We start from the raw sequence: 57671 nt of genomic DNA, 5'->3' as shown, positions 1-57671 counted from the left end.
GCATCGTGGATGTCGGAATCCAAAACCAAAACATCAATTTCATTTATCTGATTTTGTTTGCCCAGTTGTTCCTGTTTGCGGGAAGAACGGGTTTGGAATTGATTCGGAGTTGGATAACGCTGCATCTTTCCACAAGAATTAATATTTCGCTGATCTCCGATTTTTTCATCAAGCTGATGAATCTCCCGATTTCCTTTTTTGATGTGAGAATGACCGGAGACATTATGCAACGAATTAATGATCATCGCCGTATCGAACGAATCCTTACCACCTCTTCGTTAAACGTGTTGTTTTCCGTAATCAATATGGTAATCATGGGCGGCGTTCTAGCGTATTATAACCTGCAGATTTTCTTGGTATTTTTTGCCGGGAGCATCTTGTATTTCGGATGGATAACCCTATTCTTAAAGCGAAGAGAGGCTTTGGATTACAAGCGTTTTTCAGAAGTGAGTCAGGAACAAAGCAAAGTGATGGAACTCATCAACGGCATGCAGGAAATCAAACTTCACAACGCCGAAAAGCAAAAACGCTGGGGTTGGGAATACGTTCAGGCACGATTGTTTCGGGTTTCCATAAAAGGACTGGTGTTGGAACAGACACAAACCATCGGTTCTTCGGTAATCAACGAACTGAAAAATATTTTCATACTGTTTTTATCGGCCAAACTGGTCATCGACGGCGAAATCACACTCGGTATGATGATGGCGATAAGTTCCATAGTAGGCAGTTTAAACGGACCTGTTACGCAGCTCATCGGCTTTGTCAGGGAAGTGCAGGACGCCAAAATCTCCTTGGCCCGATTGTCTGAAATTCATGAAAAAGAAGATGAAATCCAACAGGAAGAGCATCAGATGCATGACGTACCGCAAAACGAAGCTATTCATATAAAAGATCTTTCCTATCGTTATCTAGGGTCGGATATTCCGGTTTTGGAAAATCTGAATATGACGATTCCGGCCAATAAAGTGACTGCGATTGTAGGTGTCAGCGGAAGCGGAAAGACAACCTTGATGAAACTGCTGCTTAAATTCTACGAGCCTAATAACGGAGAAATCAATATAGGGAACACGCAATTAAAAAACATTTCCCAAAAAGCATGGCGAAACAATGTAGGCGCCGTAATGCAGGAAGGATTTATTTTTAACGATACGATTGCCAACAATATTGCCGTTGGTGTAGATATAATCGACAAGCAACGGTTAGTTTACGCCGCCGATGTGGCCAATATTAAAGAATATATTTCGGGATTGCCTTTGGGCTACAATACCAAAATCGGTTCGGAAGGCGTGGGGATGAGTACCGGTCAGAAACAGCGCTTGTTAATTGCAAGAGCGGTTTACAAAAATCCGGAAATGTTGCTTTTTGATGAAGCGACTTCGGCCCTCGATGCCAACAACGAAAAGGAAATCATGCAAAAACTGGATTTGTTCTTCAAAGACAAAACCGTTGTAGTAATCGCACACCGTTTGAGTACCGTGATGAACGCAGATCAGATTGTAGTATTGGACAAAGGACGAATAGTAGAAATGGGGAACCACTCAGCTTTGGTGGAACAAAAAGGGAATTATTTCGAATTGGTTAGGAATCAGTTGCAATTAGGGAATTAGGAAGGACGTTAGAAGAAGGGAAAAGGTTAAAACATTAATATGATAACAAAAATAGCGCATAGAGTATTTTTTATTTTGTTATTGGTTTTTCATAGTATGTCTTCTCAAGAAGCTCAAAATGATAATGGTAAAACATCATTTTTCGGATATATTTATTCAAAAAATTATAAAATTCCAGCCGAAAAGGCAACGGTTAAAATATATTTAGCGAACGGTCACAAGACTTTTATAGCAGATGAAAACGGGAAGTTTGAAATGCCCAATGAATATGTGAATAATATTGATTATGTTGAGGTTTCTTCAATCGGGTTTGAAAAAAAAGTAAGTAAGATAGTTTCAGATACTATTTTTTTGGATGACTACTCAAATCAGTTATCTGAAGTGATAGTTAATTCAAAATCTAAAATTAAGGACGAGCTTTCCTTTTTTGAAAAACTAAAAAGTTTTGAAACTAATTTCAGCTGGAATGCCAAAGCAGCCGTTTATATTCCAAAAAGTAACGATAACAAATATGTGAAAAATCTTTTATTTGCTGTCTCTGATTTTGGAGGAGTTAAAAATTTAAAATATTTACCGTTTAAAGTGAATCTGTATACTGTTGATAGTTTAGGGTTTCCATATAAACCTATTCTGGAAAAAGATATTTTGGTAACGAAAACGGATACTGAAAAATGGACAACAGTTGATGTTTCAAAATTTAAAGTAGCGATTCCGGACGAGGGTTTTTTTGTTGTTTTTATAATTTTAGATGGAAAAGATTATAAAACAGATTTTGTTTGGTCAAAACATGGTTCAATAGCAGCGGTTCCCGCATTGAAAGCTTATAAGTACAATAAAAATTATATAAGAAAATCATATTTATGCCGACCATATAATTATGCATTATTAAATAAAAGTGATGCTTGGACTCTTGAAAAGTTACATTACATGATCGATATAGAATAGTAAATTTATTAAGGTTGTGTTGGCGGGATATTACAATCAGGGAATTAAAAGAACGAGTGATTAGACAATAGTTAAAAGTGAAGAGTAAAATGTGTCAGTCTGCATTATCTGCCAGTCAATAAAAAAAACAAAAAAATGCCCGAACAGTCAATGAAAAAACAAACGGATGACTTCCAGCTTAGAAGCGAAGAGGTACAGGATATATTAACGAAAGTCCCACATTGGATGATCCGCTGGGGAACGGTGTTGATTTTCGGTATCATCATTATGCTGTTTTTTATGTCCTGGTTTTTAAAATATCCGGATGTGGTAACGACCGAAATCGTAATTACAACCAACATTCCGCCGGAAAAACTGGTGGCAAAAGTTTCCGGGCGCATTGAAGCCATTCTGGTAAAGGATAAATCGGTAGTTCAGGAAAATACGCCTTTGGCAGTCATTGAAAACTCAGCGAATTACAGAGATGTTTTTCTGCTGAACAAGCTGATTAATAATTCAAATGCAGGAGATGAATTCCCATTTGAAAAACTAAACAATGCGCAATTAGGCGAAATAGAAAATGCTTTTGCGGTGTTTCAGAAAGATTATGTTGCCGAAGGTTTAAATACCGATTTGCAGCCGTTTCAGGTGGAAAACAGTGCGAAAAAATCGGAAAGTGCCCAAATTGAGGAGCGATTACGATTGTTGTTGCAGCAGAAAAACATCAACGAACAGGAGTTGAAATTGCAGAAAAACGAAATCAGCCGTTATACCGCATTGCACAATAAAGGCGTGATATCCGATCAGGAATTCGAAACCAAAAAACTGAATTACCTCCAGTCGGAAAAAAATTATAAGAACCTGTTGGCTTCCATTTCGCAATTGAAATCGTCCTTGATCGAAAATAAAAGAGCGGTGAAAGGAACCGAAATCAGCGGTACAAAAGAAGAGGTGACATTGAGTCGCAATGTTACACAGTCCTTTTATCAGCTGAAGAAAGCCATTAAAGACTGGGAGCTTAATTATGTTTTAAAATCGTCCATAGAAGGGGAAGTGGCTTTTGCTCAGATTTGGGTGGAAAATCAAACGATAAATGCGGGCGATAACGTGTTTTCAATAGTTCCGAAGACCGAAAAAGGCTACATCGGAAAAGCAAAAGCACCGGCGCACAATTCGGGAAAAATAAAAGTGGGTCAGCAGGTAAATATCCGTCTGGCTAATTATCCGGACCGAGAATTCGGCGTACTGAAAGGCGAAGTGAAAAACATATCTTTGGTTCCGGACAAAGAAGGAAATATCATGATGGATGTTGCCTTACCGCAAAACCTGAAAACAAATTACAAAAAAGAAATCCCGTTTCAGCAGGAGATGAAAGGTTCGGCAGAAATTATCACCGAAGATTTACGTCTGATAGAACGAATTCTGTATCAGTTCCGGGATGTTTTTAAGCCGAATTAAAGTTTCAGATAAAAATCCTTCGTAAGTGCAATGTATTCCGGAGTATATTGATGACGCGCGGTTTCTATAACCAATTCGTCAATAAGGGGCTGCTGTTCAATGCGGCTGAACGCCAGTAAACTGCGTTTGATTTCGGCAGTTGGTGTGCCTTTAACACGGGTAATTTTTAAAGGAAACAAACCTCTTTCGGCGCAAAGATTTTTTAACTGCTCTTCCTCTTTGTAGGGAATGATTAAGGAAAAAATACCGTTTTCCGACAGAAAAAAATCAGCGGCCTCTACTAATTCTTCAAAAGGTAATGAGTCTTCAAATCGGGCAGCATCGCGTTGCTCGTTATTGGATTTGTATTCATCCGTATAAAAAGGAGGATTGGAAACAATCAAATCAAATTCTTCTTCAACTTCATCCACAAATTCATCCAATCCGGCATGGTAACAATACAATCGATCGTTCCAAGGAGAGTTTTCGAAGTTTTCGGTGGCTTGCTCGTAAGCGTCGTCGTCAATTTCAATCGCGTCTATTTGTTCGGCATGGCTGCGTTGTGCCAGCATCAGTGCAATTAGTCCGGTTCCGGTACCAATATCCAAAATGTTGTATGGATTGTTGATAAGCGGAGTCCAGGCACCAAGTAAAACCCCATCGGTGCCCACTTTCATGGCGCAGCGGTCTTGTGCAATGGAGAATTGTTTGAATTGAAACACGATTTTATGAATTTCTGTTTACGGTGACTGTGACTGTAAACTAACCTAAGTAAAGATCCACCAAGCCTTCCGGTGTATCCAGAACCACTTTTTTGTTAGCTCTGTCAATCTGAACGATGAACGCGTCGATCATCGGAATCAGGATTTCCGTATCGTCTTTCATGATTTCGAAAAGCGGTTGTGCACTGGAATCGTTAATGGAAACAATTTTCCCGATATTGCCCAAACGTACGTCTTCGACATCAAAACCAATCACTTCGTGGAAATAGAATTTGTTGCCTTCAAGTTTTGGCAACGTGCTTAACGGAAGATAGACTTCGCAGTTAATTAAACGGTCGGCATCTTCTTCGCTGTCCACTTCTTCAAATTTAACCCTGAGGAAGTCGCCTTTGTGAAGCCCGCCTTTTTCAATAAAAAATGGAATCAGATTTTTGTTGAATTCAACAAAAACTGATTCCAAATCTTCATACATTTCAGGTTCGTCCGTATCCAGATAGATAAGAACTTCCCCTTTGAAACTAAACTTTTTAGCGATTTTACCTAAATAGAAACATTCGTCTTTACGCATGGAATCGCTATAAAATTATGCTTGAGTTTCTTCGTTGTTTTCTTCAGTAGCCGGAGCTTCTTCAGTTGCTACTTCTTCAGTAACTTCTTCTGTAGCTTCTTCAACTTTAGCAGCTTCTGCCTGTGCAGCAACACGTTTTTCGTTCGCTTCTTTTTCTGCTTTTAAAGCTTTCGCTTTAGCATCTGCTTCTGCTTTTGATAAACCTGCTTTTTTAGCATCAACTTTACCAGCTTTAGATTCTAACCAAGCCGCTAATTTAGCTTCAGCTTGCTCAGCAGTCAAAGCACCTTTACGTACTCCGCCTTCCAAGTGGTGTTTTAATAAAGCACCTTTGTAAGAAAGGATAGCTCTTGCAGTGTCAGTTGGCTGAGCACCGTTGAATAACCATTGTACAGCGCTATCAAGGTTTAAGTCGATAGTTGCAGGGTTAGTGTTTGGATTGTAAGTTCCGATTTTCTCTAAGAATTTACCATCTCTTTTCGCGCGAGCATCTGCCGCTACGATCCAGTAAAAAGGTTTCCCTTTTTTACCATGTCTTTGTAATCTGATTTTTACTGACATAATCTTGTGATTAATTTGAGGTTCTCGACCTCGGTTATTTAAGGGTGCAAATATAAGGAGTTTTGCAATACAAAATAAAATTAATGTCTTTTTTCTGTATCTTATCCTTTTGATTGTTTGGTGTTTGAAGATTCAAATGAAAAAACTTGCCAATATTCAATTAAAAACTATTTTTGTGGTAATATACCTAATCTTAAAATATTAAATTTATAAAATGAAAAAAATAGCTTCCTTATTTGTTTTGATAGTGACCTTTGCTTCTTGTAGTGAGGATATTAAGTTTAACAGCCCTGCTTTTCAGGCATACAAAAACGGTGTTACCTGGAAGGCTAATGAGATGCATGCTTTTTCGGATGCTGGCGGATTGACGATAATGGCTGCTGTCGGAACCGACATGGTGATACTGCATACCAGTTCGGCTGCCCCGGGAACATATACGCTGGGAACGGGTTTGATTAATACTGCAACCTATGAGTCTGTTGATGGAGAAGGGTCTTCGTATGCTACCGGAGACGAAGTAGGATCAGGAAAAATAGTGATTTCTCCGGGACAAACTGCCGGAACAATAACCGGGACATTCCAGTTTATTGCAGAAGACGAAGAGGGTAACGAAGTAAATTTCACGGACGGTAATTTTTACAAAGTGCCTCAATAAAGTGCTTAAAACATTGAATATTAGTTTCTTCTAAAGCAGTGTTTTTTTGCGGTAGTAAAATTTATTTCAAAAGAAAACCTTAATAGTGAGTGATTTACGGAATTAAAACTATATCTTTACCAAAATTATTTAAATAATATATATGAACATTTTTGTAGGAAGTCTTCCGTTTTCAATTGACGAAGCAGATTTAAGAGATTCTTTCGCGGTATACGGTGAGGTGAATTCAGTTAAAATTATCACCGATAAATTTACCGGAAGAAGTAAAGGGTTTGGTTTTGTTGAAATGGAAAACGATGCGGAAGCTCAGAAAGCCATTGAAGAGTTAAACGGTGCCACAGTTGGCGGTCGTACTATCGTGGTTAACAAATCAGAGCCGAAACCGGAAGGTGAAAGAAGAAGTTTCAATAGCAACCGTCCTGCGGGAGGTGGTTATGGTGGAAACAATAACCGCGGTGGTGGAAACTACGGTGGTGGTGGAAACAGTCGTGGAGGAAGATACTAAATCTCTTTTATTGATAGATACATATAAGCCGTCTCATTTGAGACGGCTTTTTTATTTCCCTACATTTGGTAGTGTCCATAAGACGGGATGGCTTAAATGGTTTTTTCAGAAGTGTTGACAGGGAGTTAAAATTGACTTTTGTTGATAACTAAAATTGATTTCTATCTGCTGAAAATGTACTTTTGAACAATTCCTTTTTTATAAAAAGGAGAGTAGTAAAACCTTCATTATAAGATATGTATCTAATTTTCGATACCGAAACCACAGGCTTACCACGCAGTTGGTCGGCGCCCATCACCGATACCGATAACTGGCCGAGATGTATTCAGATTGCCTGGCAGTTGCACGACGAAATGGGAAATCTTATCGAACATCAGGACTATCTGGTTAAACCGGAAGGTTTCAACATTCCCTATGATGCAGAACGTATCCACGGAATCTCCACCGAATTGGCGATGGAGCAGGGTGTTCCGTTATTGGAGGTGCTTGAAAAATTCAATATTGCCTTATCGAAAGCGAAATACATCGTCGGTCAGAATGTAGGCTTCGACGTAAACATCATGGGTTGTGAATTCCACCGAATGAACGTAGGTTCCGATATGGTGAAAATGCCGGTCTTGGATACCTGTACCGAAGTGACTGCCAGTTTGCTGAAACTTCCCGGAGGTCGTGGCGGTAAATTCAAATTGCCAACGCTAACCGAATTACACCAATACCTTTTCGGAGAACCTTTCGGAGAAGCACACAACGCAACTGCCGACGTGGAAGCGACCACAAGATGTTTCCTCGAATTAATCAAACGCGAGGTTTTCACCAAAGAAGAGCTCGACGTAACCGAAGATTATTTCCGCAATTTCCGCGAAAACAATCCGCAGGAAATTCAACTCATCGGATTAAGACATATCAATCTTAAATCGGCTTCCGAAGAAATCAGAAAGCGTCTGCAGCAAATTCATCAGGAAGAGGTTGTCACGTCGGTTTCAGAAGAAGTAATAAAGGATTTAGAGCACGCCGCTTTTGCGCATTTGCACAATCACTCACAGTTTTCGGTATTGCAGTCTACCATTTCAATCAATGCTTTGGTTAGTGCGGCAGTAAAAAACAAAATGCCTGCCGTGGCGATGACTGATGTGGGGAACATGATGGGTGCATTTCACTTCGTTAGCGCGGTATTCAATCATAATAAAGGCGCCGAAGCCAAAAATAAAGCCGCCGAAGAAAACGGTGAAACCCCAACGGAAACCATAGTAAAACCTATAGTTGGTTGTACGTTTAATGTCTGTGACGATCATAAGGATAAAACCAAAAAAGACAACGGTTATCAGATTGTGTTGCTTGCCAAAAATAAAAAAGGCTATCACAATCTGGCAAAAATGGCGTCGATCGCCTATACCGACGGATTTTATTACGTTCCGAGAATTGACCGTAATGTAATAGAAAAATACAAAGAAGACATTATTGTTTTGTCGGGGAATCTCTATGGAGAAATCCCATCAAAAATTTTAAATATTGGTGAAAACCAGGCTGAGGATGCTTTGCTTTGGTGGAAATCACAATTTGGCGATGATTTTTATATCGAAGTCATGCGCCACAATCAGGAGGATGAAAACCGGGTGAACAAAACACTCATCGCTTTCGCCCGAAAACACGATGTAAAACTGATTGCGACGAACAATACCTATTATGTTGCCAAAGAAGACGCCAATGCGCACGATATTTTATTGTGTGTAAAAGACGGTGAAAAACAGGCAACACCAATTGGCCGTGGCCGAGGGTATCGTTACGGTTTGCCCAATCAGGAATACTATTTCAAATCGGAGGCCGAGATGAAAAAGCTGTTCTCCGATTTACCGGAAGCCATCATCAATATTCAGGAAATCGTTGACAAAGTAGAGGCGTATTCGCTGTACCGTGACGTATTACTTCCGAAATTTGACATTCCCGAAGAATTTGTGGTGCCTGAAGATAAAGCCGATGGCGGAGTTAGAGGTGAAAATGCCTATTTAAGGCATCTGACGATGAATGGTGCTGAAAGACGCTATGAGGAAATCACTCCGGCGATTCAGGAACGATTGGATTTTGAATTGCTGACCATTTCGAATTCAGGTTACCCTGGTTACTTTTTGATCGTACAGGATTTCATTGCGGAAGCCCGAAAAATGGGTGTTTCGGTGGGACCGGGTCGTGGTTCGGCGGCGGGTTCAGCTGTTGCGTATTGTTTGGGAATCACCAACATCGACCCGATTAAATACGATTTGCTTTTTGAGCGTTTCCTGAATCCGGATCGTGTGTCCATGCCCGATATCGATATCGATTTTGATGACGAAGGCCGTGGACTGGTTATGGATTACGTAATCAATAAATACGGAGCCAATCAGGTGGCGCAGATTATCACCTATGGTAAGATGGCGACGAAATCAGCTATTCGTGATACGGCGCGTGTATTGGATTTACCGTTGTTTGAAGCTGACAGAATTGCCAAACTAATTCCTGCCATGATGCCATCAAAATGGAATCTGGCACGTTTCTTAGCGGAAGATGAAAGCGAAGTGAAAAAAGCGCTGAAATCTTCGGAAGAATTTGACAAGGTAAAAGAACTGATAGGAATTGCCAGAGAAGAAGACCTTGCCGGTGAAACCATTCAGCAGGCAAAAGTTCTGGAAGGCTCGCTCCGAAATACTGGAATCCACGCCTGCGGGGTGATTATTACACCAAGTGATATTACGAATTTCGTCCCGGTGACCACGGCAAAAGATTCGGATTTGTATGTAACACAGTTCGATAACTCGGTAGCAGAAAGTGCCGGTTTGCTGAAAATGGACTTCCTGGGTCTGAAGACCCTAACATTGATTAAAGACACGGTTAAATTGGTGAAATACCGTTTGGGAATCGAACTCGATCCTGATACTTTCCCAATCGATGACCAAAAAACATATGAGTTGTTCCAAAGAGGTGAAACGGTTGGGGTTTTCCAATACGAGTCGGCCGGGATGCAAAAGTACATGAAGGACCTTAAGCCTACGGTTTTTGGTGATCTTATCGCGATGAATGCGTTGTACCGTCCGGGACCTTTGGAATATATTCCTTCTTTCGTTCGCCGAAAAAACGGATTGGAAGAGATTACCTATGATTTGGATGCCTGCGAAGAATATTTAGGAGAAACATACGGGATTACGGTGTATCAGGAGCAGGTAATGCTTTTGTCGCAGAAGCTTGCGAATTTCTCCAAGGGTGATGCTGACGTACTTCGTAAGGCGATGGGTAAAAAGCAGAAAGATGTTTTGGATAAAATGAAATCCAAATTTATCGATCAGGCAATGGCCAACGGGCACGATGCAAAAAAACTGGATAAGATATGGACCGACTGGGAGGCGTTTGCGAGTTATGCCTTCAATAAATCCCACTCGACCTGTTATGCCTGGATTGCTTATCAGACCGCTTATTTAAAAGCGCATTATCCGGCAGAGTACATGGCGGCGGTACTTTCCAATAACATGAACGATATCAAACAGGTTTCCTTCTTCATGGAGGAATGTAAACGCATGGGCTTGGACGTATTAGGCCCTGATGTGAATGAGTCCTTCTATAAGTTTACGGTAAATGAAAACTACGCCGTTCGCTTCGGAATGGGAGCGATTAAAGGAGTGGGAGAGGGTGCCGTAAAAACGATAGTCGAAACCCGAAAAGACGGGAAATACAAATCCATATTCGATTTGGCTAAACGAGTGGATTTGCGTGCCGCCAATAAAAAAGCCTTCGAAAACTTAGCTTTGGCTGGTGGTTTCGATTGTTTTGATAATACGCACCGTGCACAATATTTCCATCACGATGGCGATAATATTACGTTTTTGGAAAAAGCGATGCGCTACGGTTCAAAAACGCAGGAAAATGAAAACTCATCTCAGGTCAGTTTATTTGGGGATGCTTCCGAAGTACAGATTCCGGAACCAACCGTGCCGCCGTGTGAGGAATGGCATACCATGGAAAAACTTGCCAAAGAGAAGGAAGTGGTTGGAATTTATATCTCAGGACATCCGCTTGATGATTATAAGTTTGAAATGAAATATTTCTGCCCAACACGTCTGGATGCTTTAAAGGATTTGACACCGCATGTTGGGAAAAACATTGCCGTGGGTGGAATTGTAACCAATGTGCAACACCGCGTCGCTAAAAACGGTAAAGGTTGGGCGACTTTTAATTTAGAAGGGTACGACGAAAGTTATGAGTTTAGGATATTTGATGAGGAGTATTTGAAATTCCGCCATTATCTTGGACAAAATCACTTTGTGTATATTCGACTGAATGTAAAAGAAGGTTGGACGAACAAGGAAACCGGCAAGAAATCCGACCCGCGTTTGCAGTTTGTCGATGTGTTACAGTTGCAGGATGTGTTGCCGAAATTCGGAAAAAAACTCATATTGCATTTTTCGATTACCGATTTGCGTGAACAATTAATCATGGAGCTCAACGAACTGTTCAAAGACAATCCGGGTGAGGCTTCCGTAACTTTTGAAGTGATGGAACTGGAACGTGTGAAGAAAATAGTGGAAGTGCCGGTTATCAGTGAAATGAATGATACCGATGAAGTTTCGGATACCGATGAAATTGCGGAGGAAGTGGAAATTGTAATTCCGGAAGAGAAAGAAGAAATAAAAGTGGTAACCAAACTCAGCATGCCGAGCCGAAAGCTTAAAATTGGGGTTTCGAATGCGATGTTGGCCGAGTTGGAACGTCTTCAGATTAACTTCCGGTTGAATTAACAGCCTGACGCCTAGCCCCGATAGCAGTGGAAATCCTTTTGCAGCGAATTTGCATCGCAAATTTGCTGTAAAAGATTGCAACGGATAGCGGGAAAAAGCTCCTGATAAAAAATATCAATTTAATCATAATCAAAACTGATTTTCAACAGGTAAACAATTCAAAATAATATCCTACTTTTGTCAGACAATTTAAAAAATGAAATTATGGCTTTAGCAATAACAGATGCAACTTTTGATGAAGTAGTATTAAAATCAGAGAAACCGGTATTGGTAGATTTTTGGGCAGCTTGGTGCGGACCTTGTCGTATGGTGGCTCCAATCATTGATCAGATCAGTGAAGAGTACGCCGGAAAAGCGGTAATCGGGAAAGTAGATGTAGATGCGAATCAGGAGTTTGCAGCGAAATATGGTGTTCGTAATATTCCAACCGTATTGGTTTTCCAAAACGGAGAAGTGGTAGGACGTCAGGTAGGAGTTGCTCCTAAAAATACATACACAGAAGCAATCGACGCATTATTATAATCGACGGCATCAAAGTATAAAAAAAGGCTAACGAAATGTTAGCCTTTTTTATTTATGAATTCTTCAGATTGATGATTTCCTGTTCCGTAAGGAATCTCCAGTTTCCTCTTGGTAGATTCTTTTTGGTTAAGCCGGCGAAAACTACGCGGTCCACTCTTAAAACGTCGTATTTGAAATGTTCGAAAATGGAACGCACCACTTTTACGTTGGAGGTTTTCATTTTTATGCCGATTTCGCTTTTCGGCTGGTCTTCGATATAGGATATTTCCTCTACGAAAACGCGGTGTCCGTCGATGGTTAATCCGCCTGCGATTTTCTCCAAATCTTCGTATTTCAGATTTTTATCTATAGAAACCTGATACACTTTAGACGAACGTTGGTTTGGAATGGTAAACTTACGAACCATATCGGTATCGTTGGTGAACAATAATAAACCGGTAGTGGTTTTGTCCATTCTTCCCACGGCCTGTAATTTGGCTTTTGTAGCGCCACGAACCAAGTCCAAAACATTATTGGCGTTCATGTCTTCGTCTTTGGAAGTCGTGAATCCTTTCGGTTTGTTTAATAAAACGTATTCTTTTTTCTCCGGAGTGATTAAGCTACCGTCAAAGTTTACCACATCGTTCAGTTGCACTTTGTAGCCCATTTCGGTAACCACTTCGCCGTTTACTTTCACGTTTCCGGATTGGATGTAAATATCCGCATCACGACGTGAGCAAACGCCAGAATTGGCGATGTATTTGTTCAGACGCATTTCGTCTGGATTGGCAGGTTTTTTAGGTGCTTTAGGTTTTTTATCGAAAGCAGGTTTTGCTTTTGGGAAACCAGTTTTCGTGTCGTTTTTCTTAAACGTTGCTTTAGCCGGGCCGCTTGGTTTTTTCGAACCGGTGCTTGGTTTTTTCGACGTAGAACCTTTTTTATTATTTCCTTTTCCGTTATTCATTTCATTGTAATTTCTGCAAAGATAGTGTTTCTTTAATTGATATTGGATGAGGGAGTTGTTAGTTATTTTTTTCGCCTTACCTGATAAGGGTACATTTCATAAACCACATTGTCTTCGTTGATTTTGTAACCCAGCTCGTAATCGGCTTTGGATTCCTTCATAATTGCGTCGGATTCTTCTGTTTTTCCTAATCTGTAAAGGCAAATTCCTTTATAATATTTAACGTCGGAGTAGTTCTTGTACTTGGCTAAAGAGCGGTCAAATACGGTTATGGCATCCGACCATCGTTGTTGCTCGTACATCGAAATCCCTAAATAAAACAATGCGGTGTGGTGTACCCAATCTTCGCCATTTTTTTTCAAGGTGGTATCTACGTAGTTTTGAAGCAGTATTTCTGCTTTTTTAAATTCGTTCAGTTGCAGATAACACAATGCGATGTAAAAATCGTAGGTGTGATCCATAACATAATTGTTACCGAATTTTTTCTTGCAGTCTTCAAAATCAGCAATGGCGTCTTTGTAGGTTTTGGCGAAAATACACTTGATGAAAGCCCTGTAGGGTTGCCATCGTTCTGCATCATAGGTAACTGCTTTGTCTATAAAGACCATTCCCACTTCATATTTTCTGGCTTTGAAATACGGCATCGCTTTTTGCTGCCATAAGTAGGCAATCGTACTGTCTTTTTTTAAACCGGCGTCCAGGCAGGCTTGCCATTCGGCCATCTGAAAGGTGTAATTGTATTTTACTGCACAATCGGTTAAATGCTCTTTGATGATTGCTTCCTGTGCCTTTTTTTTATCCATAGCGGATTTGTCCTGTTGTGCGTAATTGACGGAAACAGACAGCAGTAAAATTAAGCAGTAAAAGTGTTTCATGGTTATATTTTTAAAAGGGCTCTCCCGTTCACCAAAACCGATGGGTCGATTAAAACAATGGAAAAGACACCGGCCACAATGAGTAATTTCAATGAGTTATGCAACTGAATGTATTCGCTGTGTGTTTTTGATTTCCAGAGTTTTAGCAGGAAAAAGATCAGGACAATCAGGCTGATGTAAAAGTAAATGTCCATGTAGCCCACGTCGTATCTGTCAATCAGAATATAGACCGGAAGTACTGTTGAAACGGTCAGAAAAGTGATAATCTGTTTGGAGGTTTTTTCGCCGAAACGCACCGGAATGGTTTGGTAATCGTTGGCTACGTCCCCTTTTATGTTTTCCAGATCTTTGATCATTTCGCGTATTAAAATCAGCAGGAACAAAAATGTGGCGTGAGCGAAAATCACATGATAAAAATTCTTGAAATACAGCAAAATACCGAAGAAAGGAAGTACAGCAAGCAATGAAGCCGTCAGATTTCCGATGATGGGGTATTTTTTGAGTTTGTGGGAATAGAACCAAATCAGGAAAATATAGGCCGAAAAAAACAAGGCAGCGCGCCATGAAATGATAAAGGCGAGAGCTGTTGCCAGAAAGTTCAGTCCGAAATATACGTTGAGTTTTGTTTTCTGGCTCACCAAACGATCCAACATCGATTTGTTCGGTCGGTTGATTAAATCTTTTTCGGAATCGTAAAAATTATTGATGATGTACCCGGAGGCAATCGTTAGGGTTGAAACGAATACGATAATGAAAAGGCGCCAATCGAGTATGACATCCAAAGCTCTTTTTTCGGGAGCCAAGATGAAAATTGACGATAAGTACTGCGCTATGACAATAATGGGAATGTTATAGCCACGCACCACAGAAAACAGACTGAGGACTTTCATCAGTAGTATTTTTGTTTTTCGTGTGAGCATGATTATAGGCTGAAGTTGAAAGTCGTAAAATCGAAAGTCTTAAGTTGTCGTAAGAAAACCTAAAACTGATACACCACTTCCAATTTATAGTCTTTCAACGCATTTTTTGCTTTTTCCAGATCCTGGGTAAATCCTAAGATATAACCGCCACCACCGGAACCGCAAAGTTTCAGGTAATAATCGTTAGTGTCGATTCCTTTTTGCCAAACCTGGTGGAATTGTTCCGGAATCATCGGTTTGAAATTATTCAAAACCACTTTGGAAAGCTTTTTGGTGTTTTCAAAAAGGGATTTCATGTCGCCATGCAGGAAGTTTTCCACGCAGGCGTCGGTATGTTTGATGAATTGGGACTTCAGCATTTTTCGGAATCCTTCTTCTTTTAAATTCTCCATGAAGATACTTACCATCGGAGCCGTTTCGCCTACAATGCCTGAGTCAATTAAGAAAACCGCGCCTTTCCCTTCCGTACTCTGTGAAGGAATGCCTGTCGGTTCGATATTGTCTTTGGAATTGATTAAAATCGGTAAACTCAAATAGCTGTTTAGCGGATCCAGACCGGAGCTTTTTCCGTGGAAAAACGATTCCATCTGCGAAAAAATGGCTTTTAACTGCAATAATTTTTCACGGGTCAGGTTTTCCAGAACCGTGATTTTGTTGTTCGCGTATTTATCGTAAATCGCCGCAACCAAAGCACCGCTGCTTCCCACGCCGTACCCTTGCGGAATACTGGAGTCGAAATACATGCCACGCTCCACATCGGTTTTTAAAACTTCTAAATTGAAAGTCACCAACTCAGGCTGTTCGGTTTGCAGGTTTTCCAGATGGGATACAAATCGCTTTAAACTTGCATTGGATTTTACAGCTTCTTCCGATGGGTTTTCATCCACTTTCAAAGCGCCATTGTAAAAATTATAAGGGATAGATAAGCCTTTGGAATCTTTGATAATTCCGTATTCTCCGAAGAGTAATATTTTTGAGTAGAAAAGCGGTCCTTTCATATGCTGCTTTTTGTTTTAACTTCAATTAAAGCGAAGTAAATGTAGTGAAAAATCAATTACGATTCACGGCGCCTTTGCCAATTTCGTCACAAATGTACTGACCATTTTGACAATAGCCAATCAATTCGTTCTTAATAAATTGCAAAACTTGTTCTTTAACGTTTTCCGGATACAGTACGTGAACATTCGCCCCGGCGTCAAGCGTAAAGCATACCGGTGTTTGTGTTTCGGATCTGAATTTCCAGATTTTATTGATGATTTCCAATGTGTTCGGTTTCATTAAGATGAAATACGGCATCGAAGTCATCATCATGGCGTGCAGCGTCAAGGCTTCACTTTCCACGATTTTGATGAATTGTTCCACATCACCGCGTTCCAGAACGTTTTTTATGGCCGATAAATTGTGATGTGCCTGAGAAAAACGCTGTTCCGCAAACGGATGTCCGAACATCAGATCGTGTCCGACCGTGCTGGAAACCTGTTTTTCGCCTTTGTCCACCAATAAAATCGTGTCCTGATAGTTTCTGAAATTTTCGTGAATTGTGGATGGGAATTCCACTCCGAACAAATCGGAACTTTCTGGAATTTCAGTATGATTTCCCCAAACCACTACGCTTCCTTTTACGCTTCGGCAAGCGCTACCGGACCCCAATCGGGCCAGAAAAGAAGCTTTTTTGTTGAAGTAGTCTTCTGAAATTGTCGGATTCAACAGCTTTTCCATACTCATGATGTTCATCGCCAAAGCAGCCATTCCCGAGGCGGAAGAGGCTATGCCCGAACTGTGCGGAAAAGTATTTTGCGTATCAATCGTAAAATGAAAATCTTTCAGATAGGGGCAATAGTCGAAAATGCGTTCGAAAAATTTTTGGATTTTCGGTTTGAAATCTTCTTTGGGCTGTCCTTCAAACAGTAAATCGAACGAAAAATGACCATTGTTTTCTTTTTTGGTAAAAGCCATTTTGGTGATCGTCTTGCAATTGTTCAGTGTAAAACTGATGGAAGGATTCGCCGGAATCTGGTTGTCTTTTTTACCCCAATATTTTACCAGGGCGATGTTGCTGGGTGCACTCCATTCGAAATTGCCGCCTTCAACGGAAATCGTATAATTATTTTGGATAAAATCCTTTTCGGAAACCATAAAACTAGAAAAATTTAAGCAAAGATACATTTTTAGTTAGTTCGTTGCTAAAGTGCTTTGGATTCTGTGGTTTTTTCCTATTTTTGGAAACTATAAATTAATCAGATGCAAAAAATTACCCGAATCCTTACCGTTGTTGTTACCTGTTTGTGTATTGGTTATTTCTCAGGAATCATAACACGCAACAGTATTGAGGTTTGGTATCCTACCTTAGTAAAACCGGGTTTTAATCCGCCCAATTGGGTTTTTGCTCCGGTCTGGTCAACCCTTTTTGTCATGATGGGCGTGGCGGCCGGTTTGGTTTGGAACCGAATTGAGTCGGATCGGATCAATGTCCGCAAGGGATTACAGTTTTTTGCCATACAGTTGGTGCTGAATTTTTTATGGTCGTATCTGTTCTTTGGATTGCACAATCCGTTGTTGGCTCTGGTCGAAATTGTCGTTTTGTTGCTGATGATTTTCGAAACGTATGTGGTTTTTAAAAAAGTGGATAAAATTGCCGGTATGCTACTGCTGCCCTACCTTGCATGGGTTGGTTTTGCAACGGTGCTGAATGCCGCCATCTTCTGGTTAAACCGTTAGTTTTTTCATCGTTTTTTTTTACTTTTCATCTATTACCACCGTTTTTAAACATTCGGTAATTCCTTTTATGGTTAACTTTACGGTTACCCAAAATAGCTTCTTAAACTTAGGTTATCTGTGGTTTCAGGATTCTTTTTTGTGCCTGATATATGGTAAAAAAAGCTTTGTGGTCAACTTAAAAATGTGGAGATATGGGTTCAGTAGTTGTTCTGGTTGTAGGCTTAATAGGGGTTTTGTTAGGCTACATCATTGGGAAATCGTCATCAGGTTCAAATTTGGAAAAGACTTCCGAAGTTGAAAAATACAAAAGAAAAATAGCCGTACTTTCTTCGGAGATGGAAGTCCTGAAAGCCAAGATCGCTTCGGGCAGTCATGTTTTGGGATTCACTGCGGAGCCTCCCGAATATCATGAATTCGATCATGATTTGGCGTCGTCGGTTTTAGGCAGGGAAGTGGAGGAAAATGACCTGAAAGTAATTGAAGGCATCGGCCCGAAAATCGAGCAGTTGTTTAAAACCTCCGGTATTCAGACCTGGAAAAGTTTCGCCGAAATGTCGGTAGACCGCTGTAATGAAATTCTAAATAAGGCGGGAGGACAATTTGCGCTGCATAACCCTTCGACTTGGCCACGCCAGGCTCGATTGGCTTACGAAGGAAAATGGCGTGACTTAAAAGTATGGCAGGAATCGCTTCAGGGTGGCTTGGAGCTGGAATGACGCATGATTTATTTTTCAGTAATAGCTCTTGCTGCCAAAAAACCTCCGGTCCACGCGTTCTGAAAATTGAAACCGCCTGTAATGGCATCAATATTCAAAATTTCTCCGGCAAAGTACAGGTTGTCGTGTAATTTGCTTTGCATGGTTTTAAAGTCGATTTCTTTCAGATTAATGCCTCCCGCGGTAACGAACTCTTCCTTAAAAGTGCTTTTTCCGTTTACCTGAAACTGTCCGTTGGTGAGCTGATTCGCTAAAGCGGTCAGTTGTTTTTTGGAAAGATCGGTCCATTTGGTTTCGGCGGAAATTCCCGATGCGAAAACCAGGCTTTCCCAAAGACGTTTCGGAAACTCGAACGGGCAGAATTTCATGATTAGTTTCTTAGCGTTTTCTTCCTTCAGGTTTTTTAGGATGTCCAATGTTTCTTCAAAATCGGTATCGTTAAGCCAGTTAACCTGAAGGGTGAATTGATAGTTTTTGGCGGCCAATTCACGGGCTCCCCATGCTGAAAGTCGTAAGATTCCGGGTCCGCTCATTCCCCAATGGGTTATCAACAGAGGTCCGGAGGCTTTCAGTTTGGAATCTTTTACCTTTACGGAGGTAATGGCAGATAGTCCCATCAGATCTTTAATTCGGGCATCTTTTATGTTGAAGGTGAATAACGACGGAACCGGTGCTTCGATGGTGTGTCCTAACGATTCCATCAGTTCCCATATTTTTGGATTGCTTCCTGTCGCCATTACCAGAGTGTCACATTTGAACGATTGCTGGTTGGTGTCCACTTTCCAATATCCGTCGCCTTTAAAAAGTGATTGTACGCTTTGGCCCGTTAGGATGTCAATTCCTGATTTCTTTGTAGCCGATAAAAAACAGTCAATAATGGTTTGTGAACTATCGGATACCGGAAACATTCTTCCGTCTTCTTCGATTTTGAGTTCCACACCGTGTTTTTCAAACCACTCGATTGTGTCGCCGGAACAAAACTGATGAAACGGACCTTTCAGTTCTTTTTCGCCTCTCGGATAAAACTTCACCAGATCATTCGGAATGAAACAGGCGTGAGTAACATTACAGCGTCCGCCACCGGAAATTTTCACCTTGGTAAGGACTTCCTTTCCGCGTTCGAGAATGACGATTTTTAATTTCGGATTGGTTTCCGCGATATTTATGGCAGTGAAAAACCCGGCCGCACCACCGCCTATAATAAGTATGTCGTAATTTGAGATCATAATCTGTCGGGAAAATCGGAAATAATTCCGTCTATGATGTGCGCTTCCAACCGCTGAATGTCTTCGTAATGATTCACGGTCCACACGTTGATTTTGTAGCCTTTCTTTTTTGCTTCGTGAATATTGTCGTCGGTAAGCAGGGAAAAATGCGGATGTATGGCGTAGGCGGAAAGTTCGTCGGCCCATTCCAAAGCTTGTTCCACACTGGCTTGAGACAACGTTGCTAATCGGATTTTAGGATTGTGTGCCCGGGTTTTTTCCAATTCGTCTTTCTGGAAACTGGAAACGATGAAGTCTTCATATGTCCAGCCTTTTTTGGTAACGTATTTTTCAATCAGTTCGCACGTGGGTTGTGCGGTATCGTGCCCTTTTAATTCGACATTAATCCAGCATTTCCGGTTGATTAAATCGAAAACTTCAGCTAATGTGGGAATTTGTAATTCGCCGGCAATTTTTAGTGTTTTCAGTTCGGATAATGTCAGTTTGTCAACTTCTCCGGAACCATTGGTTACACGGTCAACAGTAAAATCGTGAAAAACCACCAATTCGCCCGAAGCGCATACGTGAACATCAAGTTCGATTCCGTCAACGCCCAAATCCAGTGCTTTCTGGAAAGATTCCAACGTGTTTTCAGGTATGTATCCTTTTGCCCCGCGATGTCCGATTTTCTGCACCATAAAAACTTTGACGTTTATTTAACTATGCAAAGATATAATAGATTGGGCAGTGGTTCGTTAAATAGAATAGGATTAATGCTGAGAGAATATGAAAAATGTGTTTGTTATATTAATGATGGTGCTTTTTACGGTGGGTTGTTCGTCTAAAAAACGTGTTGCGGAAGAGAAAAATGAACCTGCTGTTCAGTATCGTGATGATTTTAGATCGGTATCCGCTACGGCTAAAAAGAAGTTCCTGTCGGAAATGAAAGCGAATGACGCATCGGCATCGGTTTTAATTCTGACCAAAGGCTTTAAAGGCGGAAAGGTTACAGTTGCCAATGAAAAGAAATCGCTGTATTCTGGAATTCCGATCAGTAATCTGAGTACGGGAATTGCGGGGTATATCACTATTAATAATACGGTTGATACAAAAATCACCGATGATATAAGTAAAGTGGAAGTTGTAATTGATGCGGCAAACGCGAATAAGTACAAATTTATTTATGTGATGAAAGATGCTTCGCGACTGGGAAATCCTTATGTGATAACCTATAGCAATACGCTTCGTCCGTTGAAATAAAAGGCTGTCAGTACGTCTTGCAATCTGGCTTTTATGGATGTCTTTTTTGTTTTTTAATCTTCATTTTTTGTTGCCTCGTCTATTTCATTCGTCTTTTGAACAATCTGACGGATCACAACATCCAGTTCTTCTGTGGCGGATTTCAGATTTGGGATAATTTCAGAATTTATGGCGTCATTCGGGTCGTCAAAATTAATCAGGCTGATTAGTCCCTGTATGCTGGCTACCGGTCCTCGGACCATATGTGATTGAAATTGAGCTATTTCGGTTAATTTTTCGTTTTTTTGTTTTAAGGCTTCTTCCGATTTTTTTCTCAGTTCCAGTTCTTCCTGAGATTTTAGAAGGGCTTTCCGTAACTTTTCTACAGATAAGTTCTCAAGAAAGCAGAGTAAAAAAATGCTGGTTATCGTGAAAATCCAATGTATTATGGGTGTAAGTCCGAGTGGTTCTTTTCTGGAAAGTAAATTAAAGTGCTCGGCTACAACGAGTAGGAGGCCTCCCAAGGAGGCAATGATTCCGAAGATCCAAATTTCCTTTTTTCCCATTGTTAAGCCGGCAAATAATACGATAATTGGTAAAAGTTTTATGCCATGCGCCTTAATTCCTCCGCCACTCCAGGAGAAAAAGATGATCGCTATCAATAAAAATGAGATGTAAAGGGATGCTACTATTCGGACATTGCCCTTTTTTGCAACTATCGCTAAAATTAAACTTATGGTCCAGACTATTGACAGGATTGAAGCATAGCGAAAAATGTATTGGTCCTGAAAGAACATTGCTATGAAGAGTGAAACCGATAGGATGAAAAGAAAAATCAGGATTATTTTGATCAGGATTGATCTCCTGTCGCTAAAGTCCGAGTCCTGCAGTCCAAAAAGTGAAATTAGTTTTCGCATGTTTTTACGCTTTTATTTTCAACTTAACTTTTTCTGAAAGAATGCTGTAATCCAATATTTTTAGATTCAGTGGTAAGTTCTCATTGAGCCTTTTATTAGTCGAAAGAAACCCGGCTGGTTTTACTGCTGTTTTCTCTCCGATTGTTTATTAAGTTTAAAGTTAATTTAAATTTTCTTTTCGGGTGTCGTTTTGTAGGATTAATATTTTTTGAAAAACATCAAAGGTGAGGTTCTGGACTGGGATTGAAACGTGCGGAAATAAAAAAAGCTTCCCGATTTGAGAAGCTTTTTGTGCGGGTGATAGGACTCGAACCTACACACCGTGAGGCACCAGATCCTAAGTCTGGCGTGTCTACCAATTTCACCACACCCGCAGGCTTATAAAACAAGTAGTTGTTTCAGTAAGTGGTGCAAAGATATACATATTTTTTAAATTCCAAAGCCAAATAAGTAAATTCCAAAAAACTTTTTGGTAAGTCATTCATTTTTAAAAAAATAAGAAAAATATTTTTTTAGATTATGATTCAAGTGCAGCCAATTTAATTTCAAAATTTGGAATTTTAGAATTGGAATTTGTTTTTTTGTATATTTGGCTTTCATCATTTTAACAACATAATGGACAATATCAAACAGTACGTTCAGCAAAACAAAGAACGTTTTCTTAATGAGTTAATTGAATTATTAAAAATACCTTCCGTAAGTGCCGACAGCGCTTATTCTCAAGATGTGATCGACACTGCCAATGCCGTAAAGGCGAGCTTGGAAAAAGCGGGTTGTGATTTAGTGGAGCTTTGTGAAACACCGGGCTATCCCATCGTTTACGGAGAAAAAATAATCGACGCAAATTTACCAACTGTTTTGGTTTACGGACATTATGACGTACAACCGGCAGACCCAATTGAATTATGGACATCACCGCCGTTTGAACCCGTTATCAAAACGACCGAACTGCATCCGGAAGGGGCTATTTTCGCCCGTGGAGCCTGTGACGACAAAGGTCAGATGTACATGCACGTGAAAGCGTTTGAATACATGATTCAGAACAATTGCCTTCCTTGTAACGTGAAATTCATGATTGAAGGAGAGGAAGAAGTGGGTTCGGCAAGTTTGGGCTGGTTCGTGGAACGCAATCAGGAAAAACTGAAAAACGACGTGATTCTTATTTCCGATACGGGAATGATTTCCAATCAGCAACCGTCCATTACAACCGGTCTTCGCGGCTTAAGTTATGTGGAAGTGGAAGTGACCGGTCCAAATAGAGATTTGCATTCCGGATTGTATGGTGGCGCCGTAGCCAACCCGATCAACGTATTGACGAAAATGATCGCTTCGCTGCACGATGAAAACAATCACATTACGATTCCGGGCTTCTATGACAACGTGGAAGAACTTTCCACCGAGGAAAGAGCCGAAATGGGTAAACGTCCGTTCTCGGAAGAGGCCTATAGAAAGGCATTGGAAATCGAAGAAGTATACGGAGAGAAAGGATATACCACCAACGAAAGAAACTCCATCCGTCCAACGCTTGACGTAAACGGAATCTGGGGCGGTTATACCGGAGAAGGTGCGAAAACCGTTATCGCAAGCAAAGCATTCGCTAAAATTTCCATGCGTTTGGTGCCGAATCAGGATTGGGAAGCAATTACCAAGTTGTTCACAAACCACTTCGAAAGCATTGCACCTAAAGCAGTTAAAGTAAAAGTGACACCACACCACGGCGGGCAGGGTTATGTAACGCCCATCGATTCTATCGGGTATATGGCCGCTTCCAAAGCTTATGCGGATACTTTTGGTGTACAGCCGATTCCGGTACGTTCCGGAGGAAGTATTCCGATTGTGGCGCTGTTCGAAAAGGAACTGAAATCGAAAACCATCATGATGGGCTTCGGTTTGGACAGCGATGCGATTCACTCGCCAAATGAGCATTTCGGTGTATTCAATTATCTGAAAGGGATTGAAACGATTCCGCTATTCTATAAATATTTTGTGGAACTTTCGAAATAAGATTTTATATATGAATACAAAATCCGTCATCTTAAAAGTGGCGGATTTTTTTTTGGCGTTCCCCCGTTGCAGAACGATGTACCTACTAAGCAGGAACTTTTATAGGGCAACGAGGTCGGGCTTTCCGTTGCAATCTTTTCCTTTTTAAAGAAAAAAGAAAAAGGATTTCCACTCCAATCCCTAACGCGATCGGCTCACCACAGAGGCACTACCGTTAAACGGAATCTGAATTTTAGACGAAAGCCACAACTGTAAGAGTTGTGGCTTTCTGTTTTCAGCATTGCTGAAATTTCGAAATAATAAAAGGAAAAGACATCTTTATTTTTTTTTCTTATTGAGCTGCTTTTTGGGCAGTTTAAGGAAATACCTTTATTTAGGTACCACCTGTTTATACAATTCGGGAACGGACTGATAAATAAAATCCCCATGCTGACCGGTAAAATACTTGCCCATTTTTTTATCAAATTCTTCGCGGCCTTTTTCGTCTTTCCATTTGGCTTTGAATAACTCATCATCTTTTTTCCAGGCATTTTCAATGTCTCCTAAATTGTCCACCACGAAAACTTCCACAAATTCCATGTTGTTGGAGCCCCACGCGTGATTGTAGGCATAATACGCTTTCACTACATCATTCTTCATGGTAACATTGTCAAACAACTGTTTGCTTAGGTCGTTGAATTCTTTGTCGGTGCCGTCTTTTGGCGTGTCGAAAATACTTTTACGTACATAGTACACCATGGGTTTATCGGGAGCTTTTGCCATGCGTTTTCGATCGCCATAGGTTACGTAAATTTCATCGGAATGTCTTGGTTTATAGTACTTGCTTCTTTTTTCGTAATACGCTTTTCTGGCTTTTTCATCGGGCCATGCGGCTTTGGCAAGTTCCTCGTTTTTATTCCAGGCTTTTTCAATCGCATCCCAGCTTTCATACACATGAACAAAGATAATCTCACCGTTGTGTGCGGTATAATAGTGGTTGAGAACGTTATACCCCAAAATGAATTCGTTTTTTTTGATAACCTTTTCGAGATATTCTTTTTCCAGTGCCAACCAGTCTTCCATTTTGCCTTCTTTGTGTTCAAAATTTCTGTACGTGGTGGTAACCGTTAAATAATACATTTTTTCCTGAGCCAAAAGAGAAAAGTGTTGCGTGAGGAAAAACAAAATAAGGACGTAAAATTTGTAATGGACAGTTTTCATAATTTCAAAATTTATGTTGGTGAATCAGTGATAATTCAACTTTGAAATCTGAGGCGGTGTGGAATTTTAAATCGCGCGGTATTGGATACAAAATTACGATTATTTTAACATAATTTACTGATTTTTATTAAAATATATAGGTAAATGGTTTACGGAATGATGAGTTTTAAGTTGGGTTAAAATAAATAACTGGTTTGCAACAAAATAAAAATTTTGGCGTTAAATTTGTATAATCATCATCAATCAAAAATCATCATCATGTTAAAACGCTTTTTTATTCTGTGCTCCGGCGCAGACAAAGACCTGATTTACTCCTGTTCCAATGGGGAACAAAACAAATATGCCGGTATCGGAGCCACGGTGTTTTTTACGGCAATCATGGCCTTTATTGCCAGTGCGTATGCGCTTTTTACGGTTTTCGACAGCGTGTATCCCGCCTTACTTTTCGGAGTTGTTTGGGGACTGTTGATTTTTAACTTAGACCGGTTTATCGTTTCCACCATCCGCAAGCGTGAAAAATTCCTAAGCGAATTGCTTCAGGCATCTCCGCGTATCGTTTTGGCTATGATTATTGCTATCGTAATTTCAAAACCGTTGGAAATCAAAATTTTCGAAAAGGAAATCAATACCGTTTTGCTGAAAGAAAAGAACGAAATGGCCATTGCCAACAAAAATCAGGTAAGCAATTATTTCAAAGGCGATGTGACGAAAAACCAATCGGAAATCGACAGCATCAAGTCAAACATTAAAGCCAAAGAAAAGGAAGTTGCCGATTTGTACCAATCCTATATCACCGAAGCAGAAGGAACTGCCGGAACGAAAAAAATGGGGAAAGGCCCAATTTACAAGGAAAAAAGGGAAGCCCATGATTTGGCGCTGAGACAACTGGATTCCTTAAAAGCCACATCCTCCAAAACCATTACTGAAAAAGAAGCAAGATCCAAAACATTACAAGCCGATCTGGATAAAAAAGTTGCGGACAGTAAACCGATTATCGACAGTTTCGACGGACTGATGGCCAGAATCAATGCCTTGGGAAAATTACCATCGCTGCCATCGCTCTTCATTATGTTGTTGTTTTTGGCAATCGAAACCTCGCCGATTATAGCCAAATTATTATCACCGAAAGGGGAATACGATTTCAAACTCGAAGACACCGAAACGGCTTTGAGAACCCATATCGAACAGAACAATTACCAAAGAAATCTTCAGAAACAAACCGATGCATCCATTTACGATAAGGTTTATGAAGACATTCGGGGAGATAAGGAAATTTACGATTACAAAAGAAAAGCGGCCACAGAACTGTTAAAAATGCAATCCGATGCGTATGTTGAGAAACAGAAGGGAGTGATGTGATTTTTAGTGACAAGGGATAAGAGACAAGGGATAAGAGAAAAGGGATAAGCGGTTTCATAACACTTATCCCTTTTCTCTTATCACTTATCACTCCTTTTTACATGTACTGTAAAACTTCCGCTTTCAGTTTGTCGTATTCGCCCTGAAGAATCAGTCCGTTGTCCAGTAATTTTTTGTAATTCTGAAGTTTTGCAAACAGTTCCTCGTGGTTCATTTCGCTTAACTTTTTCTCACCTGTTGGCTGAGTCTGAGAAATCGGTTCCGCATACGTTTCCTGAACCGCAGGTGTTGAAGGCATGATTTCGGCAAAGGAAGTCACTTCTTCGGTTTCCACTTCTTCAACTATTTCTTCAGCCGGAATTTCGGCTTTTATTTCTTCAGCAACCGGAATTGATGCAATTGGAGCCGCAGCTGTCGGATTCTTCAGCAAATCCAATTGTTCTTTTGCGAAGGTGTATAATTTTCGTGCCTGATTTTTTGGAAGATAATCAACGGTATGTGTTAGTTCGGATTTAGTGGTAAACGTGAAATCGGCACCTAAAATACCTTCTTTTACAAACGAAGCCGCAATGTCATCCCAATCGTAATCCACGAATTCCATCGACAAGCCTAAATTTTTGGGTTTGCAAAGAATGATTCTTTTGTTGGTTACCACGATACTGTCCGGAAGAATAGTTACCGCCGGTTTTTTCTGTACGGCGATATACCCCACTTCTTCGTTATTCATTAATAAATTTTCCAGTTTGGAAGTGATTTTTTCAATCGCTTTCGGATCCTGGTCTTCGTTTAATATTTTCTTTAAATTGTCAATCATGATATTTTGTAAATAATTTAGTCGTGAAATTGGCAGCAAAAGTAATGCCTATTTTTAAGATTCGGTGATTTCCTGTTGTTGTTTTTTTGTTAAAGACTTAAAAACCAAATCATAAGAATGGTCAATGAGTTCTTTGACAAAATTATCGGGAACCGAACCGTTTATTTTTACGGTATTCCAATGAACCTTGCTCATGTGATAGCCTGCCTGGATGTCGTCGTATTGTCCGCGCAGTTCCAAAGCCCAATCCGGATCGCATTTCAGGTTTACCGAGGGCGTTCCGTTTTCCCATTCCTGTAACGAGGATAGGGCAAACATTTTTCCGCCCACTTTAAAGACCAAGGTGTCTTCATCGAAGGGGAAATGTTCGGTGACACCTTTCTTGGTAAGGCAATAATCATAATAAACGTCTATGGTCATACTACATTATTTTATACAAAATCGGCTTACTAGGACTCGCATCGTTTTCAAACGAAGCAATTTGCAGGTTTAGTATGTAGCTGCCGTCAACAATTTGATCTTCCACATAAATCAGCTCGGTGATGGTGCAATTCATTCGGGCATCACTATTCAGATTGTTTACATCTTTTACGTTCCAGAAAGCTTTGTGCGCCAATAATTTGCCTTCGTCGTGTTCTTTGTCGACACTGGGCAAATCGATTAACAGATGTTTGATTTCGCTTTCGCGGATGAAAGTTGCCGCCTCTTCCAACAGATAAGCCCAGTTTGTATTCGAATATTTTTTAGAGGTTTTTTCAGCAGAATTTGGCAATGTTCTGATAATGATGGCCTCGGGAGATTTCTCTTGTAATGCCTTTTCAATCTGTGCTTTGACGATTACGTAATCTTCACCATCCGATTGTGGTAATACGGAAATCACTTCCGCAGTAAAAAAGAATTGCTTCAGACATTGATTAATGCTGTAAAAATCACGTGTGATGTGTCCCAAACATTCGGTGTGCGTACCGTGTCCGTGCGGGTTGAAAAAAATGTTGTTGAAATTCGTAGACGAACTTCCTTCGGATACTTTACCGACCCAATCCCCGAAACGGACGGGTTCAATTTCCGGTTTTTCGATGTACCAGGCAATCGGATTTTGATCTGTATTGGATAGGGGTAGGGAAATATCAATCGGTTTTGATAAGTCGATTTTGAATTCGTTGTTGTTATGGGAAATCGTAGCTAACATTAAATTGGAAGTATTTATACCTCCAAATTTAACCAAAACAAATCAGATGCAATTCCGTCACAAAAGAATTTTCCTTTTTTTGTGGTTCGAAGGATGTTATTTTCCAGAATCAGTTTTTCATCATCGAGATAACGTTGCGCATTCTCAAGCAGATAATGCAGCATGTTTTCCCCGAATTCCGTTTTGATTTTGTCCAGGGAAACACCCCAAATGGTGCGCAAACCCGTCATGATGTATTCGTTGTAACGATCGGTTTCGGTTAAGGTTTCGGTTTCGCTGGGCAATTTGTTTTCGGCAAGGGATTTTATGTAAATAGAATTGTTGGCTATATTCCAGCTTCGGTTGGTGCCGTCATAACTGTGTGCTGACGGACCGATGCCAAGATATTTTTTACCCAGCCAGTAGGCCGAATTATTCCGTGAAAAATAATTTTCCTTTCCGAAATTCGACAATTCATAGTGAATGAATCCGTTGGCTTCGAGTTTGTCCACCAACAGCAGAAACTGTTCATGAGCTACAGCGTCATCGGGTTGCGGAACAATGCCCTGTTTGATGAATTTCTGTAAGGCGGTTTTCGGCTCGACCGTTAAGGCATAACTCGAAATGTGCGGAATGTTCAGATCCAGTACGGTCTGAATGTTCTGCAGCCAATGTTCGTTGGTTAGTCCCGGAATACCGTAAATCAAATCGACGGAAATGTTGTCGAAATATTTCGTGGCAATTTCCAGACATTTTTTCGCTTCCGCGGAATTATGAGCGCGGTTCATCAGTTTTAAATCGGCTTCAAAAAACGACTGAACACCTATTGACAGTCTGTTTATTTGGTTATTTGATAATTCGATGATGCGTTCTTCCGATAAATCATCGGGGTTAGCTTCAACGGTGATTTCAGGATTTTCGGTAACATTGTAGTTTTTATACACTTCATCAATCAGCATCCGTAAATCGGCAACAGCCAAAATACTCGGTGTTCCGCCTCCGAAATAAATAGTTTCCACGATTTCGTCCGTGAATTCTTCTTTGCGCAGGCGGATTTCTTTGGCTAAAGCCAACACCATCTCGTCTTTCTTCTTCAGTGAAGTCGAAAAATGGAAATCGCAGTAATGGCACGCTTGTTTGCAAAAAGGAATATGGATATAGATGCCTGACATTTAGAAGGGAATTACCAAAAAAAAATAATTAGTTTTTGACAAAATTATGGAATATAACGCCATTGCTGTTAAAATAGGCAGTAAACTTTTTTCCAGCTTTTTCGTTATTGGCGGTTGGATATGGTAAACATACAAATCTGGGATCGAATCTAAATGAGTTTGATGCGGGATTATCAATTTTAAAAAAAATAAAATCAACATATTGTAATTTTTTTTGCACAAAAAAATAGCATATTTAAGCTATTTGGTTAGTTTTGTGTTAAACTATAAAAAAAACAAAAATGAAAAAATTATCGTTACTATTATTTTCTTCGTTGCTATTTGTGTCCTGCTCATCGGATGACAGCAGTTCTGATGATAACAACCAAACTCCAGCCTATGCGATGACCGCATCGATTGACGGTGCCGATTTCAGAGCAAATAATCCATTTGGGAATAACATGTTTTCCTCGACCAATATTTGGGACTATTTTCCGGAGGAAGATTTTGTTATGCTTCAGGGAAGATCTGGTGGGGTTTTAGGGAATCCTGAGATCAATATTTGGTTGAAAAGATCAGACATTGAGGTTGGAACCTACGCTCTTGAGCCGGAAACATTCAGCACTCCTTCAACGCATGCGATTGATCTGACAGATAATAGCGATAATGAATTTGAGTATACCAAAGACGGTACAATTGTGATTACTGCGGTTAATACTACGACAAAAATGGTAACCGGCACATTTACATTCAGAACCGTAGCTGATCCGAATGAACCCACTGCTCCTGTGACCAGAACCATAACTAACGGGACATTCAATTATAAATATGAGGAATAGATCAAAAAAGCCGGATTTCAAATCCGGCTTTTTTATTTGTTTTACAATGTATTTGTAAATTAATAGTTTTCGTAAGCGGTTTTAAAAGTTCCGTTTGTTACTTGAACCTCACTGCTGTCATTTGGATTTATCGCAGTAAAGCTATAGGTTCCTGAAATTACAGTGTATTGGAATCCCACAACTTTTTCGGTAACGTTTAATGTTCCGGAACAATTGAAATTTTCAAATTGATCAGTAGTGGTGTTGTATTTCGATAAAACCACTTTGTTATTTGACGATGCTGAAGTAAAGTTGTAAACCCCAACAGGTGTGTCGTCATCATTTGTTATTACTGAAATCTGATTTTTATCCCCGTTATAGAAGTTTAAACTAATATCTTCACCGGAAAAATACCCGCCTTCCTGATCGGATTTTGAATTGTACCAATCCGCACCGTCTATTTTTGCATAAGCACCCAAACCTGTTGTTATAGGGGCGATATCGGTATATTTAACAAGGAAACTTCCTTCTACAGCAACAAAGTTTGATGTTAAATCATGCCCGTCTTCGTAAACCTTTCCGGAATAGTTTACTTTTACCGTTTTGTTGGTTTCGTCCAAAGTAACCAATTCAAAAGTAAAAGATTCCTGAGCATAGTACTCTTGGGCAGTTCTTAACGGTACTCCAAAATCTGTTGTTGAGTACGTGTGGGCTTTACCCAGGTTCCCGTAAATGTTGAATTCAAACGAAATATTCATTCCATTTGCACTGGTGCCCGTGACAGCAATTGTTTTTTCACTTCTTTGAGCTGTCCACGCTGTAACCGGAATAGTTTGATTGTCTTGTTTGAAATTAAAATATTCACTTTCGGTAGGATTAGAATCACTGCTGTCTGATGAACATGAAAACAACGCAGTCGATAGTACTACTGCTGCTAAGAATTTAAAGATTTTCATAAAAATATAATTTTGGTTTTCGCAAATATATTCTTATTTTTTTATTCGGCTTTCATTTTGTTTTACAAAAGCATCCCAGCCGGAATAACTTTTTCCAACTTCAACTCTTCCCGAATTGAAAAAGTGACAAACCGCCGCTGCCAGGCCGTCTGTAGAGTCTAAATTCTTGGGTAATTCTTTAAGTCCTAACAATTGTTGCAGCATTTTGGCAACTTGTTCTTTGCTGGCATTTCCGTTTCCCGTGATGGCCATTTTTATTTTTTTTGGTTCGTATTCGGTTATCGGAATGCCGCGTGATAAGCCGGCTGCCATAGCCACGCCCTGGGCACGCCCCAGTTTTAACATCGACTGAACGTTTTTGCCGAAGAACGGTGCTTCAATCGCAATTTCGTCCGGATTGTGGGTTTCGATTAACTCGATGGTGCGTTCAAAAATGATTTTCAGTTTCTGATAATGGTTGTCGTATTTGGACAATTGCAGTTCGTTCAGTTGCAAAAATTCCATTTTCTTGTTGACGACTTTTATCAGACCGAAACCCATAATGGTTGTTCCGGGGTCAATTCCTAATATGATGCGCTCGTTTGCCAATTTTAATTTGTTATTTTGCACAGATGATTTCCATACCCCACAAAGCTAAACAATTCCTCGTTCTTCTGATCAAACTTTTGGTTGTGGGCGGTGCATTTTATTTTATTTATACCCAATTGGCTAATAATGATAAATTGGATTGGATGAAGTTTCGGAAACTCGTGCTCGAAAAACAATCTTTCGGAAATATTTTCTTCATTTTGTTCCTGACATTTCTCAACCGTTTTCTGGAAATTTTAAAATGGCAGAATCTGGTTAAAGTTATTAATGAAATAAAACTAAAAGAAGCATCAAAGCAGGTTTTAGGAGCGCTGACGGCCGGATTGTTTACGCCAAACGGAATCGGGGAATATGCCGGTAAAGCTTTGTTTTTTGACAAAACACAGGCCAAAAAAATCATTTTTCTGAACCTGATCTGCAACGGAATTCAGATGATACTCACAATTGTTTTCGGGATTTTCGGTTTGTTGTATTTCAATGTGAAGTTCAATGTGATTACGACTAAAATGGTCATTGTGATTTTCGTCATTTCTTGTTTCTTGTTTCTTGTTTCTCTATTTCTAAAAAAAGTTACAATTAAAGGTTATTCACTCGAAAAACTCATTCATAAAATCAACGAAATTCCGAAACAGATCCATCAGAAAAACATTTTGTTAGCGATCGGACGGTATTTGGTTTTCTCGCATCAGTATTATTTCCTATTTTTAATTTTCGATGTGGAAATCCCGTACTTTTTGTTAATGGCGACCATCGCAAGTGTTTATTTCTTAGCGTCGTCTTTACCTACGGTTCAGTTTTTGGATTTTGCGGTAAAAGGAAGTGTGGCGGTTTATTTCTTCGGATTGTTGGGCGTGAATGAATGGATCGTGGTGTTTATCAGTACACTGATGTGGTTTTTGAATGTGGTTATCCCGGTGGTAATCGGAAGTTATTTTGTCTTAAATTTTAAAGCGCAATGGAAATCGTAAACTTGCTTTTCGTATTGATTTTTATCAACTATGTGTTTTTTATCGGATTGCTGATTTGGGGTTTTTCCAAAGTGAAATTATTCCAAAAGACGAATTCCGATAACAAAACCGGATTTTCAATCGTGATTCCGTTTCGCAATGAAGAACATAATCTTCCCGATTTATTGCAATCACTCGCGCAGCTGAACTACTCGAAGGAACAATTCGAACTCATATTTGTTGATGACAACTCGAAAGACAATTCGGTTCGCGTTATCAATCAATGGCGAATGGAAAATCCGTGGATTCATCTGACGATACTGGATAATGTACGTGTTTCCAAATCACCTAAAAAAGACGCGATAACACGAGCGGTGATGATTGCTAAACATCCGTGGATTATTACGACTGATGCCGATTGTATGGTAAAGTCCGATTGGCTTTCTGTTTACGATGTATATATTCAGAATAATGATGCGGAAATGATTGCCGGGGCGGTAAATTTCCCGACCAAAGGTTTTTTACTATCGCATTTTCAGCAGATGGACATGCTGAGTCTGCAAGGCGCAAGCATCGGAAGTTTCGGTCTTAACGAAGCCTTTATGTGCAACGGAGCGAATTTCGCCTACACCAAAACGTTTTTCTCAGATTTGAAAGGGTTTCACGGGAACAATCACATTGCCAGTGGTGATGACGTTTTTCTGTTGCAGAAAGCGATTGCCAATTGTCCCGAAAAAGTACATTACCTGAAAAATCAGGACGCGATCGTAACGACTAAACCCGAGAAAAGTTGGTTTAAATTATTTAAACAAAGGGTGCGTTGGGCTTCAAAAGCGACGGCATACCAAAGTGATTTTGCTAAAGGACTGGCGATTTTGGTTTTTCTGGCGAATTTTACGTTGCTTTTTGGTTTGTTGCTTCTGGCTTTTAATATGATGAGCTGGCAATTTCTTTTAGCTTTATTTTCGGTGAAGTTTATCGTCGATTTTACTTTAATGTATCAGACAAATAGATTTCTGAAAATGCGAATGTATTCGGTACTCATAAGCAGTCTGATTTATCCTTTTTTCAGTTCGCTTGTGGCGTTGTATTCGCTGGTTGGCGGTTTTGAATGGAAGCGCGAAAATATTAAATAACCTATTCGGTTTTCAGGATAACCGGCAACACAAATTGCGTTTTTACCGGAATCCCGCGTTTTATAGCCGGATTGACTTTTGGTAAATCAATTAGTTTGGCGTGCAGAATACTGTCGATTTTAATTTTATCGTAAGCGACACTGTCTTTAGGGAATTGCGGTTCGAATTGTAAACTGGAATCCGGAAACACCGTTACTTTTACTTCAATGGTATCAATGTCAGGGTATAAAATCGCCAGGGTGTCAACACTTAATTTCTCCTGAATGGTTTGTGTTAAATATTCGAAGAAGCATTGTTTGCGTTGTGCTTCGTCGGTAAGTACATCGCAGGCATCAATGGATGGAAAGGCATCCACTTTTTTCCAGTCGATTTTCTTGAGTTCTTTCTGTAATAATTCGTCTTCAGACGGTGCTTTCTTGTCAAAAAGCTGACAGGAAGAAACCGCTAATGAAAAGAAAAAGAATACAAAAAGATTTTTCGACATCGTAAAAGTGTAATTTTAAGTTCCAAAAATAGTAAAAAAAAGATGGAATACTTTTTATTAATCACCGGTTTTGTATTTATGATTGTCGGTATCCTGGGGAGTTTTCTTCCGGTATTGCCCGGACCGCCGCTCAGTTGGGCGGGTTTACTGTTGTTGTACCTCACCAAGGCGATTCCGAATGACTATTGGATTTTAGGGATTACATTGATAATTGCCGCAATTGTTGCTGTTTTGGATTATGTGATTCCTGCCAAAGGCACGAAACGGTTTGGCGGAAGTTCGTATGGTATCTGGGGGACAAATATCGGACTGGTTGTCGGACTGATTGCGCCGATTCCTTTAGGTGTAATTATAGGTCCGTTCGTTGGTGCTTTGATTGGTGAGTTGATTTATAACAGTCGGGATCATAAACGTGCTGTGAAAGCGGCTGCGGGTTCTTTTGTAGGTTTCCTGGCGTCGACTTTCATGAAATTTGTGGTTTGTGTGATTTACTTCGGATTGTTTCTGATGAAAGCATGGGAATACCGAAATTCATGGTTTTAGGTTCGTTCACTTTTGTAAAAAGTAATTCTGATTCCAAATAAAATGATTATGCCGCCAATGATCATTTGAAGTGTTATAGTTTCTTTCAGAAAAAGCCATGCGATTACTGAAGTGATCAATACCTGACTGAGCAGGCTGAGGGAAACCCGGTTGGCTTCCATTTTCTGAGTGGCAAAACTGATTAATGTCCATGCAATCAACTGGCAAAGAATTCCCTGAACGAATAATACACTCCAGACAGTGGTTGAAAACCCGTAAAAAGGCTGTTCGAAAATCAAACAAATAATCGCCAGGAAAACACTGGAAACAAGCATGCTGTAAGTCATGAAGCTTATAGGCGGCATCTGGTTGAGGACATATTTGCTTAAAAGTATGTAAGTGGCGTAAAAAACTCCGGAAAGAATTCCGAATATAAAGCCTATGTCGAATTTTAACTGATAAAAAGTTTCATAACCGATTAAGACGATCATCCCGATCACGGCAACACATGCGCCAATCCAGAAATTTCGGTTAGGTTTGTTCGGAAGAAAGAAATACATTCCGAGTCCGACCCAAACAGGCGCTAAATTGGTAAGTAAAGTTGCTTGTGTGGCAGAGGATTGTTGAATGGCGATGTTCCAAACGGCAATGTCGGAGCCAAAACAGATGCCGCACAACAGTATAATCAATGCGGTTTTGCGATTTGGCATTTCCAGTTTCTTTCGAAGTAAAACAATGGGTAAAGCTACAGCGGCAGCAATGGTCATTCTGTAGAACGCCGAGCTTAAACCGGAAACCGGGGTCCATTTCACCAGAATCGGAAAAACGGAAATACAGAAAATACCGATCAGTAATGCCAGGCGCGGGTTTTTCATGCGATTCAGATAAAAAGCAAATATAGGATTAAAAATAAAAAAGCCCCGATATATCGGGGCTATCACTATTCAACTATTAGTTTCTTAATTGTTTTTAAATTTGATTTGGAGGTGACTTCTATTAAATACATTCCCTTGGATACTCGGGATAAATCTATTGTTTCGGATGTTATCAAAGCAGAGAATTTTTTGCTCAGAACAATTTTTCCGGAAATATCATAAATAGTGATATTTGAAATTTCTTCCTGATTGTTTTTAACCGAAACCGTAATCAGGTCTTTTGCAGGATTCGGATAAAAGATGAAATTGTTGTTTTCAAATTCGCTTACAGATAATTGTGAAACAAACTCGGTATTGAAAATATTGGTTATAATAGCCGGATTGAAATCAAAATAAATAGAGGCTGTATTTGGAATAATATCCCCAACGGCATAACCCGGTTTAGGCTTTATTTTGTAAATGACATATCCTTTGTTGGTATTCGGGTCTTGGCTTGTTGCTGACAGGTCTATATTTTTAAATTCCCAATTGATGTTATTGTTAACACGATCCATTACATAGTTATGGCTCGCATTTACCATTTTCAAAGAGGTTTCGTCCAGCATAGTATTTAATAGGTTGTTGACTCTCACGTTTAAAGCCGAGGTAGTCCCTGTATTTTCAAAACGAATCGTGTAGTACAAGTATTTGTCTGAAGTGAAACTGGCGTGAACAATTTCTCCACCATGTGACTCCATGACGTCATTCGGATCATAAGAACCAACAACTTGTTGTGTTAAGGTAAAACTGTTGTTTTCGGGAATCATATCGCCTCCTGAAGTAATCGATGCCGATACTGAATTGCTTACTAGATTGCCAAGCTGAACGGTTGGGATGGTTGGGACCTGCATTGTAACCTCGATTGTTCGGGTTTCAAAAGGCATTAAATTAGTAAAATCATAATTAAAACCATTTGAAGTGGCAACGGTTCCTGTTTGCGTGATATTCGTGATGGTAAAAGTATTGGCTTTGGTAAATGAAATTGTTCCGTTAGTTATGGTTTGATTTCCGTTGTTAGTATAAACAATTTTGTTTTTATATGTAAATCCGGGTCGTGGCTGTTGCGTTGCAACAAGACTTACCGAAATATCTTTATAAGGGTTGGAAATTGTTACCGGGAAATTGTAAACACTCATTCCAGCTGCTGCAATCGAAGCATTGCTGTAAGATGAAGAGGTAAGGTTGTAATAGGCCGCATAATCCGGATTGAATTGAAAAGCGAAATCATACGAATTGGAAGCATTGCTGTCGTATATGTTTAATACTCCGTTTGAGGAAAGAACATTATGGATACTTCCGTTATCGTTCTTTTCATATTGAAATTGCCCTTGCGGAAAACCTTGTTCGCCGGCATCTTTCAAACCGTTGGAATTAGCATCAAAAAATGCGTTTAAGCGGAAGCCTGTGCATTCTAAAGAAGCCGTTGCTGTAGGTAATTCTGTAATCGTGATATTTCCTGGCTGATTACTAAAGTTAGTTACCATCAAATAATAATATTGTCCTGATTGAGTAGTGCTAAAAGAAGGATGTTCAATTGGGGAGGCTGAATAGCTGCAGCTAACCATTTTGTCGGGAGTTAATTGCCCGTTGCAAGGGGTAACGGGTTCAGAATAAGGTCCGTAAACAACATAATCGGCATCAAGATTCGGAGTGGGGCTTCCTTGTGTTCTTTGTTCGATTTCTAAATTAATAAGTCCCGGCATATCTACTGAGAAATAAAACCATGTCGCATTTGGGGTGGTGGCCAGGCATCCCATTGCTCCTTGATTAGTAACTCCTGTAGTATTTCTGAATGGCACTCCAAATGCACCGCATAAAGAATTGGCTCCGGCACATGTGGCAGATCCTGTTGGGGGACAGCCGTTGGTAGTAGTGAAATTTACGGGTCCCGCCCATGAACTGGAATCGGAAGAACTGCATATCTTTTTTACATAAGCGCTATAGGATGTTCCGCAACTTAAACCTGTAAAAATAAACGGATTTACTGTGGTTGTAATTCCTGTCTGGTTGGCTGTTGGTGTACTGCCTCCGGGAAGTAATAGTACTTCCCATTGTGTTGCCCCAGTGTTTGCCCAGCCCAAAACGGAAGAATTCAATGTTATATTGCTTATCGAAAGAGCCGTCGGAGGTATACATGTTGGCGGGGGTATACAGCTTACATTTGCTGTCCAGCCCGCACGTGTGCTTGATGAATCACTTCTAAAACGAAAAGTTAAACTGCCGTCCGGACTGGTAGAGGTAAACGGACCGGGTATTGTAGCGCCTCAAAAAGCACCGGCTAATCCGCCAGGAACATTTCCTGAAAGGTTTCCGCTGCTAATTTGTGGAGAACTTGTAGTATTTCCGTTAAAAACATATAAACCATCGTAATTCACCTCTGTGGAAAAGGAGGTAAAAGTAACCGTAACGGCTTCCCCGGGATTGGTTGGAAAAATTGTTACAGTGTAATCAGAATTATTTGCATAATTAGCACTTGGGCCTGCTGGATCTGTGAATGTTCCACCACAAACCGGGGTTTGTGCTGAAATAAATGTTGCTGGTAAAACGAGTAGAGCAAAAAGAACAAGAAGAAAGTAATGTTTTTTCATAAAGTGATTGTTGTTTTTATTCTTAATGGTTTTGTGTGATCAATTTTTCAATTGAAGTGTGCAATGTACGAATTTTATGTAAAGTTTTAAGAAAATGATAAAAAAATAAGAATAATTTTTGGATAATAAAAAGGTGGTATTGGTTTGCCTCTGAAGATGTTACGTTTTTGATTGAGAGGGGGAAAGTGAAGATTTTAGAAATAAAAAAAGCTCCGATTTCTCGAAGCTTTTTCTTTACTGGCGGTCTGGACGGGACTCGAACCCGCGACCCCATGCGTGACAGGCATGTATTCTAACCAACTGAACTACCAAACCAGTGCTTTATTGCGTTGCAAAAGTAAGTTGAATTTTGTGTTTATGCAATGTTTTTGCAAAGAAAATTCAATAAAATTTATAAACGCCTGAATTTCAATTTTAAAGAAGGTGATGTTCACAGTAAATCAAAAAAGCTCTCCATAAAATGGAAAGCTTCTCATTGGTCTAACTACTAAACCTTCTCGTTGTTGCCAACGAGATAAACAACACAACTGTTTTAAAGATTTTTAAGAGGGCAAAAAAGCCTTTCTTTTCGAAAGGCTTTCTTTACTCTTTACTGGCGGTCTGGACGGGACTCGAACCCGCGACCCCATGCGTGACAGGCATGTATTCTAACCAACTGAACTACCAAACCAGTGCTTTATTGCGGATGCAAATATACAACCATTTTCAACTCCTCCAAATCTTTTGCTGTAAATTTTCGAATTATTTTCGGTGAATTTATCCAAACTTTTGTTTTTCAGCTAGATAGGTGGTTAGTATTTTTTCGAATTTTTCGTCTACGGAAACCGGAACATACTTTATTTTGTACTGTGAACAGGTATTGGCGACTTTTTCAAAATAGGCTTCAACCAGTTTTTCGTAGTCGTTTTTGATGTTTTCGGCAAAGAGATTCACGTGCTCGCCTGTTTCCAGATCGATGAATTTCCGCGGAGCATTGTCAAAATCAAAATTAAATTCGGTTTTCTTGTCGATAACATGAAACAGTACCACCTTGTGTTTGTTGTGTTTCAAATGTTGCAGTGCCTTAAAAAGCCGTTCGTCATCTTCACCCTGAAACATATCCGTAAATAAAATGATCATCGAACGACGGTGCATTTTTTCGGCGATATGATGCAGATAAGTAACGGTGTCAGTGGTTTTGGATTCTTTAGGTGTCTGTAAAATTGTTTCGAGTTGGTTTAAAAGCATGCGGTGATGACGATCGCTTCCTTTTTCAGGGGCGTAATAATCATAAGTATCAGAATAAATACTCAGTCCGACGGCATCCCGCTGTTTTTTCAGTAAGTTCATTAAAACGGCAGAAGCCAATACGGAAAAACCAATCTTATTTTCATAAAATAACTGATTTTCTTTCAGTTTCGGATAATGCATCGAAGACGAATTGTCGATAATCAAATGGCAACGAAGATTGGTTTCTTCTTCAAAGCGCTTGGTGTACAGTCGATCGGTTTTGGCAAACAGTTTCCAGTCGATGTGTTTGGTGCTTTCACCGGCATTATAGATTTTATGTTCGGCAAATTCGGCAGAAAAACCATGAAACGGACTCTTATGCATTCCGGAAATAAAACCTTCCACGATCTGGTTGGCCAGCAATTCCAGATGTTCAAAACGGGATATTTTCTCTATTTGGCTTTCTATCTTCATAAATTCAAAGATATGAAAAAAGGAGTGATGCGGTTTTGAATTTTATTTCCAATATTTGCTCATTATTTATAAAATTAAAGATGAGTCCGGAAACATTACAATCCATTGCCTTTCGTTGGTTCGAGGCATTCAATACCAAACAGCTTGAAAAACTATTGGCCCTTTATGATGATGAGGCGCAGCATTTTAGTCCGAAATTAAAAATCCGCCAACCTGAAACGAAAGGTCTGGTGGTTGGAAAAGAAGCCATGCGTGCCTGGTGGCAGGATGCGTTTGACCGATTGCCGAGCCTGCACTATAAAGTAACTTCGCTAACCGCTAATACCGACCGGATTTTCATGGAATATATCCGTCAGGTGGATGGGGAAGAAGATGTGTTGGTGGCTGAGGTGTTGGAAGTTCGTGAAGGAAAGATTATTGCTTCAAGAGTGTATCACGGATAAATTCAGTGGGTTTTCAGTCGAATGAAACAGACAAAATAGGGTTTCTTTTGTGTTAAAAAAGAGGAATTCAGCTTTGCTGCAAAGTTTTTTTTGTTGGAAAGTATTGAGATAGGAGTGCTGTTGTTAATGTTGTTTGATAAAAAAGTAAACGATTGGATAGAAAAGGGGATTAGTCTCCTTTTTTTATGTCTTATTGTGACTTATTTTTAACAGTTGTCAGTCAAAATTAAGTAGGCGAATACGTTATAAAATCCGAATGACTTCGTAATTTTGTAGTTATGGATTCGAATCGTAAAAGTATAGTAATCAAATTTTTAAAGATTGCGGTGATGATAATTGCTTCGCTGCTGCTGCTTATGTTTGTATTGCCAATACTGTTCCCCGGAAGAATCGGTCGGGAAGTTAAAACGCTGGCCAATAAAAGACTTGAAGGAGAGTTGAATTTTAAAGAAGCTGATCTTTCCTTTTTTCATCATTTCCCATCACTGACACTTACCGTTTCTGATTTTTCTTTAAAAGGATCAGCTCCTTATGCCAAGCAGAATCTGGTTTTTTCCAAAGAAGTTTCCTTCGGAATAAATCTTACATCGCTTATTTTTAAGGGGGAAGTCGAGATTGATGAGATTTTCATTTCCAATGCCGATATAAGTATTAAGGTAAACGAGAAAGGGGAAGCGAATTATAATGTCTATGTTTCTGAGGATAAAGAATCCAAAAAAGATGAATCGTCTGCTTCTTTACAACTGGAGAGAATTGTGATAGAACACAGCCGTTTGGTTTACGATGACAAATCGGCCGACATTCTTATCGATGCAAAAGGGTTTAATTACAACGGAAAAGGCGATTTACATGAAGCGATTTTTGAATTGGAAACGGATGCTGACATCGCCTCTTTCGATCTTACGCTTGAAGGGGAGGAATACCTGAAAAACAAAACAGTAAATGCAGAATTACTTACGCAGATCAATACCAATTCATTGGCCTTTGTTTTTGAACAGAACAATCTGATTGTGAATAAACTTCCTATCGATTTTAAAGGAAAAATGAACTTTCTTAAAAGCGGTTACGATATCGATATAAGTGTCAAGTCGGAGAAAAGTAATTTACATGATTTCTTTACAGCACTGCCTCCTCATTATGTGAAATGGCTCGAAAAAACTGAAATTAAAGGTAAAACGGATTTTCTGCTGACCTTTAAAGGGGTGTATAATGTAGCTGAAAACAAAAAACCGGATCTGTCATTCAATATGAAAGTTCGCGACGGTTTTGTTTCGTATCAGGAAGCCGCTATTCCGGCCTCGAACATTTATCTCAATTTTGATACAAAGCTTCCGGCGCTGAATATGGATAATTTATATGTAAAAGTGGATTCGCTGTTTTTTAATCTGGGGAAAGACTATCTGAGCGGGATTGCCGAAGTGAAAGGAATGGTAACGCCGGACATTAATGCTAAAATTAAATCCCAACTCGATTTGGGAAAATTGCACCGCGCTGTCGGTATTCAGAACATGAGTTTCAAAGGAATCCTGAAAGCAGATATTAAGGCAAACGGTAAGTTTGATCAGAAAGCGCATCTTTTTCCGGTAACCAAAGGAAATCTGGTGTTGCAGAATGCGGCAATCAAAACGGATTATTATCCGAGTCCTATTGAGAATATAAATCTGACAGCCAGTGTTCTGAATAAAACCGGAAAATATAACGATCTGGCGGTTAGTGTTAAACCCGGACGATTTGATTTTGAAGGAAAGCCGATTTTCATTGATGCCAGTCTGGTGAACTTTGATGATGTTACATATGATGTCAAGGCAAAAGGCGAATTGGATTTAGGTCGTATTTATAAGGTGTTCTCCAGAAAAGATCTGGATGTGAAAGGTTATGTGAAAGCCGATTTGAGTCTGCAGGGACGACAAAGTGATGCGGTAAGCGGAAATTATAATAAACTGAACAACAAAGGGACTTTGCTCCTTCGCGATATTCGTACTACATCGGAATACTTTCCAAAACCATTTGTGATACAAGAAGGTTTGTTTTCGTTCAATCAGAATGATATGGATTTTAAGGATTTTCGCGCTACTTACGGACAGTCTGATTTCAGGATGAACGGAAAAATGCAGAATGTGATTAATTTTGTGATGTCGGATAATGCGGTTTTAAGGGGTGAATTTGCTGTTGACTCTGATTATATCAATGTGGATGAATTTATGGCGTTTTCTGCCGTGGATTCTACCGCTGTGGTTTCTGCTGCGGATGAGACTCCGAAAAAGGAAGTGGAGGGAAGTGGTGTAGTGGTTATTCCGTCGAATTTCGATTTTAATCTGACGGCCCGGGCTAAAAAAGTCAGTTTTGAAGGATTGAGTATTGATAACCTGAATGGCGCTCTGGCGATGAAAAACGGAACAATTCAGTTGAAAAACACCCGGTTTACCATGATTGATAGTCCGTTTGACATGAATGCTTCTTATTCGGCGCTGACGACCCAAAAAGCGGTTTTTGATTATCAGATTAAGGCAAAAGATTTTGATGTTAAGAAAGCGTACAATGAGATAAAAATGTTCCGCGATATGGCTTCTGCTGCAGAAAGTGCCGAAGGAATTGTTTCTGTCGATTATAAAATCGGTGGGCATTTGGATGGGAATATGATGCCTATTTATCCGTCATTGGTGGGTGGCGGAACTTTATCGGTTAAAGATGTTCAGATGAAAGGCTTTAAGCTGTTCAACGTGGTGAGTAAGAAAACCAATCACGATGCGATTAAGGATCCGAAACTTTCTCAAATCGACATTAAAACAACGGTGAAAAATAACATCATGACTATTGAGCGCTTCAAATTCAAGGTAGCTGGTTTCCGTCCTAGAATAGAGGGGCAGGTTTCTCTTGACGGAAAATTGAATTTAAAAATGCGTTTGGGATTACCACCTTTCGGGATTATCGGGATTCCTATAAAAGTTACGGGAACACAAGAGGATCCGAAGATAAAAATCGGTAAAAACACAGAAGATCTGGAGGAAAAAGAATATGAGGGTGTTGTTAATGATACCGTTGTGGTGAGGCGTTAAAAGAAGGTTTTTGTTCGGAATACAATAAAAACAAAAAACCCGAATATGATCTATTCGGGTTTTTTTGTGGTGCCTCCAGGAATCGAACCAGGGACACATGGATTTTCAGTCCATTGCTCTACCAACTGAGCTAAGGCACCATTCATTATGTCTGCTCTCGTTAAGCGTGTATTGCTTGCTGATTGCGAGTGCAAATATAGAGCGATTTTTCATTTATCCAAAACAAATTTTTAAAAAAATCAATTTGTATCTTTGTTTGCACAATCCAGATACTATGCTTTTAGCCGTTGATGTGGGGAACACCCGAATTAAAGTTGCTGTCTTTGAGAAACATACTATTTTGTTTCAGGATTTTTTTCCGAAAGAAGAGGCGCAAAAAAAAATTGAAAATATTTTTAAAAAAAATCCAAAAGTCAAAGAATCGGTACTTTCTTCGGTCGGAAAATTGGATGAAACGGTAATCGATCTGCTTAAAAAACATTCCGATCTGAATATTATTTCTTCCGAAACCCATTTTCCTTTTCTGAATAAATATGAAACTCCTAAAACTTTGGGGGTCGACAGAATGGTTCTTGCCTCAGGGGCCACTTTGATGTATCCTAATCAGAACAGGCTAATTATAGATGCGGGAACTTGCGTTACCTATGATTTTGTCGATGCCAATGATGTGTATCTCGGAGGAGCCATTTCTCCCGGATTGCGTTTGCGTTATGAGGCCTTACATAATTATACGGCTAAATTACCGTTATTGGAATTGGAACAACCACTGCATTATATCGGTAATTCGACAAAATCAGCTATTCATTCGGGAGTGGTGAATGGAATTTTAAATGAAATTGACGGGTTTGTGAATCAGTATCGTCAGGAATATCAAGTTTTAACAATAATTTTAACAGGAGGAGATGCTGAATTTTTGGCTAAAAACATAAAAAACACCATATTTGCCAATTCAAATTTTCTTTTGGAAAGTTTGAGCCATATACACCATTATAAAATCGAAAATGATCAAAAAGATAATTTTAGGCGTTAGTTTGCTTTTTTCTACTGCGCTTTTAGCCCAGCAAAGTACGGCTTCACCCAATTCCTTTTACGGACTCGGAGATGTAAAGTTTAAAGGGACAAATGAAAACAGAGCCATGGGGAGTGTTGGGGTATTTGTTGACAGTATTCATGTTAATCTGCAAAATCCGGCATCTTATTCTTTTTTAAAGTACACATCATTTGCGATAGGCGGGACCAATGCCAGAACGACTTTCAAAACGGATTCCCAGGAGGAATCGGCAAACAGAACTTCAATCGACTATATAGCTTTTGGTATACCTTTAGGTAAAGCGGGATTTGGTTTTGGTTTAGTTCCACATACTTCGGTTGGATATAATATACAGAGTGTTACGCCACCAACTTCCGGAGGAGTTGCTGAGACGAGAGTGAATACCTATCAGGGCGAAGGCGGGCTTAATAAGGTTTTCTTGGGGGGAGCTTATAAAATAACGCCCAAATTAAGTTTTGGTGTGGATTTTCAGTACAATTTCGGAAGTATCGAAAAGACAACATTGGTGTCTATAACGGAGCCGGAAGTGCCGTTGGGATCAAGAACTAAAAACAAATCGGTTTACGGAGGTTTTGGTATTGCGACGGGATTGTTCTATCAGACCAAACTTAAAAATAAAATGGAATTGTCGGGTAGTTTAACGTATATGCCTTCAAATAACCTAGATGCTGATAATACGAGAAATGTGGCTACCGTAACTTACGATCCGTTTACGGGTGCTGAATATATCAGTGAGGATGTGGATGTTGAGGTGCCGGATTCAAAAGTGAAAATGCCTTCGAAAGTGTCTTTCGGAGCAGCTTTGGGAAGAAGCAAAAAATGGTCTGTAGGATCAGAGATGACGTTTACGGGCAGTAATGATGTTGAAGGTCAGGGGAGTTTGGAGGGTGTTGATTTTCAGGGGGGAACCCGATTTGCAGTCGGAGGTTTTTATATTCCGAAGTACAATTCATTCAGAAGTTATTTTGAACGAGTGGTTTATCGTGCGGGTTTCCGATATGAAAACACCGGTTTGATTCTTAATGGCAAGTCTATCCGTGACACAGGTGTAAGTTTCGGACTTGGTTTGCCGGTAGGGGCCAGTATTTCGAATATTAATATCGGATTGGAATACGGAAAAAAAGGAACAACGAGTAATGGCCTGATTCAGGAGAATTATTTTGCCATTAATGTCGGTTTGTCGTTAAGCGACCGTTGGTTTGTTAAGCCGAAATACGATTAATCAAATTTACGGATAGTGAGAATTTTTCTTAAAAATAGTATGATAGCAATGGTCACGGTATTTGCCGTGACTGTGTTGTTTTCGTGCGAAAGTAATTTTAAGGAGGTGCAGCGAATAAATTCGGTTGCCTTTTCACCTTCCGGAGAAGCAGATCACGTTGATTTGAAATATACAGATTCCGGAAAGATCAAAGCGATTCTGGTGAGTCCGAAAATGTTGGATTATTCCAATGCAAAATATCCGTTTACCGAATTTCCGAAAGGCGTTCATGTTACCCTTTATGATGACAGTCAGAGGCAAAGTTTTGTTGATGCGGATTATGCGATTACCTACGCCAGAACAGATATTATAGATTTACAAGGGAATGTAAGGATTACGTCAAGCGACGGTAAGTTGTTGCAAACGGAACAGTTGTATTACGATCAGAAAAACGAATGGTTTTTTACGGAAAAGCATTTTAAGTACACTGATGAGGCCGGAGGGTATTTAGAAGGACCCGGAGTGGATTTTAGTCGGGATTTCAAGGTTTTTAACATGCAGCAAAGCAGAGGGGAAGTAACTAAATTAGAATAAGAATGAAGATTTTACAATATGTACATTATGTGTATCTGGTGATGGCGGTTTTGTTCGCTTATGATGGCATTGTCAGACTGCAAAACGGGGAAAATGCACTTTTGAGTTTTCTTTTCGCGGCAGGAGCGGTTTTTATGTTTTTCTTCAGAAGACATTTTTCCAATAAAATTAAAAGTAACAGTAAATAATTTTCAGTAAAGGCTAAAAAACTTTAGATACTATTTTATTATTAAATAGATAATTGTATTTTCGCCCACAGAATAAAAAATTTAACTAAATTAAAAATGGCAGTTTTATCAAAAATCAGACAACGTTCAATATTGCTTATCGGAGTGATTGGATTTTGTTTATTGGCATTCGTTGTTGGCGATGTTATCCAAAATGGTGGGTTTAGTCAGACTTCAAGAAATATAGGAAGCGTAAACGGTGAGGATATTTCAGCTCAGGAATTTTTGCAGAAAGTTTCCATGGCAGAGAAAAACGGTCAGGGAGTAAGTAACACTCAGGCTGCGAACGGAGTTTGGGAACAGGAAGTGAAAAGAATCCTTTTAGAGGGAGAATATGAGAAATTAGGTTTGAAAATTGGGAAAGACCAATTGTTGGACGTAATGAAGCAAAATCCAAATTTTGCACAAAATCCTCAGTTTTTAAATACTGCCGGTATTTTCGATGTAAATAAATTCAATGAATATTTGGCAACCATCAAAAGTTCCCAGCCGGAGCAATGGAAAGCTTGGTTGGATTTTGAAAAACAGGTTGAGCAGATGGCTACCGAGCAAATGTACACTACCATGATCAAATCTGGATTGGTGGCTACAAAAATTGAAGCGAAAGCGGCTTATGCTGTCGAAAATGATAAAGTTGATTTTGATTATGTGACTGTTGCTTATTCCACAATCAAAGACGATCAGGTTAAAGTTTCCGATTCTGAAATCATGGATTACATGAAAAAGAACGAGAAGAAATACAAATCTGAAAATTCAAGAGATATCGAGTTTGTTTTTATTGAGAACAAACCATCTGCGGCAGATGAAACAGAAATGAAAACTACTATCAACGGATTGTTGTCCGGAAGAGTGGTTTACAATGAAAAAACGGGTAAAAATGATACATTGCCTGGATTTAAGGCTGCAATTAATGCGGAAGAGTTTGTGAATTCAAATTCAGACATCAAATACGATTCTTCGTATGTTGCTAAAAAAGATTTACCATTAGAAAATCAGGAGCAGTTATTCAATTTGCCTCAAGGTGAAGTTTTCGGACCATACATTTACAATGGTTACTACTGTTTGTCTAAAATGATGGGAAGACAATCAGGGGGAACTGCAAAAGCAAGTCATATTTTACTTTCTTATGAAGGAAGTAAAGCTCCTGCCGCAGTGAAACGTACTAAAGAGGAAGCTAAAGCAAAAGCTGACGAATTGTTGGCACAGGTTAAGGCTAATCCGGGAAGTTTCCCAATGTTAGCAATGATGAACACGGATGATACCGGGTCTAAACAAAACGGTGGTGTTTATGATAATATTACAAAAGGCCAAATGGTGAAACCGTTTAACGATTTCGTATTCAATAGCCCGGTGGGAACTATGGGAGTTGTTGAAACGGAATTCGGGTACCACGTGATGAAGGTAGACGCTAAATACGATGCAGTTCGTTTGGCTACTGTTGCCAGAAAAATTGAGCCGTCTGAAACTACAGCAGATCAGATCTATACAAAAGCTACCAAATTTGAAGCGGATGCTAACGAGAAAGATTTTGCAACTGTAGCAAAAGAGGCTAAGTTAACGATCAACCCTGCAAGCGTAAAAGGTACTGATGAGTATCTGCCTGTAGTGGGAAGCCAAAGAGCGGTTGTTTCGTGGGCATTTAATAAAGACACTAAAGAAGGTGATGTTAAGAAATTCGACAATTTACAGGGACATATCGTTGCAAGGGTAAAAGCTAAAAATGAAACGGGTTTAATGTCTTTGGAGCAAGGTAGATCAGCTGTGGAGCCTATCTTAAGAAATAAAAAGAAAGCAGAATTAATCAGAGCTAAAATGGCTGGTGCCACTTTGGAAGCAGTTGCTCAAAAATCAGGAGCAAGTGTTATGAATGCTACTGCTGTAACACTTTCCAATCCTTCAGTTCCAAATGTAGGTTACGAGCCTAAAGTTGTAGGTAAGGCATTTGGTTTAGCTGCAGGTAAAACATCAAAATTAATTGATGGTGAAATGGGTGTTTACATGGTGAGAACAAAAACTATGGTAAAAGCTCCTGCTTTACCGGATTATGGTATGTATGTAACGAAAGTTAAGGCACAAAACCAAGGTTCAGCTTCAGGCAGAATTGTTACTGCACTTAAGAGTGGAGCTGAAATCGAAGATAACAGAGTTGAATTTCAATAGGAATTAATTCTGATGAATTATAATAAAAAACGCTCCAAATAGGAGCGTTTTTTATTTTATCATATCGTTGAATCGTACAATAATAGAATAGCCTCTTTTTTCAAAATAGGGTGTTGGGTCTTCATCTGAAACTACCAGTACAAAATCACCTCCCCAGGCTCCGAGACTTTTTATGGTGCCTTCGAAGTCAGGAAAAAAAGCTTCCTTTACAGTCTGCATTTCCAGTACATGCGACATTATTATTTCATGATGTTCGAGTAATTCTGAAAATAGGGTGCTGTCTTCTGTCTTTAAGATATTGGCTGTAATGGCATTGATTTTCTCAATCGTTTTCGAAATCTGTGGCTGCTTGTGGTAATAAGCTGCAATTGCCGCCTTGCTGCTTTGCTTTTGGTTCAGGTATACAAAATAGAGATTTTCTGCAAATGCCGGGGCAAAGGAAATGGATTCAATACATGGTTTTTCGTTTTCCAAATGGTATAGAATCGGAGTGTCATACTGTGCACAGGCTATGTCATAACCGCTTCCTCCAAAACTTTTTCGAAGCAATTCAAAAGCGTCAATTTTTAACCACTGGCCAATGTTGTTTATTAGGGTGGAAGATGTTCCCAATCCCCAAAATCTTGGAAAGGTTAAATGCGTTGTGATGACGTAACCTTCAGAATTATCAAGGAAATATGAGCTTTGCCGGTATGCCTGATGTAAGATTTCAATCAGTGTGTTTTTTATGATAAGCGACGAATCAAACTGTTTTTTGTTTTTAATGTCGCTGAACAGAATTTCATCGTCGAACCAAACAGAACCGTCCTGATCATAACTGGTCCATGAAATCGTATTGTTTTTTCCCGGGTAAACACGAAGGTACTGCCCAAATTTCGTGGGTATGGCCAGTGCTTTTGCGCCATCAAGTACTACGTATTCTCCAGTCAGTAATAGTTTACCGTTGCTGTAAAATGTTTGTTCCACAGTTTTTTTATTTTCTGATTTCTTCCAGATAGGCCACCACTGCCGAATGGGAAACCGTATGTTTTTCAAAATGTTTCACTACCAGTTTTCGTTCGGTTTCGGAAGCATTGAATTGATTTAAAATGTTCATCAGGTGCATTTTCATGTGACCCTGCTGAATTCCGGTTGTGGTTAACGAGCGAAGGGCGGCAAAATTTTGTGCCAGACCCGCAACGGCCACAATCTGCATTAATTCATGAGCAGAAGGATTGCCCAACATTTCCATGGACATTTTTACCAGCGGATGTAAATTGGTCAGCCCGCCAACGGTTCCTAAAGCCAGCGGAATTTCCATCCAGAAAGTAAAGACACCGTTTTCCACTTTTGCATGGGAAAGACTGCTGTAGTTTCCGTTTCTTGCAGCATAGGCGTGTATACCCGCTTCCACCGCTCTGAAATCATTTCCGGTAGCCAAAACCACGGCATCAATTCCGTTCATGATGCCTTTGTTATGTGTTACGGCTCTGAAAGGTTCCACTTCTGCAATCTGTACGGCGCGGATGAATTTTTCCACAAATTCTTCCTGTGAGATGTGTTTGTCCTCCTTCAAATCGGAAACAAGGCATGAAACTTCGGCTCTTACAATACAGTTAGGGACGTAGTTTGATAAAATACTCATTACAATCTGAATATCTCTTTCTTCTTCAGATAATATAGTACTCTTTTGGGCTTCTTCTTTTAGGGTTTTGGCAAATTGTTCCAGACAGGAATTAATGAAATTTGCCCCCATACTGTCTTTGGTCTCAAAGGTAGCATGAAGCTGGTAATAATTTTCCAGAGCAGCGGTTTTGTCCCTGAGTTCAATGTCCAGAATTCCGCCACCGCGTTTTTGCATGTTTTTGGTTATGCTATCGGTTTCGCTGAAGAATTTAGGTTTGATTTCGTTTATAAACTGCTGTAGTTTTTCTTTATTTCCGGCATAGATAAAGTGAACCTGTCCGATTTTTTCCGAGTTGATAACAGTGGCTTTAAACCCACCACGGTTGGACCAAAATTTGGCAGCTTTTGAGGCGGCGGCCACCACAGAACTTTCCTCTATCGCCATCGGGATGGTGTAATTTTTTCCGTTAATCAGAAAATTGGGCGCCACACCCAGCGGCAGATAAAAGTTGGAAATCGTATTCTCGATGAACTCGTCATGCAGTTTTTGTAAATCGGCATCCGAGTTCCAATATTTCCGTAATATAGTTGTAGCTTCTTCCGGATTTAAAAAATGTGAGTTTGCAATCCAGTTTATTTTTTCTTCTTTCGATAATTTCGAAAATCCGCTAACCGCTTTCGTCATTTTATTTTTCTTGAATACATTTGGCTGCAAAGATACATTTTCGGAAATTAAAATTTAGCTTTTCGGTTTTTTAGTCCATTTTCTAAGCGCTTTTTCCAATACCTTTTTTTCAATAGGTTTTGTTATGTAGTCATTCATTCCCATGGATTTGCATTTTTCCTGTTCTTCTTCAATGATCCCTGCGGTTAAGGCAATTATGATGCAGTCTTTGTCCTTTTTCCTGATTTCTTCCGTAGCCTCATACCCGTTCATTAAAGGCATCTGAATATCCATCAGTATGATTTCCGGATGGTGCTGTTCGAACTGTTCCAGCGCTTCCACACCGTTTACGGCTTCTGAAATTATGGCATGAGGAACAATTTTCTGTACTAAAGTTTTGGAAAGGAGCATGTTGATTTTATTATCCTCAACAATAAGTATTCTATAAGGGTTATTTATGGTGATTTCTTTCGGTTCTTTTTTCGGGTGGATGTGCTCTTCGGTACTTTCCGTATTGTTTATTTCGTTCAGGATGTGCTGCAGGATTTGAATTTTTACCGGTTTGACAATTGGTTTGATCATGCAATTTTCCGGAATGGTAATTTCCGTGGCATTGGAGTTTTGCATCAGAATAATTGGTTTTTTGAATTTTGAAAGTTCGTTAAGTCCTTCCTTTCCGATCAGTTCGTAATCGGCGAAAAGTAAATCCACTTCCGTATTATACTTGTACGCGTTCTGATAATTTTTGTTGGTAAGGGTTGTAATGTTATAATGGTTCAGCATTCTTTTAATGACCAATGTGTTACTGTCATTGTCATCGATCAATAGAACTTGGTTTATCTTATTGTTGTCGAGTTCATGCAATGTGCCACATGGTTTGGCTTTTACCTTTAGTTCAAAGAAAAATATAGTCCCGCCACCGACACGGTCTTCTATTTCAAGTTTGCTTTTCATTAACCGTAATAGGCTTTCGGAGATTGGGATGCCCAGTCCGGTTCCGCCGTATTTCCTTGTGGTTGAGTTGTCTTCCTGTGAAAAAGCCTCAAATATTTTTTTCTTGTTTTCTGGCCGAATCCCTATACCGGTATCTTTTACCATGAATTTCATTTTGCAATGATCATGAGCCAAAGGTTTATACTGGATTTCCAGTTCAATTTCGCCTTCCTGAGTGAATTTTATGGCATTTGAAAGCAGGTTGATTAGAATTTGTTTCAGTCTTATTTCATCTATCCAGATAAGACAAGGCATGTTTTCATCAATATTGATGATCAGATCCAGTTTTTTCTCATGGGCCGAATATTTAACCATGTCAATAATCTGATTAATAATATCGTGTAAATTGGTTTTGGTGATGTCTAATTCCAGTTTTCCGGCTTCAATTTTAGAAAGATCCAGGATGTCATTAACAATTTCCAACAGTGCGTCGGCCGACTGATTTACCGTAATCATGTATTGTTGCTGAACGGAAGTTAAGTTGGATTTCAGCAACAGATTACTGAAACCGATAATTCCGTTTAACGGAGTTCGGATCTCGTGACTCATATTGGCCAAAAACTGTGTTTTGGCTTTGTTGGCGGCCTGTGCAATTTCTTTTTCTTTAATCGCTTCCTGCATTTTGCGACGTTCTGTCGTTTCGATCACAACTCCTTCAATGTAAGAAATCTTGTTTTCAACAATAATCGCTTCCCCGTATTCTTCTATCCAGACGATGTCTCCGTCTTTCCTGACCAGGCGACAGGAAACGTGGAAAGGCTTACCATTAGCGATGGATTTTTCTATTTCGCTGCGTATCTGGTCTTTTTCGTCCGGATGATACAAATCGAAGAGGGAAATTCTGCCCTCAAAGAAATCTTCTTTGGTGTATCCTGTGAGTTTTTCGATTTCGTCATTAAGGAATAGTTTCGTTCGTTCGGTATTGTATTTTACAAGGTATACTGTTGCCGGGATATTGTTGGCCAGCAGACGGAATTTCTCCTCGCTTTCTTTTATGGTTTTCTCGCTGTTGATGCGTTCAATGGTGGAGGCAATGTTGTTAGTGAAGGTCTGAAGAATGTTTATCTCGTCAGGACCCCAGACTCTTTCCGAACTGCAGTCGTCAAAGCCGATAAAACCATGAAAGACTTCTTTGATGAATATCGGTAAGATTAAGATGGATAAGATTTTCTGTTCCTGTAATATCTCTTTAAAGGAACTTTCGTGAATGTCCTTTACAATTGATTGGTATGGTCTTTTTTGCAGGAGCACTTTCATGAATTCCGGGTACAGATCGTGAGGGATATTCTGCAAATCAGGATTGTCGATTTCTTTGAGGATTTCCTTGCTGGTCCATTCCAGACGTTGGCTTAAAAGATTTGTTGCGATGTCGTTTTCGAAATAGTAAAGACGGTCAACTTTGGTGGCTTCCCCAATATAGCCCATTGATTCCTGAAAAATCTCATTGAGACTGTTGCTTTTCAGCATTTTTTCAGTGGTTTTGGTGATTGAAGACAAAATCTCACTTTTGTAAACGATCAGTTCTTCTGCACTTTTTCTTTTCAGGGTTTCAATAGCCAAGGCAATGATGTCTGATACGGTTCGGGCAAAATTAATTTCATCGGTTGACCAGTTTCTTATTTCGCCGGTGTTCTCATAACAGGTGACTCCTTTTAATTTACCTGAAACATAAATGGGGAAGTCCAGTAAGGACCTGATGTCGTGTGTTTTAAAGTAAAGATCCCTGAATTCGAAAGTCTGGGGATTATTCTGAACATCGGAAGCCACAATAAACGGCAGCGTCTCTATCGCGTTAAAATAAATAGGAAAATCGGTTTTACGTAGGGTGGAATTGTTTGTAAAACGGTCAAAGTCTTTTTCATACAGGCAAAACAATTCGATTCCTTCTTCTGTTTTGTTCCATAAACCGGCTCTGCTGATGTCCAGCGCTATAGCCGCTTCCTTAATGATGTGTCCAATCAGTTTTTCCTGGTTCTTGTAGGTTAAGAAATTCAGGGTGGAGAGCTGGTTTAGCGTTTTGTTCAGCAAATGATTTTTTTTCTGACGCAGACTCTCTTCCAATTCTATTTTTTTAAATTTAGTGATGTCCCTTACGATAGCGGAATAGCCGGTTATTTTTCCGTTTTCGTCTTTTTTGACCGTAACTTTCTGCGATACCCACATTTCCTCGCCGTCGCTTTTTAAAATAGGAAATTCGATGATGTCAAAATCGGATTGGCTTTCGTTTTGTTTTATATAGAATTCTTCAATGGTTTTTGCATGTTCGGGTTTTATAAGGCATGAAAAATGCTTTCCGATAAAAAAATCCAAAGGATAACCCAATGACTTTTCGGCAAACTGGTTTACGAAAGTGAAAAATCCTTTTTTATCCACTTCAAAAATGATATCGGAAGCGAACTGCACCAAATTGCGGTATTGTTCTTCCACCATAATTTTACCGGTGATGTCCTGCCCGTTGGATACGAATAGGTTGTTGCTGTATTTCTGGTCTGTCCACTGAATGTATTTGTATTCCCCGTTTTTGCATTTCAGTTTTCGGGTATAAATGGAATCCGGGACATAGATGTCATTGTAATCAATGTCCTTAAACTCTTCCTCCATTGTTAATTTCCAGAAATTTTCTCCCATCACTTCTTCCGGAGTGTACCCTAGTATTTTTTCGATGGATTTTCCGCAAAACGTTAACCTTCCCTTTCTGTCGGATGCAATGGTCAACGAGTTAGAGTTGTTGATAATACTGTTCGAAAACAGCACTTTATCGTTGTTGTTCAGTATCGAGATGCGTCGGGCATAATTAATAATCAAAACAATAAAAGAGGTGTTGATTAAGGTTATTATCTGTTCGGTTTCGGAAGGGATGGTCAAAAGTAAAAACAGCAGTGAAGCCAGCAGTATAACCACAAAAGCGACGTACTGCTTTACATTTTTAAAAGCGCTGTAGGAGAAAAATAAAATCAGTAAAAATTCTGTATAGGTAATTAAATTGAAAGACTGTGTCGCGATTTTCGAGATAACGTAGGCAGAGTAACTGATCAGGATCACTACGAATATGGATCTGAGGTAACGGTCAAGACGGTCAGATCTTTTGGAGATGATGTACAATGTAATAAAAGTGATTCCGATAATGAGGTTTATCAGTAATTCTGATTCGGCTCTTTTTATAAAATACAGGTTTATCACTTCGGTTATTGGAAAAATAATTCCCAGGAAGAAAAAGAAGGTCTGTATTTCCCGGTTGTTCTCTCCGGTTTCCGAAAAATTCTTTATGAAATCCTTGTTGTAGGTCGAGGCCCTGTCAAATATTAATTTTAGGAACAATCCTATGAAACAGAAAACGGGCAAAAGGAACCACCATTTAAAATAGTAAGGCGTGTCGATTTTAAAAGTGTATGCTACCGGAGGACTTTTGATATTCCCGAGTTTATCGACCAGTCGCACCTGAAAAGCATAATCACCGTATTTCAGATTGGAATAGGTTACTTCATTGGATTCGGATGGCGTCGACCAGTTTTTATCCGTCCCTTTCAGATTGTAAGAATACATCGTTTCCCCTTCTTCCATATAGTTGAGTACGCCAAATGTGAAAGTAAGCTGGTTTTCCTCAGGATCAAATACATATCCCTGTTTAGGAATGTTAAACCAATAATTGTCAGTTGCATCGGTTTCATTCCAGTTTTTGGATTTTTTGAAAACGTCGATGTTGGTTATTTTCAATATCGGTTTGGATTTTGGTTTACGGCTGTAGTTCGTTAAATAGATATAAAGCCCTTTTGCTGTTCCGAAAAATAAATTACCGTCTTTGTCTTTGGCCTGTGTTCTCGCGTTGGTTTCTAGTCCGCTGAAACCGTTATCGGAATTATAGTTCAGGATGTTTTTGAATTCCCCTTTTTTGTCCACCGTAATCTTAGAGATTCCGATGTTATGGCCAAGAAAGATAGCGCCATTATTATCTGCAGAAAGGGAGAAGATAAACGTCGATGTAAGGTCATCTTCTCTGGTGTACTTTTTAAAGGTTTTTTGGTTTACGAAATACAGTTCGTTTGATCCGGCAAACCAGAAATTACCATAGCTGTCTTTGCAGGAAGTGTTAATGGTTTTGGCAATTATGTTTACAGCGGAAAAGTCATTGGTGCCGATTTCTGAGAGAAGGTATAATCCGGAATTTGTTCCGATATACCATTGTTTTTCATTCAGTTCCTCTAAAGAAGTTACATTTTGGGATTGAAAATCTGAAATTTTTTTAATGAGGTTCCGGTTTTCATCCAAGAGCCATAATCCCTGTGAAAAACCTATAAAATAACGGTTTTTTCGATCCTGCCTGATGAATCGGATGGATTTTTCTGCCGGGAGTTTTGCGTTTATGGTAAAAGGGATGGTTTTACCCTGCTTAATTTCAAACAATCCGTTGCGTGAACCCGCAAGAATTTCTTTCTTATGATTTTCATGCAGGGCCGTCACACGTTCCAGGCTCGGATATTTGTTTATGAGTTTAAGATTGCCTTCTTTGTCGGGTTCAAAATAGAAGATTCCTTCATTAACGGTTCCGGTATAAATTCCCTTTTCGGTTGACAGTATCGAAAAAATATAAGGGGTATTCAGTTCGGGAACATTGCCGTAGTTGTAGAAAATCTGTGAACGTGTTCGGTATAATCCGGTGCCGTATGTTCCGAAGTAAAGTTGTCCGCTTTTATCCTGAAACATACACAGTACGTTCTCTCCCGTAAAACCATTGTTGCTGTTTATAAAACTGATGTTGTTTTTCATGTACATGGTCAATCCTTGCTTCTTGTCTCCGGCCATCCAGATGAAACCACTTTTTCCCAACAGCATTTTTTTGATAAAAAACGGTTCCCCATTGGAAAGCACTATTTTGTCTTCCATCCGGATATCATTGATGGCTGGTGTTTTACACACAAAGCGGAACACTTCTCCTTTATGATTTCCAATAACCGCTTCGTCTTTTTTTACGGTTACTATAGTTGAATATCCTGTGAGTAGTGATGGGTAGAAGGGTGTGACAGTGCCTTTTTCAATTTTCAGCATACCTTCATCTGTTCCAATGTAAAAGTTGGAACGACTGTCTTGAAATACAGAATTGATGGCTGTCGTTTTTTGATTGAATTTAGCAATCAGTTGAATGGAATAATCCTTTTTGAGTAAAAAAACTTCTTTGTCCGTAAAACAATATACTCCGTTCGGTGCCGAAAAAAGCCGTTGCACATAATCGCCTTTTATGAGGGAATTGCTTTGGTCAAAATCCTTGAAAAATTCTTTTCCGTTATATACCAGTAAGCCGGTGTATTTGGTGGCTACAACGATATTATTGTTGGGATCTTCCACTAAATCGGTGACAAAAAAACCTTCTGATTTTTTGGATTTGTTGATGATGCTGAATTTTTTTCCGTCATAACGAACCAATCCTGCACCATCTGTACCTATCCATATCAGGTGGCGGCTGTCCTGTATTACCGAAAAAATTGTAGACGATGGGAGTCCGTTTTTCTGGTTAAGTATTTCGTAATCAAAAACCTGTCCAATAGCGCTTTGGAGG

49 protein-coding genes and 4 tRNA genes (2 of these 53 running past the window's edge) are annotated in these 57671 nt (G+C 39.6%); 23 read left to right on the top strand and 30 right to left on the bottom strand.

Features of this window, described 5'->3' with window-relative positions; translation table 11 throughout:
* From FLJC2902T_RS00785 to FLJC2902T_RS00775, 3 genes are all read left to right on the top strand, one after another.
* A protein-coding gene (locus tag FLJC2902T_RS00785; RefSeq protein WP_023577871.1) for a peptidase domain-containing ABC transporter crosses the window boundary here: on the top strand, window positions 1-1607 show its 3' portion. It extends 586 nt beyond the left edge of the window; the window shows 1607 of its 2193 coding nt (coding positions 587-2193); the start codon falls outside the window, past its left edge; it ends in the stop codon at window positions 1605-1607.
* Between the two features lie 39 nt (window positions 1608-1646).
* Window positions 1647-2552 carry a hypothetical protein gene (locus FLJC2902T_RS00780; RefSeq protein WP_023577870.1) on the top strand — a complete coding sequence of 302 codons (906 nt, stop codon included), beginning with the start codon at window positions 1647-1649 and terminating at the stop codon, window positions 2550-2552.
* Window positions 2553-2687: 135 nt separating this feature from the next.
* On the top strand, window positions 2688-3989 hold the full coding sequence (locus FLJC2902T_RS00775; protein ID WP_023577869.1) for an HlyD family secretion protein: 1302 nt from the start codon (window positions 2688-2690) through the stop codon (window positions 3987-3989).
* Here the strand turns inward: FLJC2902T_RS00775 and FLJC2902T_RS00770 are convergent.
* From FLJC2902T_RS00770 to FLJC2902T_RS00760, 3 genes are read right to left on the bottom strand one after another with little or no spacing between them, the layout of a single operon-like run.
* Entirely contained in the window at window positions 3986-4690 is a 705-nt protein-coding gene (locus FLJC2902T_RS00770) for a tRNA1(Val) (adenine(37)-N6)-methyltransferase (protein ID WP_035676579.1), read from the bottom strand. The genes FLJC2902T_RS00775 and FLJC2902T_RS00770 overlap by 4 nt on opposite strands.
* 40 nt (window positions 4691-4730) lie before the next feature.
* Window positions 4731-5258 carry a ribosome maturation factor RimM gene (rimM, locus tag FLJC2902T_RS00765; RefSeq protein ID WP_023577867.1) on the bottom strand — a complete coding sequence of 176 codons (528 nt, stop codon included), beginning with the start codon at window positions 5256-5258 and terminating at the stop codon, window positions 4731-4733.
* Between the two features lie 15 nt (window positions 5259-5273).
* Window positions 5274-5819 carry a 30S ribosomal protein S16 gene (locus FLJC2902T_RS00760; RefSeq protein WP_023577866.1) on the bottom strand — a complete coding sequence of 182 codons (546 nt, stop codon included), beginning with the start codon at window positions 5817-5819 and terminating at the stop codon, window positions 5274-5276.
* Window positions 5820-6033: 214 nt separating this feature from the next.
* Here FLJC2902T_RS00760 and FLJC2902T_RS00755 point away from each other — a divergent pair, with 214 nt between their 5' ends.
* From FLJC2902T_RS00755 to trxA, 4 genes are all read left to right on the top strand, one after another.
* Entirely contained in the window at window positions 6034-6474 is a 441-nt protein-coding gene (locus FLJC2902T_RS00755; protein ID WP_023577864.1) for a DUF6252 family protein, read from the top strand.
* Between the two features lie 142 nt (window positions 6475-6616).
* Window positions 6617-6979, top strand: coding sequence for an RNA recognition motif domain-containing protein (locus FLJC2902T_RS00750; RefSeq protein ID WP_023577863.1), 363 nt, complete (start codon window positions 6617-6619; stop codon window positions 6977-6979).
* A 236-nt stretch (window positions 6980-7215) separates the two neighbouring features.
* Window positions 7216-11739 (top strand): DNA polymerase III subunit alpha, encoded by a 4524-nt coding sequence (gene dnaE, locus FLJC2902T_RS00745; protein WP_023577862.1) that lies wholly within the window; start codon window positions 7216-7218, stop codon window positions 11737-11739.
* Between the two features lie 204 nt (window positions 11740-11943).
* Window positions 11944-12261 (top strand): thioredoxin, encoded by a 318-nt coding sequence (trxA, locus tag FLJC2902T_RS00740; protein WP_023572993.1) that lies wholly within the window; start codon window positions 11944-11946, stop codon window positions 12259-12261.
* A gap of 52 nt (window positions 12262-12313) precedes the next feature.
* On the opposite strand, the gene FLJC2902T_RS00735 is transcribed toward trxA, so the two are convergent.
* The 5 genes from FLJC2902T_RS00735 to FLJC2902T_RS00715 form a co-directional block, all read right to left on the bottom strand.
* Entirely contained in the window at window positions 12314-13204 is an 891-nt protein-coding gene (locus FLJC2902T_RS00735; RefSeq protein WP_023577861.1) for a pseudouridine synthase, read from the bottom strand.
* A 62-nt stretch (window positions 13205-13266) separates the two neighbouring features.
* Window positions 13267-14079, bottom strand: coding sequence for a tetratricopeptide repeat protein (locus FLJC2902T_RS00730; protein WP_023577860.1), 813 nt, complete (start codon window positions 14077-14079; stop codon window positions 13267-13269).
* 2 nt (window positions 14080-14081) lie between these two features.
* Window positions 14082-14999: a geranylgeranylglycerol-phosphate geranylgeranyltransferase gene (locus FLJC2902T_RS00725; RefSeq protein WP_035676575.1), complete on the bottom strand. Its 918-nt coding sequence runs from the start codon at window positions 14997-14999 to the stop codon at window positions 14082-14084.
* Window positions 15000-15058: 59 nt separating this feature from the next.
* A complete protein-coding gene (locus tag FLJC2902T_RS00720) occupies window positions 15059-15997 on the bottom strand; it encodes a mevalonate kinase family protein (RefSeq protein ID WP_023577858.1) in 939 nt (312 codons plus the stop codon).
* Window positions 15998-16049: 52 nt separating this feature from the next.
* On the bottom strand, window positions 16050-17135 hold the full coding sequence (locus FLJC2902T_RS00715) for a diphosphomevalonate/mevalonate 3,5-bisphosphate decarboxylase family protein (RefSeq protein ID WP_023577857.1): 1086 nt from the start codon (window positions 17133-17135) through the stop codon (window positions 16050-16052).
* A gap of 105 nt (window positions 17136-17240) precedes the next feature.
* On the opposite strand from FLJC2902T_RS00715, the gene FLJC2902T_RS00710 reads away from it, so the two are divergent.
* Entirely contained in the window at window positions 17241-17717 is a 477-nt protein-coding gene (locus FLJC2902T_RS00710) for a TspO/MBR family protein (RefSeq protein WP_023577856.1), read from the top strand.
* A gap of 191 nt (window positions 17718-17908) precedes the next feature.
* Window positions 17909-18433, top strand: a complete 525-nt coding sequence (locus FLJC2902T_RS00705; protein WP_023577855.1) for a hypothetical protein — start codon at window positions 17909-17911, stop codon at window positions 18431-18433.
* 8 nt (window positions 18434-18441) lie between these two features.
* Here the strand turns inward: FLJC2902T_RS00705 and FLJC2902T_RS00700 are convergent, their stop codons facing one another.
* Window positions 18442-19659 carry a BaiN/RdsA family NAD(P)/FAD-dependent oxidoreductase gene (locus tag FLJC2902T_RS00700; protein ID WP_035676572.1) on the bottom strand — a complete coding sequence of 406 codons (1218 nt, stop codon included), beginning with the start codon at window positions 19657-19659 and terminating at the stop codon, window positions 18442-18444.
* Window positions 19656-20336 carry a glycerophosphodiester phosphodiesterase gene (locus FLJC2902T_RS00695; protein ID WP_023577853.1) on the bottom strand — a complete coding sequence of 227 codons (681 nt, stop codon included), beginning with the start codon at window positions 20334-20336 and terminating at the stop codon, window positions 19656-19658. The genes FLJC2902T_RS00700 and FLJC2902T_RS00695 overlap by 4 nt, the downstream gene beginning before the upstream one ends.
* 97 nt (window positions 20337-20433) lie before the next feature.
* Between FLJC2902T_RS00695 and FLJC2902T_RS00690 the strand changes: the two genes are divergently transcribed.
* Window positions 20434-20898, top strand: coding sequence for a hypothetical protein (locus FLJC2902T_RS00690; RefSeq protein ID WP_155958837.1), 465 nt, complete (start codon window positions 20434-20436; stop codon window positions 20896-20898).
* 53 nt (window positions 20899-20951) lie between these two features.
* On the opposite strand, the gene FLJC2902T_RS00685 is transcribed toward FLJC2902T_RS00690, so the two are convergent.
* Window positions 20952-21794 (bottom strand): hypothetical protein, encoded by an 843-nt coding sequence (locus FLJC2902T_RS00685; RefSeq protein ID WP_155958836.1) that lies wholly within the window; start codon window positions 21792-21794, stop codon window positions 20952-20954.
* Between the two features lie 292 nt (window positions 21795-22086).
* A tRNA-Leu gene (locus FLJC2902T_RS00680) sits at window positions 22087-22168 on the bottom strand.
* A 241-nt stretch (window positions 22169-22409) separates the two neighbouring features.
* Between FLJC2902T_RS00680 and FLJC2902T_RS00675 the strand changes: the two genes are divergently transcribed.
* On the top strand, window positions 22410-23798 hold the full coding sequence (locus FLJC2902T_RS00675; protein WP_023577849.1) for a dipeptidase: 1389 nt from the start codon (window positions 22410-22412) through the stop codon (window positions 23796-23798).
* Between the two features lie 369 nt (window positions 23799-24167).
* Here FLJC2902T_RS00675 and FLJC2902T_RS00670 read toward each other — a convergent pair whose 3' ends face one another.
* On the bottom strand, window positions 24168-24998 hold the full coding sequence (locus tag FLJC2902T_RS00670) for a hypothetical protein (protein WP_035676567.1): 831 nt from the start codon (window positions 24996-24998) through the stop codon (window positions 24168-24170).
* Window positions 24999-25256: 258 nt separating this feature from the next.
* Between FLJC2902T_RS00670 and FLJC2902T_RS00665 the strand changes: the two genes are divergently transcribed.
* A complete protein-coding gene (locus tag FLJC2902T_RS00665; RefSeq protein ID WP_023577847.1) occupies window positions 25257-26357 on the top strand; it encodes a DUF4407 domain-containing protein in 1101 nt (366 codons plus the stop codon).
* Window positions 26358-26454: 97 nt separating this feature from the next.
* On the opposite strand, the gene FLJC2902T_RS00660 is transcribed toward FLJC2902T_RS00665, so the two are convergent.
* Genes FLJC2902T_RS00660 through hemW form a run of 4 tightly spaced genes read right to left on the bottom strand, consistent with a single transcriptional unit; the run spans window position 26455 to window position 29511 of the window.
* The gene (locus tag FLJC2902T_RS00660; RefSeq protein WP_023577846.1) at window positions 26455-27171 is read right to left on the bottom strand and encodes a PH domain-containing protein; all 717 of its coding nucleotides are present in this window, start codon (window positions 27169-27171) and stop codon (window positions 26455-26457) included.
* A gap of 54 nt (window positions 27172-27225) precedes the next feature.
* Window positions 27226-27591 carry an MmcQ/YjbR family DNA-binding protein gene (locus tag FLJC2902T_RS00655; protein ID WP_023577845.1) on the bottom strand — a complete coding sequence of 122 codons (366 nt, stop codon included), beginning with the start codon at window positions 27589-27591 and terminating at the stop codon, window positions 27226-27228.
* Window position 27592: 1 nt separating this feature from the next.
* Complete coding sequence (locus tag FLJC2902T_RS00650) at window positions 27593-28360, bottom strand: cyclase family protein (RefSeq protein WP_023577844.1); 768 nt, start codon at window positions 28358-28360, stop codon at window positions 27593-27595.
* A 14-nt stretch (window positions 28361-28374) separates the two neighbouring features.
* The gene (gene hemW, locus FLJC2902T_RS00645; RefSeq protein ID WP_035676563.1) at window positions 28375-29511 is read right to left on the bottom strand and encodes a radical SAM family heme chaperone HemW; all 1137 of its coding nucleotides are present in this window, start codon (window positions 29509-29511) and stop codon (window positions 28375-28377) included.
* A gap of 281 nt (window positions 29512-29792) precedes the next feature.
* Between hemW and FLJC2902T_RS00635 the strand changes: the two genes are divergently transcribed.
* The gene (locus FLJC2902T_RS00635; protein ID WP_023577841.1) at window positions 29793-30329 is read left to right on the top strand and encodes a DUF6252 family protein; all 537 of its coding nucleotides are present in this window, start codon (window positions 29793-29795) and stop codon (window positions 30327-30329) included.
* A gap of 59 nt (window positions 30330-30388) precedes the next feature.
* Here FLJC2902T_RS00635 and FLJC2902T_RS00630 read toward each other — a convergent pair whose 3' ends face one another.
* Window positions 30389-31264, bottom strand: coding sequence for a hypothetical protein (locus FLJC2902T_RS00630; RefSeq protein ID WP_023577840.1), 876 nt, complete (start codon window positions 31262-31264; stop codon window positions 30389-30391).
* Window positions 31265-31297: 33 nt separating this feature from the next.
* Window positions 31298-31852: a crossover junction endodeoxyribonuclease RuvC gene (gene ruvC, locus FLJC2902T_RS00625; RefSeq protein ID WP_035676818.1), complete on the bottom strand. Its 555-nt coding sequence runs from the start codon at window positions 31850-31852 to the stop codon at window positions 31298-31300.
* A 23-nt stretch (window positions 31853-31875) separates the two neighbouring features.
* Here ruvC and FLJC2902T_RS00620 point away from each other — a divergent pair, with 23 nt between their 5' ends.
* Together FLJC2902T_RS00620 and FLJC2902T_RS00615 are read left to right on the top strand one after the other, a co-directional pair.
* Window positions 31876-32820 (top strand): lysylphosphatidylglycerol synthase domain-containing protein, encoded by a 945-nt coding sequence (locus FLJC2902T_RS00620; RefSeq protein WP_035676558.1) that lies wholly within the window; start codon window positions 31876-31878, stop codon window positions 32818-32820.
* Window positions 32808-33935, top strand: coding sequence for a glycosyltransferase family 2 protein (locus FLJC2902T_RS00615; RefSeq protein WP_023577838.1), 1128 nt, complete (start codon window positions 32808-32810; stop codon window positions 33933-33935). The genes FLJC2902T_RS00620 and FLJC2902T_RS00615 overlap by 13 nt, the downstream gene beginning before the upstream one ends.
* 1 nt (window position 33936) lies before the next feature.
* On the opposite strand, the gene FLJC2902T_RS00610 is transcribed toward FLJC2902T_RS00615, so the two are convergent.
* Window positions 33937-34419 (bottom strand): hypothetical protein, encoded by a 483-nt coding sequence (locus FLJC2902T_RS00610; RefSeq protein ID WP_023577837.1) that lies wholly within the window; start codon window positions 34417-34419, stop codon window positions 33937-33939.
* A gap of 42 nt (window positions 34420-34461) precedes the next feature.
* Between FLJC2902T_RS00610 and FLJC2902T_RS00605 the strand changes: the two genes are divergently transcribed.
* Window positions 34462-34962 (top strand): DUF456 domain-containing protein, encoded by a 501-nt coding sequence (locus tag FLJC2902T_RS00605; protein ID WP_023577836.1) that lies wholly within the window; start codon window positions 34462-34464, stop codon window positions 34960-34962.
* On the opposite strand, the gene FLJC2902T_RS00600 is transcribed toward FLJC2902T_RS00605, so the two are convergent.
* The 6 genes from FLJC2902T_RS00600 to FLJC2902T_RS00575 all read right to left on the bottom strand — a co-directional run bounded on the left by FLJC2902T_RS00600 (window position 34959) and on the right by FLJC2902T_RS00575 (window position 40126).
* Window positions 34959-35816: a DMT family transporter gene (locus tag FLJC2902T_RS00600; protein WP_023577835.1), complete on the bottom strand. Its 858-nt coding sequence runs from the start codon at window positions 35814-35816 to the stop codon at window positions 34959-34961. The two genes, FLJC2902T_RS00605 and FLJC2902T_RS00600, sit on opposite strands and share 4 nt — an antisense overlap.
* A 65-nt stretch (window positions 35817-35881) precedes the next feature.
* Window positions 35882-37951, bottom strand: a complete 2070-nt coding sequence (locus FLJC2902T_RS00595) for a T9SS type A sorting domain-containing protein (protein ID WP_023577834.1) — start codon at window positions 37949-37951, stop codon at window positions 35882-35884.
* A 168-nt stretch (window positions 37952-38119) separates the two neighbouring features.
* A complete protein-coding gene (locus FLJC2902T_RS00590) occupies window positions 38120-38443 on the bottom strand; it encodes a CUB domain-containing protein (RefSeq protein ID WP_023577833.1) in 324 nt (107 codons plus the stop codon).
* Window positions 38444-38681: 238 nt separating this feature from the next.
* Window positions 38682-38758, bottom strand: a tRNA-Asp gene (locus FLJC2902T_RS00585).
* 278 nt (window positions 38759-39036) lie between these two features.
* A tRNA-Asp gene (locus FLJC2902T_RS00580) sits at window positions 39037-39113 on the bottom strand.
* Between the two features lie 86 nt (window positions 39114-39199).
* Window positions 39200-40126, bottom strand: coding sequence for a DUF58 domain-containing protein (locus FLJC2902T_RS00575; RefSeq protein ID WP_023577831.1), 927 nt, complete (start codon window positions 40124-40126; stop codon window positions 39200-39202).
* Between the two features lie 80 nt (window positions 40127-40206).
* Here FLJC2902T_RS00575 and FLJC2902T_RS00570 point away from each other — a divergent pair, with 80 nt between their 5' ends.
* Both FLJC2902T_RS00570 and FLJC2902T_RS00565 read left to right on the top strand, forming a co-directional pair.
* A complete protein-coding gene (locus FLJC2902T_RS00570) occupies window positions 40207-40569 on the top strand; it encodes a nuclear transport factor 2 family protein (protein ID WP_023577830.1) in 363 nt (120 codons plus the stop codon).
* 278 nt (window positions 40570-40847) lie between these two features.
* Window positions 40848-43625, top strand: a complete 2778-nt coding sequence (locus tag FLJC2902T_RS00565) for an AsmA family protein (RefSeq protein WP_051364217.1) — start codon at window positions 40848-40850, stop codon at window positions 43623-43625.
* Window positions 43626-43692: 67 nt separating this feature from the next.
* Here the strand turns inward: FLJC2902T_RS00565 and FLJC2902T_RS00560 are convergent.
* Window positions 43693-43765, bottom strand: a tRNA-Phe gene (locus tag FLJC2902T_RS00560).
* A 134-nt stretch (window positions 43766-43899) separates the two neighbouring features.
* Here FLJC2902T_RS00560 and FLJC2902T_RS00555 point away from each other — a divergent pair.
* The 5 genes from FLJC2902T_RS00555 to FLJC2902T_RS00535 all read left to right on the top strand — a co-directional run bounded on the left by FLJC2902T_RS00555 (window position 43900) and on the right by FLJC2902T_RS00535 (window position 48858).
* A complete protein-coding gene (locus FLJC2902T_RS00555; protein ID WP_023577827.1) occupies window positions 43900-44655 on the top strand; it encodes a type III pantothenate kinase in 756 nt (251 codons plus the stop codon).
* The gene (locus FLJC2902T_RS00550) at window positions 44627-45898 is read left to right on the top strand and encodes a hypothetical protein (RefSeq protein ID WP_035676554.1); all 1272 of its coding nucleotides are present in this window, start codon (window positions 44627-44629) and stop codon (window positions 45896-45898) included. Before FLJC2902T_RS00555 ends, FLJC2902T_RS00550 begins: the two co-directional genes overlap by 29 nt.
* Window positions 45899-45937: 39 nt before the next feature.
* Complete coding sequence (gene lptC / locus FLJC2902T_RS00545) at window positions 45938-46471, top strand: LPS export ABC transporter periplasmic protein LptC (RefSeq protein ID WP_023577825.1); 534 nt, start codon at window positions 45938-45940, stop codon at window positions 46469-46471.
* A gap of 2 nt (window positions 46472-46473) precedes the next feature.
* Entirely contained in the window at window positions 46474-46659 is a 186-nt protein-coding gene (locus tag FLJC2902T_RS00540; protein WP_023577824.1) for a hypothetical protein, read from the top strand.
* A 96-nt stretch (window positions 46660-46755) separates the two neighbouring features.
* A complete protein-coding gene (locus FLJC2902T_RS00535) occupies window positions 46756-48858 on the top strand; it encodes a peptidylprolyl isomerase (RefSeq protein ID WP_023577823.1) in 2103 nt (700 codons plus the stop codon).
* Window positions 48859-48909: 51 nt separating this feature from the next.
* Here the strand turns inward: FLJC2902T_RS00535 and FLJC2902T_RS00530 are convergent, their stop codons facing one another.
* The 3 genes in view from FLJC2902T_RS00530 to FLJC2902T_RS15665 are tightly spaced (at most 54 nt apart) and all read right to left on the bottom strand, a layout consistent with a single transcriptional unit that may run on beyond the window.
* Window positions 48910-49824 (bottom strand): GYDIA family GHMP kinase, encoded by a 915-nt coding sequence (locus FLJC2902T_RS00530; RefSeq protein WP_023577822.1) that lies wholly within the window; start codon window positions 49822-49824, stop codon window positions 48910-48912.
* Between the two features lie 7 nt (window positions 49825-49831).
* Window positions 49832-51148, bottom strand: a complete 1317-nt coding sequence (locus tag FLJC2902T_RS00525) for a hydroxymethylglutaryl-CoA reductase, degradative (RefSeq protein ID WP_023577821.1) — start codon at window positions 51146-51148, stop codon at window positions 49832-49834.
* A gap of 54 nt (window positions 51149-51202) precedes the next feature.
* On the bottom strand, window positions 51203-57671 hold the 3' portion of the coding sequence (locus FLJC2902T_RS15665; protein WP_023577820.1) for a PAS domain S-box protein. Its footprint extends 41 nt past the window's final position; 6469 of the gene's 6510 nt are visible here — the last part of the coding sequence; its start codon lies off the right edge, out of view; its stop codon occupies window positions 51203-51205.

The organism is Flavobacterium limnosediminis JC2902 (genome assembly GCF_000498535.1).
Classification (GTDB): domain Bacteria; phylum Bacteroidota; class Bacteroidia; order Flavobacteriales; family Flavobacteriaceae; genus Flavobacterium; species Flavobacterium limnosediminis.
The sequence above is the reverse complement of the archived record's forward strand: the minus strand, read 5'-3'. Positions and strand labels throughout refer to the sequence as shown.

Excerpts from the sequence above, each read along its gene's own strand:
- FLJC2902T_RS00705 (WP_023577855.1), top strand. The coding sequence starts at position 17,909 with ATGGGTTCAGTAGTTGTTCTGGTTGTAGGCTTAATAGGGGTTTTGTTA.
- FLJC2902T_RS00670 (WP_035676567.1), bottom strand. The coding sequence starts at position 24,998 with ATGAAAACTGTCCATTACAAATTTTACGTCCTTATTTTGTTTTTCCTC.
- FLJC2902T_RS00760 (WP_023577866.1), bottom strand. The coding sequence starts at position 5,819 with ATGTCAGTAAAAATCAGATTACAAAGACATGGTAAAAAAGGGAAACCT.
- FLJC2902T_RS00600 (WP_023577835.1), bottom strand. The coding sequence starts at position 35,816 with ATGAAAAACCCGCGCCTGGCATTACTGATCGGTATTTTCTGTATTTCC.
- FLJC2902T_RS00620 (WP_035676558.1), top strand. The coding sequence starts at position 31,876 with ATGATTTCCATACCCCACAAAGCTAAACAATTCCTCGTTCTTCTGATC.
- FLJC2902T_RS00710 (WP_023577856.1), top strand. The coding sequence starts at position 17,241 with ATGCAAAAAATTACCCGAATCCTTACCGTTGTTGTTACCTGTTTGTGT.
- FLJC2902T_RS00525 (WP_023577821.1), bottom strand. The coding sequence starts at position 51,148 with ATGACGAAAGCGGTTAGCGGATTTTCGAAATTATCGAAAGAAGAAAAA.
- FLJC2902T_RS00675 (WP_023577849.1), top strand. The coding sequence starts at position 22,410 with ATGGACAATATCAAACAGTACGTTCAGCAAAACAAAGAACGTTTTCTT.
- hemW (WP_035676563.1), bottom strand. The coding sequence starts at position 29,511 with ATGTCAGGCATCTATATCCATATTCCTTTTTGCAAACAAGCGTGCCAT.
- FLJC2902T_RS00685 (WP_155958836.1), bottom strand. The coding sequence starts at position 21,794 with ATGCGAAAACTAATTTCACTTTTTGGACTGCAGGACTCGGACTTTAGC.
- FLJC2902T_RS00700 (WP_035676572.1), bottom strand. The coding sequence starts at position 19,659 with ATGATCTCAAATTACGACATACTTATTATAGGCGGTGGTGCGGCCGGG.
- FLJC2902T_RS00730 (WP_023577860.1), bottom strand. The coding sequence starts at position 14,079 with ATGAAACACTTTTACTGCTTAATTTTACTGCTGTCTGTTTCCGTCAAT.
- FLJC2902T_RS00575 (WP_023577831.1), bottom strand. The coding sequence starts at position 40,126 with ATGAAGATAGAAAGCCAAATAGAGAAAATATCCCGTTTTGAACATCTG.
- FLJC2902T_RS00725 (WP_035676575.1), bottom strand. The coding sequence starts at position 14,999 with ATGCTCACACGAAAAACAAAAATACTACTGATGAAAGTCCTCAGTCTG.
- FLJC2902T_RS00665 (WP_023577847.1), top strand. The coding sequence starts at position 25,257 with ATGTTAAAACGCTTTTTTATTCTGTGCTCCGGCGCAGACAAAGACCTG.
- FLJC2902T_RS00755 (WP_023577864.1), top strand. The coding sequence starts at position 6,034 with ATGAAAAAAATAGCTTCCTTATTTGTTTTGATAGTGACCTTTGCTTCT.
- FLJC2902T_RS00550 (WP_035676554.1), top strand. The coding sequence starts at position 44,627 with ATGATCAAAAAGATAATTTTAGGCGTTAGTTTGCTTTTTTCTACTGCG.
- rimM (WP_023577867.1), bottom strand. The coding sequence starts at position 5,258 with ATGCGTAAAGACGAATGTTTCTATTTAGGTAAAATCGCTAAAAAGTTT.
- FLJC2902T_RS00655 (WP_023577845.1), bottom strand. The coding sequence starts at position 27,591 with ATGACCATAGACGTTTATTATGATTATTGCCTTACCAAGAAAGGTGTC.
- FLJC2902T_RS00635 (WP_023577841.1), top strand. The coding sequence starts at position 29,793 with ATGAAAAAATTATCGTTACTATTATTTTCTTCGTTGCTATTTGTGTCC.
- dnaE (WP_023577862.1), top strand. The coding sequence starts at position 7,216 with ATGTATCTAATTTTCGATACCGAAACCACAGGCTTACCACGCAGTTGG.
- FLJC2902T_RS00775 (WP_023577869.1), top strand. The coding sequence starts at position 2,688 with ATGCCCGAACAGTCAATGAAAAAACAAACGGATGACTTCCAGCTTAGA.
- FLJC2902T_RS00555 (WP_023577827.1), top strand. The coding sequence starts at position 43,900 with ATGCTTTTAGCCGTTGATGTGGGGAACACCCGAATTAAAGTTGCTGTC.
- FLJC2902T_RS00605 (WP_023577836.1), top strand. The coding sequence starts at position 34,462 with ATGGAATACTTTTTATTAATCACCGGTTTTGTATTTATGATTGTCGGT.
- FLJC2902T_RS00650 (WP_023577844.1), bottom strand. The coding sequence starts at position 28,360 with ATGTTAGCTACGATTTCCCATAACAACAACGAATTCAAAATCGACTTA.
- FLJC2902T_RS00750 (WP_023577863.1), top strand. The coding sequence starts at position 6,617 with ATGAACATTTTTGTAGGAAGTCTTCCGTTTTCAATTGACGAAGCAGAT.
- FLJC2902T_RS00565 (WP_051364217.1), top strand. The coding sequence starts at position 40,848 with ATGGATTCGAATCGTAAAAGTATAGTAATCAAATTTTTAAAGATTGCG.
- FLJC2902T_RS00570 (WP_023577830.1), top strand. The coding sequence starts at position 40,207 with ATGAGTCCGGAAACATTACAATCCATTGCCTTTCGTTGGTTCGAGGCA.
- FLJC2902T_RS00695 (WP_023577853.1), bottom strand. The coding sequence starts at position 20,336 with ATGGTGCAGAAAATCGGACATCGCGGGGCAAAAGGATACATACCTGAA.
- FLJC2902T_RS00720 (WP_023577858.1), bottom strand. The coding sequence starts at position 15,997 with ATGAAAGGACCGCTTTTCTACTCAAAAATATTACTCTTCGGAGAATAC.
- FLJC2902T_RS00715 (WP_023577857.1), bottom strand. The coding sequence starts at position 17,135 with ATGGTTTCCGAAAAGGATTTTATCCAAAATAATTATACGATTTCCGTT.
- FLJC2902T_RS00780 (WP_023577870.1), top strand. The coding sequence starts at position 1,647 with ATGATAACAAAAATAGCGCATAGAGTATTTTTTATTTTGTTATTGGTT.
- FLJC2902T_RS00535 (WP_023577823.1), top strand. The coding sequence starts at position 46,756 with ATGGCAGTTTTATCAAAAATCAGACAACGTTCAATATTGCTTATCGGA.
- FLJC2902T_RS00735 (WP_023577861.1), bottom strand. The coding sequence starts at position 13,204 with ATGAATAACGGAAAAGGAAATAATAAAAAAGGTTCTACGTCGAAAAAA.
- FLJC2902T_RS00540 (WP_023577824.1), top strand. The coding sequence starts at position 46,474 with ATGAAGATTTTACAATATGTACATTATGTGTATCTGGTGATGGCGGTT.
- FLJC2902T_RS00610 (WP_023577837.1), bottom strand. The coding sequence starts at position 34,419 with ATGTCGAAAAATCTTTTTGTATTCTTTTTCTTTTCATTAGCGGTTTCT.
- FLJC2902T_RS00660 (WP_023577846.1), bottom strand. The coding sequence starts at position 27,171 with ATGATTGACAATTTAAAGAAAATATTAAACGAAGACCAGGATCCGAAA.
- lptC (WP_023577825.1), top strand. The coding sequence starts at position 45,938 with ATGATAGCAATGGTCACGGTATTTGCCGTGACTGTGTTGTTTTCGTGC.
- FLJC2902T_RS00590 (WP_023577833.1), bottom strand. The coding sequence starts at position 38,443 with ATGAAAAAACATTACTTTCTTCTTGTTCTTTTTGCTCTACTCGTTTTA.
- trxA (WP_023572993.1), top strand. The coding sequence starts at position 11,944 with ATGGCTTTAGCAATAACAGATGCAACTTTTGATGAAGTAGTATTAAAA.
- FLJC2902T_RS00630 (WP_023577840.1), bottom strand. The coding sequence starts at position 31,264 with ATGAAAATCTTTAAATTCTTAGCAGCAGTAGTACTATCGACTGCGTTG.
- FLJC2902T_RS00615 (WP_023577838.1), top strand. The coding sequence starts at position 32,808 with ATGGAAATCGTAAACTTGCTTTTCGTATTGATTTTTATCAACTATGTG.